The 57,671-nt window shown below is 38.0% G+C and carries 49 protein-coding genes, 4 tRNA genes and 1 pseudogene (1 of these 54 running past the window's edge); 14 read left to right on the top strand and 40 right to left on the bottom strand.

Features of this window, described 5'->3' with window-relative positions; genetic code table 11:
- Positions 1-749: the 5' portion of a glutamate 5-kinase gene (gene proB, locus LAV82_RS21195; protein ID WP_055991570.1), read on the bottom strand. Its footprint begins 85 nt before the window's first position; only the first 749 of its 834 coding nucleotides appear in the window; its start codon is at positions 747-749; the stop codon falls past the left edge of the window.
- 244 nt (positions 750-993) lie between these two features.
- Between proB and cstA the strand changes: the two genes are divergently transcribed.
- Both cstA and katA read left to right on the top strand, forming a co-directional pair.
- Positions 994-2,802 (top strand): carbon starvation CstA family protein, encoded by a 1,809-nt coding sequence (gene cstA, locus LAV82_RS21190; RefSeq protein WP_211078639.1) that lies wholly within the window; start codon positions 994-996, stop codon positions 2,800-2,802.
- A 275-nt stretch (positions 2,803-3,077) separates the two neighbouring features.
- Positions 3,078-4,538: a catalase KatA gene (katA, locus tag LAV82_RS21185; protein ID WP_029319474.1), complete on the top strand. Its 1,461-nt coding sequence runs from the start codon at positions 3,078-3,080 to the stop codon at positions 4,536-4,538.
- A 326-nt stretch (positions 4,539-4,864) separates the two neighbouring features.
- On the opposite strand, the pseudogene LAV82_RS21180 reads toward katA, so the two are convergent.
- A pseudogene (locus LAV82_RS21180) lies at positions 4,865-5,023 on the bottom strand (ATP-binding protein); the annotation flags it as partial.
- Positions 5,024-5,303: 280 nt separating this feature from the next.
- On the opposite strand from LAV82_RS21180, the gene LAV82_RS21175 reads away from it, so the two are divergent.
- Positions 5,304-6,755 carry an alpha-amylase gene (locus tag LAV82_RS21175; protein ID WP_013059891.1) on the top strand — a complete coding sequence of 484 codons (1,452 nt, stop codon included), beginning with the start codon at positions 5,304-5,306 and terminating at the stop codon, positions 6,753-6,755.
- 29 nt (positions 6,756-6,784) lie between these two features.
- Here LAV82_RS21175 and LAV82_RS21170 read toward each other — a convergent pair whose 3' ends face one another.
- From LAV82_RS21170 to LAV82_RS21160, 3 genes are all read right to left on the bottom strand, one after another.
- Positions 6,785-8,218 carry an anion permease gene (locus LAV82_RS21170; RefSeq protein ID WP_499716855.1) on the bottom strand — a complete coding sequence of 478 codons (1,434 nt, stop codon included), beginning with the start codon at positions 8,216-8,218 and terminating at the stop codon, positions 6,785-6,787.
- Between the two features lie 278 nt (positions 8,219-8,496).
- A complete protein-coding gene (locus tag LAV82_RS21165; RefSeq protein WP_025601888.1) occupies positions 8,497-9,696 on the bottom strand; it encodes a class I SAM-dependent rRNA methyltransferase in 1,200 nt (399 codons plus the stop codon).
- A 192-nt stretch (positions 9,697-9,888) separates the two neighbouring features.
- A complete protein-coding gene (locus LAV82_RS21160) occupies positions 9,889-10,926 on the bottom strand; it encodes a PepSY domain-containing protein (RefSeq protein ID WP_211078641.1) in 1,038 nt (345 codons plus the stop codon).
- Positions 10,927-11,159: 233 nt separating this feature from the next.
- On the opposite strand from LAV82_RS21160, the gene LAV82_RS21155 reads away from it, so the two are divergent.
- Together LAV82_RS21155 and LAV82_RS21150 are read left to right on the top strand one after the other, a co-directional pair.
- Positions 11,160-11,843: a response regulator transcription factor gene (locus LAV82_RS21155; protein ID WP_029319479.1), complete on the top strand. Its 684-nt coding sequence runs from the start codon at positions 11,160-11,162 to the stop codon at positions 11,841-11,843.
- Positions 11,840-13,285: a sensor histidine kinase gene (locus tag LAV82_RS21150; protein WP_499716854.1), complete on the top strand. Its 1,446-nt coding sequence runs from the start codon at positions 11,840-11,842 to the stop codon at positions 13,283-13,285. The genes LAV82_RS21155 and LAV82_RS21150 overlap by 4 nt, the downstream gene beginning before the upstream one ends.
- A gap of 41 nt (positions 13,286-13,326) precedes the next feature.
- On the opposite strand, the gene LAV82_RS21145 is transcribed toward LAV82_RS21150, so the two are convergent.
- Positions 13,327-14,169 carry a PepSY domain-containing protein gene (locus LAV82_RS21145; RefSeq protein ID WP_499716853.1) on the bottom strand — a complete coding sequence of 281 codons (843 nt, stop codon included), beginning with the start codon at positions 14,167-14,169 and terminating at the stop codon, positions 13,327-13,329.
- A gap of 381 nt (positions 14,170-14,550) precedes the next feature.
- Here LAV82_RS21145 and LAV82_RS21140 point away from each other — a divergent pair, with 381 nt between their 5' ends.
- On the top strand, positions 14,551-16,449 hold the full coding sequence (locus LAV82_RS21140; protein ID WP_499716852.1) for a PhoX family protein: 1,899 nt from the start codon (positions 14,551-14,553) through the stop codon (positions 16,447-16,449).
- Positions 16,450-16,864: 415 nt separating this feature from the next.
- Positions 16,865-17,863, top strand: coding sequence for a tRNA dihydrouridine synthase (locus tag LAV82_RS21135; protein WP_211078645.1), 999 nt, complete (start codon positions 16,865-16,867; stop codon positions 17,861-17,863).
- 169 nt (positions 17,864-18,032) lie between these two features.
- Here LAV82_RS21135 and rlmH read toward each other — a convergent pair whose 3' ends face one another.
- The 24 genes from rlmH to LAV82_RS21015 all read right to left on the bottom strand — a co-directional run bounded on the left by rlmH (position 18,033) and on the right by LAV82_RS21015 (position 37,738).
- Positions 18,033-18,512 carry a 23S rRNA (pseudouridine(1915)-N(3))-methyltransferase RlmH gene (gene rlmH, locus LAV82_RS21130; protein WP_013085547.1) on the bottom strand — a complete coding sequence of 160 codons (480 nt, stop codon included), beginning with the start codon at positions 18,510-18,512 and terminating at the stop codon, positions 18,033-18,035.
- Between the two features lie 83 nt (positions 18,513-18,595).
- Complete coding sequence (locus tag LAV82_RS21125; protein WP_013059901.1) at positions 18,596-18,754, bottom strand: CxxH/CxxC protein; 159 nt, start codon at positions 18,752-18,754, stop codon at positions 18,596-18,598.
- Positions 18,755-18,827: 73 nt separating this feature from the next.
- Positions 18,828-20,060 carry a S1C family serine protease gene (locus tag LAV82_RS21120; protein ID WP_213018250.1) on the bottom strand — a complete coding sequence of 411 codons (1,233 nt, stop codon included), beginning with the start codon at positions 20,058-20,060 and terminating at the stop codon, positions 18,828-18,830.
- A 57-nt stretch (positions 20,061-20,117) separates the two neighbouring features.
- Positions 20,118-20,912, bottom strand: a complete 795-nt coding sequence (gene yycJ, locus LAV82_RS21115) for an exodeoxyribonuclease YycJ (protein WP_014457688.1) — start codon at positions 20,910-20,912, stop codon at positions 20,118-20,120.
- Positions 20,913-20,930: 18 nt separating this feature from the next.
- On the bottom strand, positions 20,931-21,710 hold the full coding sequence (locus tag LAV82_RS21110; protein ID WP_029319486.1) for a two-component system regulatory protein YycI: 780 nt from the start codon (positions 21,708-21,710) through the stop codon (positions 20,931-20,933).
- Complete coding sequence (locus LAV82_RS21105) at positions 21,697-23,064, bottom strand: two-component system activity regulator YycH (RefSeq protein ID WP_211078646.1); 1,368 nt, start codon at positions 23,062-23,064, stop codon at positions 21,697-21,699. The genes LAV82_RS21110 and LAV82_RS21105 overlap by 14 nt, the downstream gene beginning before the upstream one ends.
- Complete coding sequence (walK, locus tag LAV82_RS21100; RefSeq protein WP_211078647.1) at positions 23,055-24,962, bottom strand: cell wall metabolism sensor histidine kinase WalK; 1,908 nt, start codon at positions 24,960-24,962, stop codon at positions 23,055-23,057. The genes LAV82_RS21105 and walK overlap by 10 nt, the downstream gene beginning before the upstream one ends.
- A gap of 6 nt (positions 24,963-24,968) precedes the next feature.
- The gene (gene yycF, locus LAV82_RS21095) at positions 24,969-25,676 is read right to left on the bottom strand and encodes a response regulator YycF (RefSeq protein WP_013085552.1); all 708 of its coding nucleotides are present in this window, start codon (positions 25,674-25,676) and stop codon (positions 24,969-24,971) included.
- A 262-nt stretch (positions 25,677-25,938) separates the two neighbouring features.
- Positions 25,939-26,011: transfer RNA gene (locus LAV82_RS21090), tRNA-Phe, on the bottom strand.
- Positions 26,012-26,015: 4 nt separating this feature from the next.
- Positions 26,016-26,091: transfer RNA gene (locus LAV82_RS21085), tRNA-Asp, on the bottom strand.
- 35 nt (positions 26,092-26,126) lie between these two features.
- Positions 26,127-26,198: transfer RNA gene (locus LAV82_RS21080), tRNA-Glu, on the bottom strand.
- A 15-nt stretch (positions 26,199-26,213) separates the two neighbouring features.
- A tRNA-Lys gene (locus LAV82_RS21075) sits at positions 26,214-26,286 on the bottom strand.
- Between the two features lie 168 nt (positions 26,287-26,454).
- Positions 26,455-27,741 carry an adenylosuccinate synthase gene (locus LAV82_RS21070; protein WP_013085553.1) on the bottom strand — a complete coding sequence of 429 codons (1,287 nt, stop codon included), beginning with the start codon at positions 27,739-27,741 and terminating at the stop codon, positions 26,455-26,457.
- Positions 27,742-27,928: 187 nt separating this feature from the next.
- Positions 27,929-29,293, bottom strand: coding sequence for a replicative DNA helicase (gene dnaB, locus LAV82_RS21065; RefSeq protein WP_013059909.1), 1,365 nt, complete (start codon positions 29,291-29,293; stop codon positions 27,929-27,931).
- Positions 29,294-29,409: 116 nt separating this feature from the next.
- Positions 29,410-29,859 carry a 50S ribosomal protein L9 gene (gene rplI, locus LAV82_RS21060; RefSeq protein WP_013059910.1) on the bottom strand — a complete coding sequence of 150 codons (450 nt, stop codon included), beginning with the start codon at positions 29,857-29,859 and terminating at the stop codon, positions 29,410-29,412.
- Complete coding sequence (locus LAV82_RS21055) at positions 29,856-31,829, bottom strand: DHH family phosphoesterase (RefSeq protein ID WP_211078648.1); 1,974 nt, start codon at positions 31,827-31,829, stop codon at positions 29,856-29,858. The genes rplI and LAV82_RS21055 overlap by 4 nt, the downstream gene beginning before the upstream one ends.
- 36 nt (positions 31,830-31,865) lie before the next feature.
- On the bottom strand, positions 31,866-32,810 hold the full coding sequence (locus LAV82_RS21050) for a YybS family protein (RefSeq protein ID WP_211078649.1): 945 nt from the start codon (positions 32,808-32,810) through the stop codon (positions 31,866-31,868).
- A 138-nt stretch (positions 32,811-32,948) separates the two neighbouring features.
- Positions 32,949-33,188, bottom strand: coding sequence for a 30S ribosomal protein S18 (rpsR, locus tag LAV82_RS21045; RefSeq protein ID WP_013059913.1), 240 nt, complete (start codon positions 33,186-33,188; stop codon positions 32,949-32,951).
- 66 nt (positions 33,189-33,254) lie between these two features.
- Positions 33,255-33,755: a single-stranded DNA-binding protein gene (ssb, locus tag LAV82_RS21040; RefSeq protein ID WP_013059914.1), complete on the bottom strand. Its 501-nt coding sequence runs from the start codon at positions 33,753-33,755 to the stop codon at positions 33,255-33,257.
- Between the two features lie 48 nt (positions 33,756-33,803).
- A complete protein-coding gene (gene rpsF, locus LAV82_RS21035; protein ID WP_013059915.1) occupies positions 33,804-34,091 on the bottom strand; it encodes a 30S ribosomal protein S6 in 288 nt (95 codons plus the stop codon).
- A 189-nt stretch (positions 34,092-34,280) separates the two neighbouring features.
- Positions 34,281-35,381: a redox-regulated ATPase YchF gene (gene ychF / locus LAV82_RS21030; RefSeq protein WP_028411917.1), complete on the bottom strand. Its 1,101-nt coding sequence runs from the start codon at positions 35,379-35,381 to the stop codon at positions 34,281-34,283.
- Between the two features lie 170 nt (positions 35,382-35,551).
- A complete protein-coding gene (locus LAV82_RS21025; RefSeq protein ID WP_013059917.1) occupies positions 35,552-35,749 on the bottom strand; it encodes a DUF951 domain-containing protein in 198 nt (65 codons plus the stop codon).
- 14 nt (positions 35,750-35,763) lie between these two features.
- Positions 35,764-36,657, bottom strand: coding sequence for a mechanosensitive ion channel family protein (locus tag LAV82_RS21020; RefSeq protein WP_029319512.1), 894 nt, complete (start codon positions 36,655-36,657; stop codon positions 35,764-35,766).
- A gap of 67 nt (positions 36,658-36,724) precedes the next feature.
- Positions 36,725-37,738 carry a YkvI family membrane protein gene (locus tag LAV82_RS21015; protein ID WP_013059919.1) on the bottom strand — a complete coding sequence of 338 codons (1,014 nt, stop codon included), beginning with the start codon at positions 37,736-37,738 and terminating at the stop codon, positions 36,725-36,727.
- An 86-nt stretch (positions 37,739-37,824) separates the two neighbouring features.
- Here LAV82_RS21015 and yyaC point away from each other — a divergent pair, with 86 nt between their 5' ends.
- A complete protein-coding gene (gene yyaC / locus LAV82_RS21010; protein WP_013059920.1) occupies positions 37,825-38,445 on the top strand; it encodes a spore protease YyaC in 621 nt (206 codons plus the stop codon).
- 32 nt (positions 38,446-38,477) lie between these two features.
- Here the strand turns inward: yyaC and LAV82_RS21005 are convergent, their stop codons facing one another.
- From LAV82_RS21005 to rpmH, 10 genes are all read right to left on the bottom strand, one after another.
- Positions 38,478-39,347, bottom strand: a complete 870-nt coding sequence (locus LAV82_RS21005) for a ParB/RepB/Spo0J family partition protein (RefSeq protein ID WP_013059921.1) — start codon at positions 39,345-39,347, stop codon at positions 38,478-38,480.
- Entirely contained in the window at positions 39,319-40,101 is a 783-nt protein-coding gene (locus LAV82_RS21000) for a ParA family protein (RefSeq protein ID WP_013059922.1), read from the bottom strand. Before LAV82_RS21000 ends, LAV82_RS21005 begins: the two co-directional genes overlap by 29 nt.
- Positions 40,102-40,218: 117 nt before the next feature.
- Positions 40,219-41,094 carry a nucleoid occlusion protein gene (gene noc / locus LAV82_RS20995; protein WP_211078653.1) on the bottom strand — a complete coding sequence of 292 codons (876 nt, stop codon included), beginning with the start codon at positions 41,092-41,094 and terminating at the stop codon, positions 40,219-40,221.
- A gap of 135 nt (positions 41,095-41,229) precedes the next feature.
- Complete coding sequence (gene rsmG / locus LAV82_RS20990) at positions 41,230-41,946, bottom strand: 16S rRNA (guanine(527)-N(7))-methyltransferase RsmG (RefSeq protein WP_499716851.1); 717 nt, start codon at positions 41,944-41,946, stop codon at positions 41,230-41,232.
- Positions 41,947-41,976: 30 nt separating this feature from the next.
- On the bottom strand, positions 41,977-43,866 hold the full coding sequence (gene mnmG, locus LAV82_RS20985; protein ID WP_013059925.1) for a tRNA uridine-5-carboxymethylaminomethyl(34) synthesis enzyme MnmG: 1,890 nt from the start codon (positions 43,864-43,866) through the stop codon (positions 41,977-41,979).
- A 22-nt stretch (positions 43,867-43,888) separates the two neighbouring features.
- On the bottom strand, positions 43,889-45,277 hold the full coding sequence (mnmE, locus tag LAV82_RS20980) for a tRNA uridine-5-carboxymethylaminomethyl(34) synthesis GTPase MnmE (protein ID WP_029319516.1): 1,389 nt from the start codon (positions 45,275-45,277) through the stop codon (positions 43,889-43,891).
- Between the two features lie 305 nt (positions 45,278-45,582).
- Positions 45,583-46,212 (bottom strand): RNA-binding cell elongation regulator Jag/EloR, encoded by a 630-nt coding sequence (gene jag, locus LAV82_RS20975; protein ID WP_211078656.1) that lies wholly within the window; start codon positions 46,210-46,212, stop codon positions 45,583-45,585.
- Entirely contained in the window at positions 46,209-46,973 is a 765-nt protein-coding gene (gene spoIIIJ, locus LAV82_RS20970; RefSeq protein ID WP_013059928.1) for a YidC family membrane integrase SpoIIIJ, read from the bottom strand. Before spoIIIJ ends, jag begins: the two co-directional genes overlap by 4 nt.
- Before the next feature lie 114 nt (positions 46,974-47,087).
- A complete protein-coding gene (gene rnpA, locus LAV82_RS20965) occupies positions 47,088-47,441 on the bottom strand; it encodes a ribonuclease P protein component (protein ID WP_013059929.1) in 354 nt (117 codons plus the stop codon).
- Between the two features lie 111 nt (positions 47,442-47,552).
- Positions 47,553-47,687: a 50S ribosomal protein L34 gene (rpmH, locus tag LAV82_RS20960; RefSeq protein WP_013059930.1), complete on the bottom strand. Its 135-nt coding sequence runs from the start codon at positions 47,685-47,687 to the stop codon at positions 47,553-47,555.
- Between the two features lie 754 nt (positions 47,688-48,441).
- Between rpmH and dnaA the strand changes: the two genes are divergently transcribed.
- From dnaA to gyrA, 6 genes are all read left to right on the top strand, one after another.
- A complete protein-coding gene (gene dnaA / locus LAV82_RS20955) occupies positions 48,442-49,785 on the top strand; it encodes a chromosomal replication initiator protein DnaA (RefSeq protein WP_013054820.1) in 1,344 nt (447 codons plus the stop codon).
- A gap of 186 nt (positions 49,786-49,971) precedes the next feature.
- A complete protein-coding gene (gene dnaN, locus LAV82_RS20950; RefSeq protein ID WP_013054821.1) occupies positions 49,972-51,108 on the top strand; it encodes a DNA polymerase III subunit beta in 1,137 nt (378 codons plus the stop codon).
- A gap of 100 nt (positions 51,109-51,208) precedes the next feature.
- Positions 51,209-51,424 carry a S4 domain-containing protein YaaA gene (yaaA, locus tag LAV82_RS20945; RefSeq protein WP_013054822.1) on the top strand — a complete coding sequence of 72 codons (216 nt, stop codon included), beginning with the start codon at positions 51,209-51,211 and terminating at the stop codon, positions 51,422-51,424.
- A gap of 14 nt (positions 51,425-51,438) precedes the next feature.
- Entirely contained in the window at positions 51,439-52,557 is a 1,119-nt protein-coding gene (recF, locus tag LAV82_RS20940; RefSeq protein WP_499716850.1) for a DNA replication/repair protein RecF, read from the top strand.
- Between the two features lie 240 nt (positions 52,558-52,797).
- Positions 52,798-54,714, top strand: coding sequence for a DNA topoisomerase (ATP-hydrolyzing) subunit B (gyrB, locus tag LAV82_RS20935; RefSeq protein WP_013054824.1), 1,917 nt, complete (start codon positions 52,798-52,800; stop codon positions 54,712-54,714).
- Between the two features lie 126 nt (positions 54,715-54,840).
- Entirely contained in the window at positions 54,841-57,351 is a 2,511-nt protein-coding gene (gene gyrA, locus LAV82_RS20930) for a DNA gyrase subunit A (RefSeq protein ID WP_499716849.1), read from the top strand.
- Positions 57,352-57,671: the final 320 nt, after the last annotated feature.

Raw genomic sequence — 57,671 nt, 5'->3', positions numbered from 1 at the left:
TTACCATTTGCTAGGATTAAGCTCACGCCTGCACTTGTAGCTGTTTTAGCAGCGGTAAGCTTTGTGACCATTCCGCCTGTTCCAACGTCAGTTCCACTATCTCCAGCAAAATTCTCAAGCTCCGGTGTGATGCCATCTATTACTTTCATTAATTTAGAATTAGGGTTTTTTGTGGGATCTGAATCAAAGAAACCGTCAATATCAGATAAAATAACAAGTAAATCTGCGTGAATCAAAACTGAAACAATGGCGGATAAATTATCGTTATCTCCAAAACGTACGATGTTTTCAATCTCATCGATTGCAACTGTATCGTTTTCATTCACAATAGGAATTACTTTGTCTTCAATTAATTTTTCAAACGTGTTCACAACGTTATTGCGCACATGTTCATCTTCGATTACATCTTTCGTTAACAGTACTTGACCAACAATGTGGCTGTACTCACCAAAGAATTTACTATAGATATGCATAAGCTCACATTGCCCGACAGAGGCCGCTGCTTGTTTGTCTCGAATAGAAGTCGGCTTTTCTTTTAACTTTAGTTTTTTTACTCCTACTTGAACAGCACCTGATGTAACAAGCACAACTTCTTTTCCTGCATTCATTAAATCAGATAAAACACGCGCTAGTTTTTCAATGCGTGCTAAGTTAATATCTCCATTATCATAGGTCAACGTAGATGTCCCTACTTTGACTACAATACGCTTGCTATTTTGTAACTCTTGACGATGGTTCACTCTTTTCATCTCCCTAACTAAAAACACCTAAATGCGTACTAATTTTTTTAAAAATTATAGCAGAGATTATGCGAAAAGTCTTATAGTTTTTCAAAGTGAATTTGAACTTTCTAATTTTTTAAATAATTAAGGGAAAAACTGGTGATAAAAGCGCTTTCTTCTTTTATAATGAAAGTTGTAAGGGGAACACACAATTACATAACGTTGTGTAGTAGTACAAACATCAGACAACTAAGGGATAGGGGGATTTGTAATGAATGCGGTTACCATTGTTATTGGATCTATCTGTATTTTAATGATTGCGTATCGGCTTTATGGAACATTCATGGCTGTTAAGGTCTTGAAACTAAACGATGCGCAAAGAACGCCAGCACATGAGCTTGAAGATGGAAAAGATTATGTGCCAACCAACCGATGGGTAACATTTGGTCATCACTTTGCAGCTATTGCAGCTGCTGGTCCGCTTGTTGGACCTATCTTAGCAGCTCAGTTTGGCTATTTGCCCGGACTGCTCTGGCTTTTAATCGGAGCTGTAATCGGAGGAGCCGTTCACGATGCAGTTGTGTTATTTGCATCTATGCGCCAAAAAGGCCAGTCGCTTTCAGAAGTGGCTAAAAAAGAGCTAGGACCCGTCGCTGGTTTTTGTACAGGTTTAGCTATGCTTTTTATCATTACCATCACAATGGCCGGTTTATCTATGGTCGTGTTACACGCACTTGAGAAAAATCCTTGGGGTACATTCGCTGTTGGAATTACGATTCCGATTGCAATGGGGGTAGGTATTTACCACAAAAAAACCGGTAATTTAAAAGCGGCTTCTACCGTCGGCTTCATTTTAATTTTAATCGCCGTATTTAGCGGTCCTTATATTCAAGGAACAGCTTTAGGAGATTTTTTAACGCTAGATATTAAAACACTTTCAATTATTCTTCCCGTTTATGCATTTTTCGCAGCGGCCTTGCCCGTTTGGCTGCTTTTAGCACCTCGAGATTATTTAAGCAGCTTTATGAAAATTGGTGTCTTTATCGCGCTGATTGTAGGCGTGTTTTTCGTAAATCCAGCAATTCCATTTCCTGCAGTTACTGAATTTATTCACGGAGGCGGCCCTATTTTAGCAGGACCTGTGTGGCCGTTCATTTCCATTACGATCGCCTGCGGTGCTATTTCCGGCTTCCATGCATTTGTTGGTTCAGGGACAACCCCTAAGATGCTTGACCGCTGGAGTGACATTAAAGTTGTAGGCTTCGGGGCGATGTTAGTCGAATGCTTGGTAGGAATTATGGCATTAATTGCCGCAACAGCTTTACATCCTGGAGACTATTTTGCAATCAACTCTACACCTGAAGTGTTTAAAACGCTCGGTATGAACGTGACAGCTCTTCCTCAGCTTAGCCAAGAGATTGGTCTAAACTTGGAAGGCCGTACAGGCGGCGCTGTTACACTGGCTGTAGGCATGACGTATATCTTCACGGAAATTCCTTGGTTCAGCCACCTGTCTTCTTATTTTTTCCAGTTCGTCATTATGTTTGAAGCAGTGTTTATTTTAACTGCTATCGACGCTGGCACACGCGTTTCCCGCTATTTAATTCAAGACTTTTTCGGTGAATTTTATAAGCCTTTGAAGCGAGTAGACTGGCTTCCCGGGTCCATTTTTGCAAGCGCCCTAGCCTGTTTTATGTGGGGGTACTTATTGTTCTCAGGAGATATTGGCTCCGTGTGGGCGCTGTTCGGCGTATCGAATCAGTTAATGGCCTCTATTGGTTTAATTATTGGAGCAACCGTCATTCTTAGAATTGCAGATAAACGTTCCTATATGCTTACTTGCCTTATTCCATTAGCCTACCTTTACGTGACGGTTAACTACGCGGGTTATTGGATGGTTAAGAATGTGTATTTAAATGAAGCTGCGGCAGGTTACAGCATATTAAATGCGACTCTTTCAATCATCATGCTTATACTCGGTCTCATTATTATGATAGCCGCGATTCAAAAATGGACACAGCTTTGGCGCACGCCTCAGGCTGAGCTGGCAGCGAAAGCAAACTTAACACAAAATATATAAAACGAACACGCTTGCTTATATAAGCAAGCGTGTTTTTGATATGGTAATAGCCGGTCAAAATAATTGCACACCAGGCATTTTTATTATTAAACTAAATATACTATACAGAAAATTTTTAAAATAGTTCGTACACTTCACATGCTATATACCCCATTGGCTACATTTCAAAATCAACACTTTAAATTATAATAATTATAATTTAGTATTGATTTTTTATTTAAAAATGTTATTATTATTTCTAACATAATAAAATTCAAATAAGAGGTGGTTCTAAGATGACAACAAACAAGAATAACCTAACGACTAGTTGGGGAGCTCCGGTTGGAGATAATCAAAATTCAATGACCGCTGGTTCACGCGGACCTACTTTAATTCAAGATGTTCACCTTTTAGAGAAATTAGCCCATTTTAACCGAGAGCGTGTTCCTGAACGCGTCGTACACGCAAAAGGCGCCGGTGCCCACGGCTATTTTGAAGTGACAAATGATGTTTCAGCCTATACAAAAGCAGCTTTCCTTTCTGAAGTAGGAAAACGAACGCCTCTATTTGTTCGCTTTTCAACAGTAGCTGGTGAAAATGGCTCAGCAGATACCGTTCGCGACCCTCGCGGGTTTGCTGTTAAATTTTATACAGAAGAAGGAAACTACGACTTAGTCGGAAATAATACACCTGTATTTTTCATCCGAGATGCGATTAAATTTCCTGACTTTATTCATACACAAAAACGCGATCCACGCACACATTTAAAAAACCCGACGGCCGTTTGGGATTTCTGGTCTTTATCTCCTGAATCTTTGCATCAAGTTTCTATTTTAATGTCTGACCGCGGTATCCCGGCAACTTTACGCCATATGCATGGATTTGGCAGCCACACATTTAAATGGGTTAATGCCGAAGGAGATGGCGTTTGGGTAAAATATCACTTTAAAACAGAGCAAGGCGTAAAAAATCTGTCTCCAGACGTAGCTGCAAAGCTAGCTGGTGAAAATCCAGATTATCATACTGAAGATTTATTTAATGCCATTGAAAAAGGCGATTTCCCTTCATGGAAGCTGTACGTTCAGATTATGCCATTAGAAGACGCTGATACGTATCGCTTTGATCCGTTTGACGTAACAAAGGTTTGGTCACAAAAAGACTACCCGTTAATTGAAGTAGGTCGCATGGTCTTGGACCGCAATCCAGAAAATTATTTTGCCGAAGTGGAGCAAGCTACATTCTCACCTGGAACGCTTGTACCAGGAATTGACGTATCACCTGATAAAATGCTACAAGGTCGACTATTCGCATACAGCGATGCACATCGCTACCGCGTGGGTGCTAACCATCAAGCGCTACCGATTAACCGTCCGCGCAATGAAGTAAATAACTATCAGCGTGATGGTCAAATGCGCTTTGACGATAACGGCGGCCGTTCTGTTTACTACGAGCCAAACAGCTTTGGCGGTCCGACAGAATCTCATGAAAACAAACAAGCGGCATACCCTGTTTCAGGCGTTGCCGATAGTGTTGCATATGATCATAACGACCATTACACGCAAGCAGGTGACTTATACCGCCTTCTAAGCGAAGACGAGCGTACACGACTAGTTGCAAACATCGTTGAAGCTATGAAGCCTGTAGAAAAAGAAGAGATTAAACTGCGTCAAATTCAGCACTTCTACAAAGCGGATCCAGAGTATGGAACACGCGTTGCAGACGGTTTAGGATTATCTGTTCCGCAGCAAGTAAAATAAAGAGATCAGTTTTACAAATGAGAAAATAAAGGTATTTTTCTCATTTTAGATTCTCGTTTATTCTCAATTAGTTTAACATTTTATCACTAAATAAGTATCCATATTTTATGGATACTTATTTAAATTCTTGTAAAAAGAGGAAGGGATGAAGAAATGATTGGACAAGAAATAAGATGTAATCAGTGTGATAGAGAAATAAAAGTACTAAAGCACAGTACACTTTGCGGTTGCGGAATAAAATTACGAACGCTAAAAAAAGAGAAGCAACCAGCATAATGAGGTTGCTTCTCTTTTTTTACTAGATATGCTGTTTATATTCACTCACATTAAAGAGTAATCGTTACTTTAAATAAATCTCCGTCAATTTCAATATTCAGTTCTCCTCCGTGCAAATCAATAATTGACTTAGCAATAGCTAAACCAATTCTAGAGTCTTTGGTTTACCTCGAGGTATCCCCACTTTTAAAACGTTCAAACCGCTCATCGTTTACAACTAGAATCGCATATTCGTCCATTGATTTCTCACTCTCCTTTCAAAAGTATGTCATGGGTCATTTCGTCTATGGGTTTTACTGTAAACTGCATTTTTTAAGAAAAAAGAAGAAAAAATTTTAAGATTTTCTTAAGCTTCATATGTTGAAAAAGGTTTAAAGAATAGGGATAACAGGAACGTTAAAAGAAAAAATATAATCAATTCCTCATTTGATTCTAAAGAACTATCCGTGAGCGATTATATCTTTTTATTTAAAAGGAGGATGATTTAACTTGGAACGGAATCATACAATTATGCAATTTTTCGAATGGCATGTGCCAGCTGATGGCGAGCATTGGCAACGCCTCAAAGAGCTCGCTCCTCAACTAAAAGAACAAGGAATTGATTCCGTGTGGATTCCCCCTGTTACAAAAGGTGTTTCATCAGAGGATAATGGCTACGGCGTTTACGACTTATACGATCTTGGCGAATTTGATCAAAAAGGAACCGTTCGTACAAAGTATGGAACCAAGCAAGAGCTGCATGATGCGATTGATGCCTGTCATAATCACGGAATTAATGTCTATGTGGATATTGTGATGAATCATAAAGCTGCAGCAGATGAAAAAGAAACGTTCCACGTCATTGAAGTGGATCCCATGAACCGAACAGAAGAAATTTCTGAACCTTTTGAAATTGAAGGGTGGACAAAGTTTACATTTGAAGGGCGCGGCGATCAATATTCTTCTTTCAAATGGAACTTTAATCATTTTAACGGCACTGATTACGATGATAAAAATGGAAAAGAAGGCGTTTTTCGTATTGCCGGGGAAAACAAAAGCTGGAACGAAAATGTCGATCAAGAGTTTGGCAACTACGATTATTTAATGTTTGCGAATATTGATTACGATCACCCTGAAGTTCGAGAAGAAATGATCAAATGGGGAAAATGGTTAGCAGACACCCTGCAGTGCGACGGTTATCGATTAGACGCCATTAAACATATTAACCACGATTTTATTAAAGAGTTTGCCCACGAATTGTCCTCTTCTCAAGAAAAGCCATTTTATTTTGTGGGAGAGTTTTGGAATCCAGAGTTAACAGCCTGTCAGGAATTCCTAGACGTGATTGATTATCAAATTGATTTGTTTGACGTATCGCTGCACTATAAACTGCATGAAGCCTCTCAGCAAGGAAGAGATTTTGATTTAACCACGATTTTTGATGATACATTAGTCAAGACTCACCCTTTGAATGTTGTCACATTTGTAGATAACCATGACTCTCAGCCAAATGAATCTTTAGAATCTTGGGTAGAAGATTGGTTCAAACAAAGTGCTTACGCTCTAATTTTACTTCGTGAAGACGGCTATCCTTGTGTGTTTTACGGAGACTATTTTGGGATAGGCGGAGAGCACCCTATTGAGGGAAAAGAAAAAGATATTTCCGCTCTCTTGCATGTACGCTATGACAAAGCATACGGTCAGCAAGACGATTATTTTGATCACCCAAATACCATTGGATGGGTAAGGCATGGTGTAGAGGAATTTGAGAAGTCTGGATGCGCTGTGGTGATGTCAAACGGCGAAGATGGCGAAAAGAGAATGTTCGTCGGCGAACACCGAAGTGGACAAACGTGGATCGACTTCACAAACAACCGAGAAGATCAAGTTGTGATTGAAGAAGATGGCTACGGACAGTTTCCTGTAAATGGCGGCTCTGTATCCGTTTGGGCTGAAGCATAAAAAAACAGTGGCCTGCGCCACTGTTTTTTTTACCATAGACCGAGCAGTTTCCACCACAAGCCGCCAATTCCAATCCAAATGGTAATATGAATAATTGAAATTAAAAAGCCGAGCGACCACCATTTTTGCTGCGTTACATATCCACTACCGAAGAACACCGGTGCCGGTCCACTGCCGTAGTGAGTTAAACAGCCAAATAAATTGCTAAAGAACGCTAAAATTAATGCTGACAGTAACGGAGGCGCACCAGCGGCCACGATGACAGATAAAAATGCTGCGTACATAGCGCTGACGTGAGCCGTATTACTCGCAAAAAAGTAGTGAGAATAAAAATACGCAACAGCTAGTACAATCAACGCCGTCATCCAAGACATATGACTAACAGTGCCTTTCATCAGATCACTGAACCAAGGAATCATGCCTAGATCGTTTAAGAAGGTTGCCATCATAACCAACACAGCAAACCAAACTAATGTATCCCATGCTCCCTGTTCTTTTTTGATGTCCGACCAGCTTAGTACTTGCGTTAAAAGCAGCGTACATAGACCAATAAAAGCAGTTGTTGTTGCATTAATATTTAAATTAGCGCCAAAAATCCACAGCACAAGAAGAAGTAAAAATACGCCAATCATGTACCATTCTTCTTTCTTTAGCGGACCCATCTCATTTAATTTTTTTACTGCAATTTCAGATGCTTCCGGTGTTTCTTTTAATTCTGGCGGATACAGCTTATAAATAACAAGCGGAATAACAATTAAACTAATAATTCCAGGTACAATTGCAGCCGCTGCCCATCCAACCCATGAAATAGTCTTTCCTGTAATTTGTTCCGTCATTTTAACAGCAAGAGGATTGGCCGCCATTGCTGTTACAAACATAGCGGATGTGATCATATCTCCTTGAAACGATACTTTTGTTAAGAAAGCACCGACTCTGCGCTCCGTACCGTCTCCAGTTCTCGATCCATATGTTTCGGATAAAGAACGAATGATTGGAAGAATAATTCCTCCAGCTCGTGCTGTATTAGACGGCATTGCAGGTGATAAAAGCAAGTCACTTACGATAAGAGAATACGATAATCCCAACGTCTTTTTACCGAACAAACGAACGAAGATATAGGCAACCCTTGTTCCTAGACCAGTCTTAATAAAACCTCTAGAAATAAAGAATGCAATAACGATTAACCAAATCGTCGTATTTTGAAAACCGCTGAGCGATTGTTCAAGTGTTAATGTATTAGTTAATACAATAATGGTTAAAGATAAAATAGCTACACTGCCTAATGGCAATGGTTTAATGATAAGCCCTACGATAGTAGCCACAAAAATAGCGAATAAGTGCCAAGCCTTCACATCAAGTCCGGAAGGAGGTGTAATAAACCATAAAACAAGTCCGATTGCCAGACAAATTAATAAAGGAATAAATTTCACTTCACCGACAGGCTTTTTTGTTGTTTCAGCCATATTCTTTCTCCTTTCATGTTTTTTAATAATAGTAGTAGTATACTCTTTCTACTTCGTACCCAATACTTATCCCATTTAAAATAAAATAATTATAAAAATACGTTTCGTAAGGATGATATTGTAAAATTGTGAAGTGTTGAGCATAATTCCTTTATTATTTTATCATATATATTGACAATATTTATCTCTTACCTTCATTTTGTCCCCTTCAAATAGCTTGTAATCGTTATTTTATCAAAAACAAATAAACTGCATGAGTTCATCATGCAGCCTTGCATTTAGCGATTTATTTTTTGAATAAACACGACTTTTAAATAATTACCTGACTTAAATTCTTTTATTGTTTTAAAATCAGATGGAAGAGCGAACTGCTCCATCATTTTGTACCGTTCCCCTTTTTCATTAAAAGCTTTTTCAATAAACGAATGGAATTTTTTCATATCAAAATTGCTTGCATTCGTAGATGCTACAATGACACCGTTTGGCTTTGTAAGCGCAATGGCTTCTTTTAATAAATCTTTGTAGTCTTTTGCCGCGCTAAACGTATGCTTTTTCGACTTAGCAAAGCTTGGCGGATCTAGCACCACAAGATCGAAGGTCATGTTCTTCTTGACCGCATATTTAAAATACTTGAAAACATCTTCTACGATAATGTCCTGTGCTTCGTGATCAATTCCATTTACACTAAATTGCTCAATTGTTTTTGCCAAGCTGCGGTTGGCTAAATCGACACTTGTTGTTTTCGCAGCTCCTCCAAGAGCGGCCGCCACTGAAAATGCGCCTGTATACGAAAACATATTTAGCACGGTCTTTCCTTTTGCATATTTATCTCGAATCGTTTTACGGACGTCTCGCTGATCTAAAAAGACTCCCACCATCGCTCCGTCATTTAAGTAAACGGCAAAACGAATACCATTTTCTTTTACAATTAAAGGGAATTCACCTTTATCCCCTGCTACAAAATCATCTTCTTCAATATACTGTCCCTTTACGTTAAAACGTTTTTTCTGGTACAGGCCTTTAAAGTTAGGCGCAGACTTTAAGGCTTCAATGACGTATTCTTTAAATTGATAAATTCCTTCACTATACCAACTCATGACGTAATATCCGTCATAATAATCAATAATCAAGCCGCCGATTCCGTCACCTTCACTATTAAATATGCGAAAAGCAGTTGTGTCTTCAGACGCATAAAAGTCATGACGAGATGAAATAGCTTGCTGAATTTTTCTAGCAAAAAACGCCGCGTCAATTTGCTCACTTTTCTTCTTCGTAAGAATCCATCCGTAGCCTTTGTTTTGTTTTCCATAATAGCCTTTGGCTAAAAATTGATTCTTGGGAGTAACTAAGTTAATAATAACCCCTTCTTCTTGCAGTTTATGACCATCAACAAGCGCATCTTTTTCAATGAGTGGATAACCCTTGTTCACTTTTTTAATAAAAGCTTCTTTGGCTATAACTTGTACTTCTTTTCTCATGTGTACACCCTATCTATTTAATTTATTTCATTCTAGTTCTATCCATTTTACAACAATAATCTACTTTTATCTTAACATAGATAAACAGCCCCGTTTCTAGTTATAAATAGAAAAGCAGAGGATGCCTTGAAGCACCCTCTGCTTGATATGAATGAAAGATGAAATGTATGTTTTATGTTTTAAGATAAAAAATTATGAGCACTCTTGTCCCGTATAAGCATCGAACTTAAGCGTCTGCTGCTTGCTTCTGCTCACTAAGGTTACTACGTATACAGTTATTGAGTTTTCTGTTATAAGCTCAATATGCTCTACTTTTCCTTCTTGATGTTTTAAAGCAAGATCTTTTACAGCGTTCTCCGTTAACGGCTGAAGCTTATCTTGTTTTACATGTGTGATTTCACCCGAAACCGCATCGATTGTAACCGTGTATTCCGTATTATCTTTGATTATTTTCACTGTGAAAATCGCTGCGTTTTGATCATATTCTACTATTTTCACCTTACCTGCATATGTAGCCAATGCAAGATCTTTTGCATCTTGTCTCGTTAATACCTTCACTTCTTGCTGAGAAGTATTAACTACTTTTCCTGTGAAAGCATCTAACGTTACTGTATATTGAGTGCTATTTTTAAGAATCACTGCGACATACTGACTAGCGGATTCTTTAAACTCTAGACTATATACGTAACCACTATATTGTTTAACAATTGCTTCTTTTATTTTTTGCTCTGACATTAGCTGCAGCTCTTTTTTATTCTCATGAATGACTTTTCCCGTTAGACCATCTACAGTTAACGTATATTCTACTTTGCCATCTACTACAGTTAACGTATATTCACGCGTTTCTTTGTTAAAGGTAATAGATTGAATAGCGCCTTTATACTGCTTAGAAACAGATTCTTTCACTTGATTTTGTGTCCATAACTTCACTTCTTGCTTCTTTACTACTTTTCCAGTGCTCGCACTTACTTCTACAATTCTTTGCTCCATGTTATTCGTTACAATTGTAATTACATACACACTTGATTCCTGCTTAAATTCCGTAGACGTAACTGTCCCTTTGCAATCTTGTAGAGCAATACCTTTTGCCTGAGCTTGCGAGATACTCACATGTTCAGTTGTTTCTGCTTTAGCTGTCTTCATTTCTGCAGCGTGACTCGTTGTAATAGAGCTAAATGCAATTGCAGTTCCTAAAGCAGATGTAGACAATACTTTTGCCCATTTAATCATCCTTAAATTTCCTCCTTTTTCACCATTAGACTTTCCGTCTAATTTATGGCGTTTTATCTAGTACGCCGTTCATTATGCAAAAGATTTCTGAGAATAAGACGAATAGAAGCTTAAAGTTAGCTGAAGATATAAGAATAGCTACTATTTTTCAGCTTGCTTTCAGCTATTATTCAGTGCTGTTTCAGATAAAAAAGCATAATAGAAAGTAGAGGAGCAAAGGAGTTTTCAACATGATGGAACAACTAAAAGGAATTAAAGTCTTGCTTATAGATGACGAACCAACTATTTTACAGTTTTTATCTTTGGGTTTAACGAATGAAGGATTTGATATTAAAGCTACCCAAGACGGAATTGAAGGAATTAATGTAGCCAAAGAATTCAAGCCCCATATCGCTATTGTAGATGTTATGCTTCCAGGAATGGATGGATTTGAAGTATGCCGTTTGTTGAAGAAAATGGGGAATATAGCTGTCATTATGCTAACAGCAAAAGATCAAGTAGACGATCGGGTAAAAGGGCTGACTATTGGAGCAGATGATTATATGGTCAAACCTTTCAGTTTTGAAGAACTTCTTGCGCGCATTCAAGCTAGAATCCGCAATCAATTTCCCAACTTATTAGACGAAGTATCAATCGGTCCATTTAAAATTGATGACCGCCGCAAAGAAATTAAATACCTTAATCACATACTTGATTTATCCCCTACTGAATATGCACTCTTAAAATTCTTGGTTATTAATCACGGTCTCGTACTAAGTAAATCCACCATTTTAGATCGAGTGTGGGGATATGATTTTGGAGGAGAAGAAAACATTGTAGAAGTATACATTCGATCACTGAGAGAAAAATTACAGGACCATAGCCGAACCGTCATTCGAACGCTTCGCGGTGTAGGATACCGGATTGATATTTCATGAAGCACAAACGGTTCTTTCATCTGAACTCTCTTCGCCTTCAGCTCTTATTCAGAAGTTTGCTTGTCATTTTGAGTTTACTGATACTGATAGGCTTGTTTCAATACGTGTTCATGAAGCAATTTATTTACACGAATAAAATTAAAAGCATCGAAGACCAAATTCACTTGATTCCCGATGATGTCTGGAAACATGATATTGAAACAAGCCAGAATGTAAAAAGATCAAGACCCATGGTTTATTTCCCGGGTGTTAATATTACCTTTATCAATCAAAAAAGCACATTTTTACGGCTGGCTAAGGATCCACATCATTCTTACTTTCCTAAGCTTTCTGCATCTACATATAAACAAGTAATGAAAAACATCAAACAGCCGGACAACACGATGAGCCTCATAAAGAAAATCGATGGTCATCAAGAGCAAGTCATTGTTTTAAAACCAATTGTCTTTGACGGAGAAATCCAGGGAGTTATTCAAATCAATACTCCAACAGAATCACTAAGAGACCTGTTAATCAGACAAATGATAATCTTTTTAATGCTTTCACTTACTGCAATGACCATTGCTTTTTTTGTTTTTTCTTCTGTTTTAAAACAGACGTTAATCCCTTTGTTTACTATTACTAAAAAAGTGGAGCATATTAATGCAGGAAGCTTACATGACCGCTTGCCTGTTAATCAAGGACAAATCGAAATGGATCGCCTTTCTCTTTCTATTAACGAAATGCTTGAGCGTCTTGAAGAAGCATTTAAAGCTGAAACAGATGCCAAAGAACAAATGCGGCGCTTTGTGGCGGATGCTTCTCATGAACTGCGAACGCCGCTTACATCCATTCATGGCTTTTTAGAAGTTTTACTAAGAGGGGCTAGCAGTAATCCAGACCAATTAAACGACGCATTAAAAAGCATGTATGGGGAGTCCAAAAGACTGCGCAAACTGATTCAGGGTCTTCTGCTTCTTGCTCAGCTTGATCAACTTCCGACGTTTCAAAAAGAGTGCTGTGTTGTAGATGAATTGATTTTAGATATGAAACCTCAATTAATGCTATTGGCCGGGAACAGAAAAATTTTATTCGACTTCCCAAGCCCTTTACCATCAGACATTAACAAAGATCAATTTAAACAAGTTGTTTTAAACTTATTTTCCAACGCAGTACAGCATACAAATCCAACTACAGGAGTTATTCAAGTGATAGGAAAAGCAAATGAGAAAGAACTTTCATTAACAATACAAGATAACGGTCACGGCATTCCTCAAGAACACCTTGCTCATTTATTTGAGCGATTTTACAAAGCTGATGCTTCACGCTCTCGAGCATACGGAGGAGCAGGTTTAGGTTTAGCCATCAGCGCATCTATTATAGAGCTGCACGGGGGAAAAATACGTGTAAAAAGCAAATTAAATGTAGGAACTGCTTTTGAAATTGTATTGCCCTTAACGTAAAAAAAGACGATTGCTGTAAAGCAATCGTCTTTTTTATCAAATCAGCACACTTTTCCTGTTTGAGGGCTTATTTTTACAGTATGTTTTACATTGTCTATTCCTTTGATCACAAACGTGTATGCTTGTTCACTGAACGAAACAGATTGAACCGTTCCTTTGTGCTGTTGAAGAGCAGCTTGTTTAGCTTGTTCTTGTGTAAACTTTACCGCTTCGACTTTAATTACTTTTCCAGTTTCAGCGTTTACTTTCACATGGTGATCTTTGTTGTCTTTTCCGTGGATCAAAAATGTGTATACATCATTTGCATATGAACTTGATTGAATCGTTCCGCTGCAATTTTTTAATGCAATCGTTTGAATCTGTGCTTTTGTAAATGCAGCGCTTTGAATTTGAATCACTTTTCCAATTTGTGCATTCACTTTTACGTGGTGATCACGGCTATCTTTTCCGTGAATTAAGAACGTATATACTCCATCGTTGAAGCCTACCGACTTAACCGTTCCTCCACAGTTTTTCAACGCTACTGCTTGTGCCTCACTTCGAGAAAAAGATAGTTTTTCAACCTTTACCACTTTTCCGCTGTGTGCATTTACTTTCACGTGATGGTCTTGATTATCTTGTCCGTGAATTAAAAACGTATAGGCGTTATTTTCAAAAGAAACTGATTGAACCGTTCCTCCGCAGTTCTTTAAGGCAATTGCTTTTGCTTGAGCTTGCGTATATGTTGCCGCTTCGGTATGAGCCGACGCTTTTGTTGAAGTAATGTGCTGGCCGTCTGAAGCAAATGCGCTTGTCATTGAACCAAGAGCGATAGCTGTTCCAATTGTGGCACCTCCCACCGCTTTTGCTACTACTGCTTTTCCTGCTAATACTTTTCCAATCATGATTATACCTCCGCCTAATTTCCAATGTATTTACAGCACAAGCTAAAGTTTTTAGCAGCGGTCATTTATCAAAATAGCGCTATTGGAGTAACGTTTTTTTCTGCTAAAATACCTTTCACTTTTGCTGTACGAGCCAAAGCGCTTCCTGTCGCCTTTAGCTATGTGTTTATTGTAAGAGCAGAACATGAATTCACTGTGAAGCCCAGCTGAATGCTATCTGAACAAATTCTGAAAGATAGCTGAATAACTTCTAGTTAAACTTGTCATGTAAATGTTCAACGTTCTTAACGACAGCTCAACAAATCCAGCGCTTCTCTTTATATTTCCTCAACAATCAAATGATTTAATAAGTGTATGAATACAATTTGGAGGTTATCAACCATGAAAAAACGAGTATCTCTTGGACTATCTCTCACTCTTTTAGCTTCTAGCGCCGCTTCTGCTTTTGCAGCAGAGCATCATCCAGTTCAACATCCAAAACAAATCAAAAGCGTCGAGTTTCAGCCAATGAAAGCACCTACTACGATTGAAAATATGATTAAAACGTATACAGAGGCATCTGTAAAAGTAACGTATAAAGATGGAAGCGTTGAAGAAACGCCGCTTAACTATAATCAACTCTTTCTTTCAAAAGATAAAATTGTCGATAATAAAGGGGAATTAATCGCCGCAGGTACACCGATCGATGCAAACGGGGATCCAATTATTGACCGAAGCGTTCCTGATAAGCCCTCACCGTACGTATCAGACGCACCGGATTCAAACAGCTTTATCACCATCAACGGTAAGTCTTATATTATTTCACATTATGAATATGAATCCGTTAATAATGCTGGAAAAGAGATTTCCGGTCTTCCTGCTTCAATGACGCTTACACAAGTTGACCGAGATGATAAAACAGGAAAACTAACCGTCAACCATGCTAAAAAAATTGATTTTTCTAATGTGAATGGTTTATGGACGCCGTGTAATGGCTCTACAACAGATTGGGGTACTCACCTTGGTTCAGAAGAATACGAGCCTGATGCACGTGCTTTTGAAGACCCTTCATCTAGCTCTTATAAAGACGTCACGAACTTCGCTAAGCTTTATTTCGGTGACACGTCAAAAGCAAATCCTTACTACTATGGCTGGATTCCAGAAATTTCAGTGGATGAAAGCGGCAATGCGTCCGTCGTAAAACATTACAGCACAGGTCGTTTTTCACACGAAATGATGCAGGTACTTCCAGATAATAAAACCGCTCTTTTTGGCGATGATGGATCTAATACCATGATGTTTATGTATGTAGCAGATAAGGAGAAAGACTTCTCAGCAGGAACGCTTTATGCAGCAAAATTCAAACAAACGAGTACGAACAATGTAGGTAAAGGCGACCTTCATTGGATTAAGCTTGGCCATGCAACAGACAGTGAAGTGAAAACAATAATCGACAAAGGCACAAAATTTAGTGATATTTTTGAAACAGCTGAACAGCCTACAAAAGGATTTAAAGCAGTCAAAACCGCCGCAAGTAAAAAAGTTGAATATTTAAAAGTAAAGCCTGGCATGGAAAAAGCAGCTGCCTTTTTAGAATCACGCCGATACGGTGCAATTTTAGGTGCAACATCTGAATTCAACAAGATGGAAGGACTAACGGTTAACAAAAAAGATAAAAAAGCGTATATGGCTATTTCTTACCAAAATAGTGCCATGCTAAAAGAATCTGGTGCTGTCCAAGATGATATCCAGCTTCCAAGATTAGAGTCTGGTGTGACCTACCAGCTGAACTTAGGATCGCATCAAAAAGACCAAGCAAAAGGCAAGATTAACAGTCGCTACGTTCCTGCAAGCATGGAAGGGCTACTGATTGGACAAGACCTAGAAAAAGCAGATGCATACGGTAATACAGCGGATCCAAATAAAATTGCCAACCCTGATAACCTTACGTATTCAAATGACTTAAATACACTCTTTATCGGAGAAGACAGCTCACTGCACACAAACAACTTCGTATGGGCTTACAATGTAAAAACCAAAAAACTATCGCGCATTCTTTCAGTTCCAGTGGGAGCAGAAGCAACAGGACTTCGTGCAGTAGAAAACATTAAAAACTCTCGCTACGTACTAAGCAACTATCAGCACCCGGGCGAGGACATCAGCGACAAAAATATTACCGCTGTTGATAAAGAAGAGCTAGCTAATGCAATGAAAGAAAGCATTGGCATTCAAGAAACAGGTGGTGTAGGATACATTTCTGGACTGCCTTCTAAGAACGGCGCTCCTTACAAAAAGCATTAATATATAAAAAACCACGTCTGTTGTACAGTGACAGACGTGGTTTTTTATATATTATATAGTAAAAGTTATTTATAAAATCGTTTATCGTAATCATAGTTATGGTGAATACTTTATAATATCCTTAGAGAAAGTGCCTAAACACAAACCAAATGCTTTAGGATATTTATTCGCAGGTATCCGGTACATGCCTTCAGGCTCGCTTTTAATTGCTTATACCCCACTAATACTAGATATAAAATTTGTTTCAATAAGTATTTCCAGCAAAACAAAACCACTCGTTCCCTTGCACTTTTCGTTCCATACCATTAAAGTATATATTGGTTGAAGTTTATACTGGCATTCAACCTGATAAAAGAAATTACACTTTTTAATTTTGGGAATATGTTTTCCCTAAAAGAAAGGGTTTAGATATAAGATGAAAGATAATTTTTGGCATGAGTTGCCGCGTCCGTTTTTTATTTTGGCACCGATGGAAGCTGTGACGGATGTCGTTTTTCGCCATGTTGTGACCGAAGCAGCACGACCTGACGTATTTTTTACAGAGTTTACGAATACGGAAAGCTACTGCCACCCGAAAGGAAAAGATAGCGTAAAAGGACGATTGACGTTTACAGAAGATGAACAGCCAATCGTTGCGCATATTTGGGGAGACAAGCCTGAATACTTCCGTCAAATGAGTATCGGCATGGCCGAAATGGGCTTTCGCGGAATTGATATTAATATGGGCTGTCCTGTACAGAATGTTGCAGGAAACGGAAAAGGTTCTGGTCTGATTCGCCGTCCAGATACTGCAGCTGAGATTATCCAGGCAGCCAAAGCTGGAGGGCTTCCAGTAAGCGTAAAGACTCGTCTTGGCTATACGCAAGTTGATGAGTGGTACGACTGGCTGAAGCACATTTTAGAACAGGATATCGTGAACCTTTCTATTCACCTTCGTACGAAAAAAGAAATGAGCGATGTTGACGCGCACTGGGAGTTAATTCCGGAGATTAAGAAGCTTCGTGACGAAATTGCGCCTCATACGCTACTAACAATTAACGGTGATATTCCTGACCGCCAGAAAGGTCTTGAACTTGCTGAAAAGTACGGCGTTGATGGAATCATGATTGGACGCGGAATTTTCCATAATCCGTTTGCATTTGAAAAAGAAAAGAAAGAGCACACAAGCGAAGAGCTATTAGAACTTCTTCGCCTGCAGCTAGATCTTCATGATAAGTATTCTGAAGAATTAGAGCCGCGCCCTTTCAAACCGCTTCGACGCTTTTTCAAAATTTACGTTCGCGGATTCCGCGGTGCAAGTGAATTAAGAAATCTACTCATGAGCACGGAAACAACTGACGAAGTGCGTGCGTTGCTTCATGAGTTTAAAGACAGAGCTGGAGTGAAAGAAGACGAAGGTTTTTCTGTTTCTTAAATAAGATCTCGTTTGCTTAAACTCAATTGTTCTAACATTTTATCGGAGAGAAGAACCTCTTGTTCTTTTTTATAGACGTGTGCTATTTATCCACATATGATAAAAGCTGAGGCAGAAGGTTTTACATTTCCTTCTGCCTCAGCTTTTAATAAAAAAATATCCACACGTTCTATTTATGATAAGGTTCATTTCGAATAATACGAAAAGCTCGGTAAATCTGTTCTACTAATACTAGGCGCATAAGCTGATGAGGAAACGTCATCTTTGAAAAAGAAAGGGCTGCGTTTGAGCGTTTCATTACTTCGCTGCTTAAACCAAGCGATCCGCCAATGACAAACGCTATTTTGCTTTTTCCGTAGGTAGCTAATGAATCAATTTCTTTTGCCAGTTCCTCGGAAGATTTTTGTTTTCCGTTAATAGCTAATGCGATTACGTGAGTATCGTCTGAGATTTTCGCTAAGATGCGCTCTCCTTCTTTTTGTTTCACCTGTTCCATTTCAGATTCACTTAAGTTTTCTGGCGCTTTTTCATCTGCAAGCTCAATAATTTCTACTTTTGCATAGCTTGATAAACGCTTTAAATATTCTTGAATGCCTTGTTTTAAGTATTTTTCTTTTAGCTTCCCAATGGTTATAATAGAGATATTCACAGGCTATTCTCCTCTCCTTTATCTCTTATCCACAGATATTATCCACATATCCACATGCTATATCCACATTTTGTATAAGAATATTAGTTCCCTACTACATATACAGCTTCATTGTCACAATATTCACAGCTTTTTTTGTCAGTAGAATTTTCTATTTTTTCAAAAACCGGCGCTAGCTCAATCTCATCTACCATTACATCCAGCGCTAGTTCTGTATGTTCCAAACAGCAATATATCTTCATGTATTTATCTTCCTCTCTCTATTCTTTTCATTAAAAAACCACAGGAGTTTATCCCCTGTGGATAACTTTTCTTTCACTTCATTTGACGCGTTAATTTTACTTCTGTGGATTTCTTTTTGCCATCGCGATAGAACGTTACGTTCATTTTATCGCCAATTTCTTTTTCAATGTAGAGGTGTTTGCGAAGTGTCGCAATGTCCCTTACTTTGCTGTGATCTAACTCAACAATCACATCATATTCCTTTAATCCGGCTTTAGCGGCTGGCGAACCTGGCTCGACTTTTAGAACAGCGACTCCGTTTACTACATCATGCGGTAACTTAAGGGTTTCTTTTAAATGATACCCTGATACCTCACTTAATGATAGTGTACTAACTCCAAGATACGGACGTCTGACTTCACCATATCGTTCTAAGTCATTAATAATGGGTCTAGCCATATTGATTGGAATCGCAAGACCAATGCCTTCTACTGCTTCTTGGGCAATTTTCATGGAATTAATACCGATTAATTCACCATCAATATTAACAAGAGCACCCCCGCTATTGCCAGGGTTAATGGCGGCATCTGTTTGAATAACTTCTGATTGCCAATCAGGATTTCCATCGCCATTCAAATCTTGAGGAATGACACGGTTAACCCCTGAGACAACTCCTTGTGTAACAGAGCCAGAAAATTGAAGGCCTAGCGGATTTCCGATAGCAATCACTGGTTCACCAGCTTTAAGCTTATCAGAATTTCCGAAGGTAGCCACTTTTGTCACGTGGCCTGCATCAATTTCAAGAACTGCTAAGTCCATTAAATCATCGCTGCCAAGAATTTTAGCCGATACCCTTGTACCGTTACTGAAGCTCACTTCAATTTCGTTAGCGCCTTTAATGACATGATAGTTTGTCACAATATAAGCTTTATTGTCTTGCTTTTTGTAAATAACACCTGAGCCCGTCCCGGCATCAGTTCGTTCATCATTCCAAAAGCTTTCAGAGTTCTGGATGTTTACAACTCCTACAACTGCTGCATTGGCTTCAGAAACAGCTTTTGTGACGGCCGTAGTGACGTCAAGAGATACTGACTTTTGAATGGTAGATCCTGTTTGTTCATCTCTATTTTCATCCGTCATCCATCCATCTGGCAAAATCCCGTTCCTCACCAAGGCTGGCATAAGAAGCAGTACAATAAGTGCACCTATAATTGCTCCAATCAGAGCAGAAGCGAAATATCCTCTGCGGCGTTTAGGCGGCCGACTATTTGGCTCTTGGCCTTCATCATAATGTTCCACACTATCACCGAACCCTTCATTTATCATCGTGAATGTCTGCATTCACGTACTAAATGAAGTTATTTTTCGCTTCCTTTCTAGAGACTATACATAAACAATATCAGTTGGTCTTTTTGGGTCTGTATCACATAGGAGAATATTGTCCTCTACATTGATGTCTTTTTGTTGTAACACTTGCGCAACAGACATGCGGGCAATTTCCTTCATGTTATTGTCTTGACTCAAATGCGCTAAGTAAATGCGTTTGGTTTGATCTCCAATCACATCTGCCATTGCAAGAGCCGCGTCTTCATTTGATACATGTCCCACGTCGCTTAGAATTCGTCTTTTAATGCTCCAAGGGTAGCGCCCCATTCTCAGCATTTCAACATCATGATTGCTTTCAAATACGTACATATCGCTATTTTTAATCGTACCTTTCATGCGGTCACTTACATAGCCGGTATCCGTAATAAGGGTTAATTTTTTAGATCCTTGATGAAAGACATAAAACATAGGCTCTGCAGCATCATGCGAAACGCCAAAAGACTCCACTTCCAATTGGCCAAACGATTTCGTTTGGCCAATTTCAAAGTGAAACTTCTGTTCCGTATCAATGTTGCCGATCAAGCCATCCATTGCGTTCCACGTTTTTTCATTTGCGAAAATAGGGAGCTTATATTTACGTGCCAGAACACCTAGTCCTTTAATATGGTCACTATGTTCATGAGTCACTAAAATTCCTGATAAATCCGGGATATTGCGATTTACTTGTTGAAATAGAGCTTCCATTTGTTTTCCGCTCAGCCCTGCATCAACTAGTAAGGAATGTTCTCCATCACTTACTAAAATCGCATTTCCTGTGCTCCCACTCGCTAGCACGCTGAAATGCAGGCTCATTTATCTCACTCCAAATACTTATTTATTTCCTTTTTTAATAATCTGCCCTTCAAAGGCATTGACAAAATAACTCGTGTCTCCATTTACAATAACATGCCAAGTTGGTGCTAAAACTTGAGAATTTAATAACGGCAGATCAAACGTATAGTACCCAAACTCTACTTTTGTTACAGAATCTTTCTTTTTCAATTCACCCTTCAAAAACAAATTTTCCAATGCTTTTAAAGGCGTTAAAACATCCTGCTCATCATCCAACGTTTTCACAGAACCCAGCATCGTTTGTTCATAAGAAATAATTTCATCTTTGTCATTTAAGTGAGCAACAATCATGCCATTTTCATTATCAAAGATTTTATGCTTCTTATATTTTTGAAAGAATGTAACTGTTTTTTTCTCTTTGTTAACATTCCATAGCTCATAATCCTTACCTGAGATCACATACCGTTTTAGAAATTGACTTAGCTTTGCTTCGGGACTTTTTTCAGGTACTGAAAAAGGTTTGTCTAATGCGCTTCGAATTGTTTTTTCCTCAAGCAGCGTTGCTTTTTGTTCTTTAAGCTTTTTTAAATCTTCATCTTTAAACAGTTTGCTTTTAGCATTTAACGACGAAGCTTCCTTCACATCTACAGGTAAATGTTTATATTCAATGCCTTCACTCGTTAATTGTTCTTCAACGCTCGACTCTACAAATAGAGAGTACTGATCTTCTTGATGAGTTTTAAAAATCTGATAGCCTAAGTAAATATTAAGAATCAAGAAAGTGAAAATAAAGATGGTTTTTGTTCTATTCCAATCCATCGTTATCGCCTCCTTCGGCCGGCGGTGCAATTCGATACCACTTGCTATTATAATAATAGAACCAAGAAGGAACGAGTTTGACAGAGTTAGAATTAAACTCAACCGTCTTTTCACCGGTTTTTGGCTGCTGTGAGACTTCTTCTAGCTGATAGCCTATTGAAATATCTTTTAACAGATTCGGGTCAAAGTTTTGGTGTTTTTCAATTAATTGAATCACTTTTTGAGATGACTGCAGCTTTTCTACACTGGAATCCTGTACTCTTACAAAACGATAAAGAGGACGACGGTAATTTAAAATCTCCGCATTTCCCCATCTCTGATATATTTCAGTCATTCCCTGATTGCTGTACACGGGATAGTTATCTTTATAATAACGATAGCTAATTTCTTTTGTAATACGATTCCAGCTGTTGAACCTGTAATTAGATTCCGTCCAGCCGCCGTGGTCATTAACGAAGCTAAAGCTGCGATTTATTAAATTATAATCTTCCATTACCTCGGTCGTAGAATTTACAAGATTCACATATTCCATCACATCTGTCTTCGTATTAACATTAATCACTTTTGTACCTTCGGTGTAGACATCTCGGTTTGTAGACGTTTCTTTCCGTGCATAGTCTGGGTTGTTAAAAAGCGCTTCTTTATATTTTTCAATATCTAAATGCCTCATGCTCGTATAGTAGACTTCACTATTCATCGTGATATTGTTTTCCGGAAGGAAGATATACCGATTTTTGTTTTCTTTATATACAAAGCTCGGGGCATACGTACGTTTCATTTTATCTTCTAATTCTTTGATATCATCTTTGGCCAAATTCTTGACTGTAACCGAATAAATCTTTTTTTGCTCATAATTCACAAGATACACGCTCACGAAAAAGGAAGGTGTACGCTTAATTTTAATGAGTACACGGTCAAATGTTTGATTAGGCAAAGACGTTTGAGAAAATGAAAAAAGCTGTTGAAATGTTTTTAACGGTAGCGCGTCTGGATACAGCACTTCAATAGAATTGCTTCCATGGACATAATTTAAAAATCCATCAGGAGAAATAGCATCCGAAACGTCCGTCACATTCGAAAATTTCCACTTTTTCATTTCATTTACCCATTTGTTTACATCATCTTCGTCGTGAGACATGTAGTGATTATCGTTTCGATGATAGAGAACTTCTGTTGGAAGAATATGATCTTCTATTTTACTTTTTGAACTCACTTCAACTTCCTGCAAATGTTGATTTTTTGAAATGACCTTATAAGAAGGCTGATACGTCCATATATGATACGTCATAATTAAACTGGAAGCGACGAGAACAACTAAGATGGCCGTTTTGATATGTTCATATCTCATTCCCATTCGTCATCATTCTCACTTTCAATCGGAAGAGTAAAGTAAATCGTTGTTCCTTTTCCTTCCTGACTATCTGCCCAAATACGTCCATCATGTGCTTCAATAATTTCCTTGGCAATAGCAAGCCCTAATCCTGTTCCGCCTAATTTACGCGTTCGTGCTTTATCTACACGATAGAAGCGTTCGAAAATTTTAGCTAAATTTGATTTTGGAATTCCCATACCTTGGTCTTTAATGCTCACAACGATTTCATGCGTATGCTGAGCAATTGAAAATGTAATGGTTCCGCCTTCAGGTGAATATTTTATTGCATTGGAAATAATGTTATCTAATACTTGTGTAATTTTATCTTGATCGATAGCGACATAGATTGCTTCATTTGGCAAGTCGCGCACGAACGCAATACCTTGTTCAATTGTCATTTCAAAGCGATCAATGATGTAATGATAGAACTTCACAAAATTGATTGGGTCACGACTAAATCGGTAGTCTTGGCTATCTAGCTTAGATAATTGAAGCAAGTCGTTAACGAGACGAATCATTCGTTCTGTTTCCGTTTGCGTTACATTTAAAAATGTTGGAGCTAAGTCCTTATCTTGCCATGCTCCTTCTGCAAGCGCATCTAAATAACTGCGCATCGTTGTTAACGGCGTACGCAATTCATGTGAAACATTGGCTACAAATTCTCGGCGATCTTGATCAATTTTCTCCTGCTCTGTAATATCATGCAAGACAATGATAATCCCGTTAATAAAACCGGTCTCTTTTTGAATAGCGGAAATGGTAGCTCTTAAAATAAAGGGATCTGATTTTGTACTAAAGTCCAAAATTAATGACTCTTGATTAGCGAGCAAACTTTCAAACGTATGCGTTTCTTCAAGATCTAATAGGGAAACAACTGGATCAGACAAAACCGTTTCACGTGAAACATTTAGCATAGCTGCAGCTGGATCATTAATTAAAATTACTCTTCCCTTTCGATCCGTAGCAATAACGCCGTCCGTCATATGAGCTAATACCGAACTAAGCTTGCGGCGCTCCCCTTCTGTAGTTGCCTGTGCTTCTTGAAGCTTTCTTGTTAAGTTGTTGAATGTGAGAGCTAGCTGACCAATTTCGTCATACCCGTATACCTTAGCTTTTCTCGTAAAATTCCCTTTGGCCATCTCAAGTGCTTGTTTTCTCATTTCAGACATTGGACGAGTAATCGTCTGAGCTAAAAACACGCCTAAAATAGCTGTAATAAAAAGAGCAATCACCGTACCTGCCTTAAAGATCTGATTGATATTACTCATTTGATCGTAAACAGGCTCCATGGAAGCTGTTAAGTAAATAGCACCTAAGATTTCTTCGCTAGACTGAACTTTTCCATTTTTATTAGTTGAATTTGATTGACTGGCACCTACTTTATCCTGTAAACGAATAGGCTGTATCATAACTCTGATTCGCTGTCCGCTTTGATCAACAAATACATTATCAGAGTTCGTTCCTGCTAACAACGCATTTGTAATCGCTAAATCATTAGTCTTTTTACCTATGATCTGTTGAGGATTTGAGTTCGATGTAGCAATGATTCTTCTATTTTGGTCAATGACTCTTACTTCAGAGATGTCATTCATATCATTTGAAGCTAAATTGGGTCTTGAAGCAAAATCTCGTAAAATAGTCTTTAAGTCTTCCTCAAGAGTGGGCGAATCATCATCACGATTTTTCACCATCTCTTGTCCAATGTTATACGTCAGCAAGTCTGTCCGCTCTTGAAGAGACGTTCGAAAGTTGTTAACTAATTCTTTTTCTAATTGTCGTGCAAAATAGACCCCAATAATTTGCATCGCAATTAAAATGAGCAGCACATAAATCAATACAAACTTTAAATGAATAGATTGCAGGAGCCTTACTTTCTTCATCTAAAATTACTCCTGCTCTGGGCTGCGTAAATAATAGCCTACTCCACGTCTTGTTACAATCCACATTGGATGGCTTGGATTATCTTCAATTTTTTCACGTAATCTTCGAACTGTTACATCTACCGTACGCACATCACCAAAATAGTCATAACCCCATACAGTTTGAAGCAAGTGTTCACGCGTCATGACTTGTCCAATGTGCTTCGCTAAATAATGCAGCAGCTCAAATTCACGGTGAGTCAGTTCAATCGTTTCTCCGCGCTTAGACACGATATAAGCATCTGGGTGAATAACAAGTGCTCCAATTGTAATTTCATTCGTTTCGCTTTCTTCCGTTGGAACAGCTACCTGCTGATGTCTACGCAAATTAGCTTTTACACGTGCTAATAATTCACGCGTACTAAACGGCTTAGTTACATAATCATCTGCACCTAATTCTAGACCTAAAACTTTGTCAATTTCAGAGTCTTTTGCTGTTAACATGATAATTGGCATATCATATTTTTTGCGTACTTCTCGGCAAACTTCCATTCCATCTTTCTGAGGAAGCATAATATCTAATAAAATCATTTCAGGCTGTACTTCTTCCACTTTTTCAAGTGCTTCTACGCCATCATAAGCACAAAATACTTCGTAACCTTCTTTTTGCAAATTAAACTTTAAAATATCTGCAATCGGCTTTTCGTCATCTACGACTAAAATACGTTTATCCATGATCATCGTTCTCCTTTATTAGTTGAAGCAAAATATAAAAGATAGTATTCATACTGTTTGAATACCGTAGTTTTATTATACTTGATAACCCTTGAAACGTCACAAGTTCATCCTCTACTATACATGAAGATATATGATTTTCAACCATCTCTAAATACAAAAGTAATATATTACCACAAAAGAGATACAAAGCAAATAACGTTTTCTTTTAAATGTAAATAAAAGAAAAAAGCATGACTTTAAATAAAGTCATGCTTTTTGATGGCTCGGGACGGAATCGAACCGCCGACACAAGGATTTTCAGTCCTTTGCTCTACCAACTGAGCTACCGAGCCAAAATGGCGGTCCCGACGGGAATCGAACCCGCGATCTCCTGCGTGACAGGCAGGCATGTTAACCGCTACACCACGGGACCTCAGTCTATATGCTATGTATTAAAAATATTAAAAATGACCCGTACGGGATTCGAACCCGTGTTACCGCCGTGAAAGGGCGGTGTCTTAACCGCTTGACCAACGGGCCACGTTGTAACAAAAGTGAGCCATGAAGGACTCGAACCTTCGACCCTCTGATTAAAAGTCAGATGCTCTACCAACTGAGCTAATGGCTCATGTTATATCTCTTAGCGACGTTTATTATAATAACATGATATTTCATATGAATGCAATAGTTTTTTTAAAACTTTCTTTTTATTATTGAGCTTTTTTTAAAAATCTTGTTAACAAAGCACCAATTATAAATAAAAAAGGTTAGCTCACGAGGAGCTAACCTTTTTTATTTAGCTATATACACCACGTAATACATTTGTTTGTGTGCGATCTGGACCTACAGAGAAAATAGATAAAGGAATACCTGTTAATTGAGACACTCGCTCTAAGTAGTGGCGAGCGTTATCAGGTAACTCATCTAATGTTTTCACACCCGTAATATCTTCTGTCCAACCTGGAAGCTCTTCATATACAGGTTCGCATTCTGCAAGTGTTTTTAAGCTGGCAGGGAATTCTTCCATAACTTCCCCTTTATAACGGTAAGCTACACAAATCTTTAATGTCTCAATTCCCGTTAATACATCAATTGAGTTTAAAGATAAATCTGTGATTCCGCTAACGCGACGAGCATGGCGTACAACTACACTGTCGAACCAACCTACACGGCGAGGACGACCAGTTGTTGTACCATATTCACGTCCTACTTCACGGATTTGATCACCGATTTCGTTTGTTAATTCAGTTGGGAAAGGACCGTCACCAACACGAGTTGTATACGCTTTTGATACACCTACAACGTGTTTGATTTTAGATGGACCTACACCAGAACCAATTGTTACTCCACCCGCTACTGGGTTTGAAGATGTAACAAATGGATATGTTCCTTGGTCGATATCTAACATAACACCTTGTGCGCCTTCAAATAGTACACGACGTCCTTCGTCTAACGCATCATTTAATACTACTGATGTGTCAACAACATATTTTGCAACTTGTTGACCATACTCATAGTACTCATCTAAAATTTCTTCTAATGTAAAGCCTTCTACTTCATACATTTTTTCAAGAAGGCGATTCTTTTCAGCTAAGTTTTGTGTTAATTTTGCTTCAAATACTTCACGGTCTAGTAAATCGGCAATTCGAATACCAACACGTGCTGCTTTATCCATATAAGCTGGTCCAATACCTTTTTTCGTTGTACCAATCTTATTTTCACCTTTACGTTCTTCTTCAACTTCATCTAATTTTAAATGATACGGAAGAATCACATGAGCTCGGTTACTAATACGTAAGTTTTCTGTTGTTACACCGCGATCATGTAAGTATTTTAATTCTTGAACAAGCGCTTTTGGATCAACAACCATACCGTTTCCAATTACACATGTTTTGTCATTATAAAAAATACCTGAAGGAATTAAATGTAACTTATAAGTTTCACCATTAAACTTAATTGTATGACCTGCATTGTTCCCACCTTGGTAACGTGCAATCACTTCTGCATTTTCTGATAGGAAGTCTGTAATCTTCCCTTTTCCTTCATCTCCCCATTGTGTTCCTACTACAACGACTGAAGACATATCTTAAGCACCTCCGCTTAGTAAGCAACAGCTCACTACGACATAATTTAACCATGGATAAGTGTATCAATTTATCACGCTAAAGTCAATTAAATCCGAACGATTTAACAAAAGTTATTACAAATATATCGTATTTTGCGGAACGAATGCGATAACAATAAAATAAAACCTCTCATATTGAGAGGTTTTATGCACCAGGCGGCACTCCTGCGTCATCAAAGCGCCGCTCGAGATTAACGAATTTATTGTACTCTTTTACAAAGGCAAGCTGTACGGTTCCAACTGGACCGTTACGCTGCTTGGCTATAATAATCTCGATAATATTTTGATTTTCTGTATCTTTTTCATAATAGTCTTCACGATATAAGAAAGCTACGATATCGGCATCCTGCTCAATACTTCCGGATTCACGGATATCAGACATCATTGGTCGCTTATCTTGTCTTTGCTCTACTCCACGGGAAAGCTGTGATAAGGCGATAACAGGAACTTCTAATTCACGAGCTAAAGCTTTTAACGCACGAGAAATTTCAGATACTTCCTGCTGTCGGTTTTCTCCGCTTCGTCCATTTCCTTGAATGAGCTGTAAGTAGTCAATTAAAATCATCCCAAGCCCGCCTTCTTGTTTCAAGCGACGACACTTAGAACGAATTTCACCTACACGAATACCCGGTGTATCATCAATATAAATCCCTGCATTGGACAAAGATCCCATTGCCATAGTGAGCTTTCCCCAGTCATCAGCTGTAAGCGAACCTGTACGCAGCCTTTGTGCATCAATATTTCCTTCCGCACACAGCATCCTCATAACAAGCTGCTGAGCACCCATCTCTAAACTGAAGATGGCTACGTTCTCATCCGTTTTCGTTGCAACGTTTTGCGCAATATTTAAGGCAAAAGCCGTTTTACCTACAGATGGTCGAGCCGCTACAATGATTAAATCATTTCGCTGGAACCCTGCTGTCATTCTATCTAAATCACTAAACCCGGTTGGGATACCTGTAATGTCACCTTTTCGATTGTGAAGAACTTCGATATCATCGTACGTTTGTACAAGTACATCTTTGATATTTTGAAACACACCGCTGTTTTTACGCTGTGCTACTTCTAAAATGTTTTTTTCCGCTTCATTTAATAAAACTTCCACTTCGTCTTCCCTTGCATATCCTTCTGAAGCAATATGCGTTGCAGTACGAATTAAACGGCGTAAAATCGACTTTTCTTCTACGATTTTACCGTAATACTCTACGTTTGCAGCCGTTGGAACAGAGTTAGCTAAATCACTTAAATACGATACGCCGCCAACTTCTTCTAGGATTTTTTGGTCAGCTAATTCAGACGTTACCGTTACCAAATCAACCGGTTCACCTTGGTCAGAAAGTTTCAGCATACATGTAAAGATTTTCTGGTGCGATGCCCGGTAAAAATCTTCAGGTATTAGCAGTTCAGATGCTAAGGTTAAAGAAGAAGGCTCTAAGAAAATGGCCCCTAATAGCGCTTGCTCTGCTTCAATATTCTGAGGCGGAAGACGATCAGCAAAAAGATCACTCATATTTCTATGCCCCTCTTATATTCTTTCAGTATTTTCTTTCATCATAAATGTTGGCGCGAACAAATACAAGTCCGCGCCAACCCTTTATATTATTTACTTATTTCTCAATCTTACGTTTATTTTTGTTCAGTCACGTGTACCTTTACCGTAGCCGTTACTTCCGGGTGTAATTTAACCGGTACATTTGTGTAGCCTAATGCGCGAATTGCATCATTTAATTCAATTTTACGCTTATCTACTTTAATTTTGTGCTTTTTCTTTAATTCTTCAGCAATTTGTTTGCTTGTGATAGAACCGAATAAACGGCCACCTTCACCAGATTTTGCTGTTAATTCAACTGTTAGTTCTTCAAGAGTTGCTTTTAACTCTTTGTTTGCTTGAAGTTCTGCAGCTGCATCTTTTTGCTCTCTATTTTTTTGTGCTTCTAATACTTTCACATTACCGCCTGTAGCTTCAACAGCATAACCATTTTTTAATAAGAAGTTATGTGCATAACCGTCTGAAACATTTTTCACTTCACCTTTTTTGCCTTTTCCTTTTACATCTTTTAAGAAAATTACTTTCATGATTTTTTACCCCCATCTAAGTACTCATCAATTGCTTGTTTAAGCCGTTCTTCAGCTTCATCCAAACTAATGTCTTGAAGCTGAGTAGCAGCATTCGTTAAGTGGCCTCCGCCTTGGAGACTTTCCATAATAACTTGTACATTGATATCTCCCAGCGATCTAGCACTAATGCCAATTAGATTATCCCGTCGCTTAGAAATAACAAACGAAGCAACCACTCCGCTGATTGAAAGCAGCGTATCTGCAGCTTGCGCAATTAACACTTGATCATACATTTTGTTTGGTTCAGCTCGTGAAATGGCAATACCTGCTATATAAATCTCTGCATGTTCAATAAAGCGTGCTCGCTGTACATATTGTGTGATATCTTCTTTTAAAAACTTTTGAACAAGAACCGTATCTGCGCCTTGAGAACGTAAAAAGGACGCTGCATCAAACGTACGAGATCCCGTGCGTAATGTAAAGCTTTTTGTATCGACAATAATACCGGCTAAAAGTGCTGTTGCTTCTAGCATATCAATTTTAAATCGTTTTGGCTGGTATTCAAGAAGCTCAGTAACGAGTTCTGCTGTCGAGGAAGCATATGGCTCCATATAGACAAGAAGAGGATCTTCGATAAAGTCTTCTCCTCGTCTATGATGATCAATGACCACGACATTTTCAATACGATTTAATAACCTTTCTTCAATAACCAGGGACGGCTTATGCGTATCTACTACTACTAAAAGAGTATCATCACTCACAAGATTTAAGGCTTCTTCAGGCGTAATAAATCGTTCCCACAGGCCTTCTTTCTTTTTAATCTCTTCCAGCATTCGCTGAACACCTGTGTCGATATGATCAGGATCTAATACAATAAAACCGTCTTTCTGATTTACTTGAGCTACTTTTAGTATCCCAATAGCAGCTCCTACAGCATCCATATCCGGATACTTATGACCCATGATAATCACTTTTCCACTCTCTGTAATGAGCTCTTTTAACGCGTGAGAAATAACCCTTGCACGTACGCGCGTCCGTTTTTCCATTGGGTTTGTCTTACCCCCAAAGAATTTCACTTTTCCATTCGGCTGTTTAATCGCTACTTGATCTCCACCACGACCTAAGGCCAAATCCAAGCTAGATTGAGCCAAAGCACCCAGTTCGGGTAAATCAGCCGCACCAGCCCCAATACCGATACTCAATGTAAGCGGTATATTTTGTTTAGACGTCTCTTCTCGAACTTGGTCTAAGATAGAAAATTTACTTCGCTCTAAATGAATTAAGATTTGTTCATTCATAATCGCAATAAACTTTTCAGAAGACGTACGTTTAATAAAAATACCGTATTCTTGAGCCCAATTATTTAACATTGAGGTTACTTGGCTATTCAAGTTACTTTTAACTTGATCATCCATTCCTTGCGTTAGTTCATCATAATTATCTAAGAAGATAATTCCTAAACTTGTTCGTTCTTCTTCATACAATTTTTCGATTTCTATTTGCTCTGTAATATCAAAGAAGTACAGTAAGCGCTCGTCTCGTTTAATCACCACTTTGAATTTCCGATCATGCAATGTGACAACTTCTGTTTCCACTTCTTGTTTGATCAGTGGAATAATGCTTTCGGCTACATCGTATAATGATCTTCCCACTAGTGTGTCTTCACCGAGACAAGATGCTAGAAAAGGATTGGTCCATTCAATTTGATATTCATCATTAAACAACATAATCCCAATCGGCATTTCCATTAATGCCTCTTCGCCTACTTTTTTCAGCCGATGAGACAGCATTGAAATATAGGTTTCAAACTCATCGGACAGCATTCGCTCCATTCTCATGTATAGAAAAAGACAGGCTAATAGTAATATAAAGCCTATCATTCCTATGATCCAATTATGATAGGTCACGATACCTACTAAAATCAGAGCTATACTATACAATGAGTAAAATGGATAGCGAATGACGTTCTTTTTTGTAAAGACAGGCATCCATTTCAGCTCCTACTTTTTTAAGTTCCACAATATCTACTTTTTTGTGTCTAATTGTTTTCTTAAATTAAATCCTAAATCAATTATACCTAAGATGCGCACAATTTGAAGGATAATTGGAATAATTAATGCTAAAATTGTTACAACAATTGGAATTGCTTTGGGATACCCTTTTTGATGTGAGAAATAGAAAATAAAAGAGATCCCTTGTAACACTACTAACATTTGCAGTCCCATCACGATGTTGATAATAGCTACGTACATAAATGTACCTTGTTCAATATTAAAAGATGGGAAGGATAAGATTAATGCAATCAAATAATACCATAGAATACTTTTAGGAAGTTTGAATTCACGAAAAGGCGGGAATGCTTGCACCTCATAACCTGTTCTTTTAAGAATAGGCGTAGCAATAAGCTGAGAGAAAAAGGCCAGAATAACTCCACCTATAACAATTAATAGAGGCAACAGATTTTTAAACATATCAAATGCATCTCTCATTTGGTCAATTTGAGATTCCTTAACGTCTTGTCCTAAACTTTTCATCATTTCAATACTTTGATTAATCGATTGATCTAAAGCATTATTTATTTGCTCCATTAAATTAACATTAAAAATGACATTTGCTCCTACGAACAATAAAAGTAAACCTAAACTAAATGCAACCGTGCCGCCTAGTAAAATGGTATACCTTTTTTGTTTTTGTCGGTAAAGCATTCCTATTGCTAATCCACCAATACCAAATACAAATGTAAAAGGAAGAGTCAACACATTTCCAAATAACAAAGTCAATAACAACCCTACTACTAAAAATAATATTGCCTTTTTCCACCCATGACGAACGGTATACACAATAAATGGAACAGCTAGCGCTAGTTGAAAAATGGTTCCCACAACAGGTATGTATAGTGAAAAAAGCAACAGCGCCACAAACAGCGCTAAAAGAGCTGCTCCTTCTGTAATATATCGAATTCCTTTCACAACTTCACCTCGTTGATATAGACTATTATTTATTTTATCGATTCAGTTAGTAAGAAGCAACTATTTGGCGAAAGAGTACCTATGTAATGTAAAAAGAGGCAGTAAGGGAATCCTTACTGCCTCTTTTTATACCGTTCATTATTCACCAGAAACATATGGTAATAATGCCATTTGACGAGCGCGTTTGATAGCGATCGTTAATTTACGTTGGTATTTAGCGCTTGTTCCAGTTACACGACGAGGTAAAATTTTACCACGCTCTGAAACGAATTTTTTAAGCATATCTACATCTTTGTAATCGATGTGAGTGATGCCGTTTGCTGTGAAGAAACAAACTTTACGACGTCTGTTGCGTCCACCTTTACGTCCACCTGCCATTTTGATACGCCTCCTTCCGCTTAAAAGTTTCTATAAAATTTTATACTCCGGATAATCTACTGCGAATTAAAACGGTAAATCGTCATCAGAAATGTCAATTGTCTCGCCATTATTTGCAAATGGATCATCATCAACGCGAGTATAACCTTGATTACCTGAGTTACGGTTCTGATTATCTCCAAATGGAGAGCCTTGTCCAGATCCTCCAGTGTTAGCAAAGTTACTGCGTTGCGTATCCCCACCGCCACTTTTCGGCTCTAAAAATTGCACACTTTCCGCTACAACTTCCGTTACGTATACACGACGACCGTCTTGTCCTTCGTAACTGCGAGATTGTAGTCGACCATCAACACCAGCTAAACTTCCTTTTTTAAGGAAATTGGCTGCATTTTCAGCCTGACGACGCCATACAACACAGTTGATGAAGTCAGCTTCACGTTCACCTTGCTGATTTGTAAATGTGCGGTTTACCGCTAAAGTGAATGTTGCAACCGCTGCTCCACTCGGGGTATAACGTAATTCAGGATCTTTGGTTAAGCGTCCTACGAGAATTACGCGATTCATCATCAGAACCACTCCTTAAGGAAATAAAACCCAATTTATTTAAACGTTTAATTATGCTTCTTGTTTAACAACGATATGACGGATAATGTCTTCGTTGATTTTCGCAAGACGATCAAATTCAGAAACTGCTTCTGAAGTAGCCGCCACGTCAAGAATCATGTAGTAACCGTCACGGAAATCATTGATTTCGTATGCTAAACGACGTTTACCCCATTCTTTAACATTTGCGATTTCAGCACCATTATCAGTTAATACGCCGTTGAAGCGCTCAACTAATGCTTTCTTTGCTTCGTCATCAATGCTTGGACGGATGATGTACATTACTTCATACTTTCTCATCACTGTCACCTCCTTTTGGTCTAACGGCCCGAAACGGGCAAGGAGCAATAAAATATTACTCACGAATTAAAATTATAGCACACTACCATAGGCAAAGCAATACGCATTGCCGCCTGTTTCGTAAATATACGCTAATATTTTCACATACGACAAAAGCCGAAAGAAAATATTTTCTTTCGGCTTTTAATCTTATACGTTAAAGCGGAAATGCATAACGTCTCCGTCTTTTACGATGTATTCTTTTCCTTCTAAACGTACTTTTCCGGCTTCACGAGCTGCTCCCATTGTTTTGGCAGCTAATAAGTCTTCATATGATACCGTTTCTGCACGAATAAATCCGCGTTCAAAATCTGTATGAATAATACCTGCACACTCAGGAGCTTTCATACCTTGTGTAAACGTCCACGCCCGTACTTCTTGCTCACCAGCTGTAAAGTACGTAGCTAATCCAAGTAAATCGTACGCTGCACGTACAAGCTGATCTAGACCTGACTGTTCAATGCCTAATTCTTCAAGGAACATTGCTTTTTCTTCTCCTTCAAGTTCAGCAATTTCAGATTCAATGCGTGCGCAAACAACGATTACTTCTGCACCTTCACTTGCCGCATACTCGCGCACTTTTGCTACATATTCGTTAGCAGATGCATCGGCTACTTCATCTTCAGCAACGTTTGCTACATAAAGAATAGGTTTGATCGTTAGCAAGTGAAATTGTTTTACTAACTTCATTTGTTCTTCTGTAAATGATACAGCACGAGCTGGCTGATCACTTTCAAATGCATTCTTTAGTTTCTCTAGAATTTCGTATTCATACATTGCTTCTTTATCTTTTTGTTTAGCCATTTTTTGAACACGGCCGATACGCTTCTCTACCGTTTCTAAATCCGCTAAAATTAATTCTAAATTAATTGTTTCAATATCTGAAATAGGGTCTACTTTTCCTGAAACGTGCGTGATGTTTTCATCTTCAAAACAACGTACAACGTGACAAATTGCATCTACTTCTCGAATATGAGATAAGAATTTGTTTCCAAGACCTTCACCTTTACTAGCACCTTTTACGATTCCAGCGATATCTGTGAATTCAAATGCTGTTGGAATTGTTTTTTTAGGTTTTACAAGCTCTGTAAGTTTTTGAAGACGATGATCAGGTACTTCTACAATACCCACGTTAGGATCAATCGTACAGAAAGGATAGTTCGCAGATTCTGCGCCCGCTTGTGTAATTGCATTAAATAATGTTGATTTTCCAACGTTCGGAAGACCAACAATTCCAGCTGTTAAAGCCATATATTTATTCACTCCTCTTTATATATCCGAAACAAGTTAACCTGTCACAATTATAGTGAGTCAACTTTTGAAATACAAGTTTAATAAAGAACCTTTAGTCGCATCATGTTAAGATACTTCATTTTGTCCCACCTTACAGTATAAGGCATAAACATAGAAAATGCATGAGGTTATTCCTCATGCTTTACAAGAATTTTTTTCATTTTACGTGCAAAATCACGTCGTGGAATCATTACGCTGTGGCCGCAGCCTTCACATTTAATGCGGATATCCATTCCCATTCGAATGATTTTCCATTCATTTGTACCGCAAGGATGAGGTTTTTTCATTTCCACAACGTCATTTAAACCAAATTCTTTTTCCGTCATCAGCTCTCTCCCCCTTATTTCCCTTTCAACGTCGACGAATGCTGTGCTTCTTCTGTACGATTATACATAACCATACGAGGAAATGGAACTTCAATGCCATGTTCATTTAGCCTTGTACGCACTTCTTTACGAATCATACGAGAAATATGGAAATGCCTCATTGGTTTTACTTCGCTTGTAATCCTCATTGTGACTTCAGTTGCATGGATATTTTGAACCCCCAGCAATTCAGGCGTTTTAACCATATCTTCATAGCGGCTTGGCAATTCTTCTAAGAGCTCTAAAATCACTTGTTCTGCTTTTTGTATGTTTTCTTCATAAGAAATGCTTACATCAACAAAAGCTACGCTGTTATGTAACGAAAAATTAGTGACCTCCACAATACTGCCATTGGGCAAAATATTAATTTCGCCTGTCCAACTCTTAATCTTTGTTGTTCGCAACCCAATTTCTTCTACAGTTCCCTCAAATGTTCCTACTCGAACATAATCGCCAACGGAGAACTGATCTTCAAAGATAATAAAAAATCCCGTGATGATGTCTTTCACTAAGTTTTGAGCACCAAACCCTACCGCGAGCCCTACGATTCCAGCCCCCGCTAGCAATCCTCGAACATCTACCGATAATGTTTCTAAAATCATAACTCCGGCAACGAAATAAATAACATAAGAAAAAACATTCTGAAGCAAACGGACCATGGTAGCTTCTCGTCGCTCAGAAATACGCAGAGGGCTATTTGTGCGAACCTCTACAAATTTATTTAACGCTTGCTTTCCAATTCGAATTAAAAACATGGAAATAAGCAGAATCAACAGAATTTTTATGAAGCCTTCTCCAATGTGTGCCCACGTTTCTTCTTGAAAAAACGGCTCAAATACGTTCTTAAAAACTGACGTCAACGAATTCATACTACATGTAGCTCCTATCGTAACATACTCTACATACGAGAAAGTTTTAATCTATTGTAGCAAGTTTCTACGAACTTTTGTAGCGATTTCGAAATGGATATAATAGAACGGCTGTTACTAAAAATAAATTGACGATTCCATACATTGGATACAAAACGGCAATCAAAGTAGAAAAACCTAACTTTGTAAAGGGAATCATTAAAAGTAGCCAGCAGGCTGCCAGTTTCCAAAGAGATTGCACCTTTTCAGTATGAAAACGCGCGGTCAGTCCTAAGATTCCCGATACGGCTGTTGTATAAATTGCAATGAGCAAAACAATGCTCATTAAAAACAGCATTGTATAAGGAAAGTCTTTAAGAATAGCGAATAATGGAATTTCATAGGAAGAAAGAAGGCCTGAAACTTGAATAAGCGATTCATTATAAATAAAGGAGAGCCCCCCTAATAAAAAGCCACTGCCAACACTTGCAATATAAATCTCTTTTTTGCTTTTAATTTCCTTTCCAATTGTAGATAATACCGCGACAAGAGGAAGAATATTTAAAGCCGTAAAGGTAAAGGCAGCAGGCCAATTATGCTGAAGATGCCAATCTGTTACTCCAGGATGACGTAAAACAAATGTAAGAAGGACGCCAGCTAGTCCAATCATTAAGATTGGCATAACGAAAGAATTGATAGAAAGAAGCCCATTTAATCCTCTTGAAAAAACAAAGACGATAAACGCACTAAGAGCGCCAATTCCCCACCAATAAGGAACATGCCACATTTCCAATGTCGCCCCGCCGCCCGCGATCATAATCACCGTCGTCGTAAACAAATAAAAAACGATTAAAACATCATAGGCTGCAGCCCATCTCTTTCCTATTAATTCAATTAGCACTGGGTAAAATTGATTGGTTCGGTAGCGATAGCTGATTTGCATAATCACATTGCAAGAAATCGCAAAAATAATAGAAAATAGAAAAATAGCAAGTCCGCTTTCTTCGCCAAAAAACTGCCATAGCTCTCTCCCTGAAGCATACCCAGCGCCTATCATGGTTCCCATAATTAAGAATATCCATTTACATCCTGCTCTCCACATCGATTTTCCCCCAATCCATGAAATATATGTATAGAATCTTCAAAATCTTCGTATACTGTTACTATTATGTATAAGGAGTGGACCCTATGAATTTAAAATCTCCCTTCTTTGAGAAGACACAACATTCAACCCGCGTATTTCATGATGAAGAATCTGCTACAAAGAAGCTGAGTACACAGTTACTATCTTTACTTCCAGCACAGAAAGACAGACCAATTGTTTTTGTATGTATTGGAACGGACCGTTCAACTGGGGACTCATTGGGTCCATTAGTCGGAACGAAACTGAATGAAAAAAAAGTTTCATCTTTTCACATTTTTGGAACGTTAGAAGAGCCTGTTCATGCTGTTAATTTGAAAGAAACGTTAAAACATATTCAAAAGCTTTTCCCGAATCCTTTTATTATTGGAATTGATGCTTGTTTAGGTCGTATGAAAAGCGTAGGCTCTGCATCACTTGGAATAGGACCCGTTAAACCAGGAGCAGGAGTTAATAAAGAATTGCCGCCAGTCGGGGATATTCATATAACAGGGGTTGTCAACGTGAGCGGATTTATGGAGTTTTTCGTCTTGCAAAATACGAGGCTTCACCTCGTTATGTGCATTGCCGATTTAATTGCGAAAAGTATTGAGACTGCGCACAACGAACGAGAGAAAGAGTTTAATAATTCTTCGGTTTACCAACCTGTAAGACATTATAAACAATAAAAAAGGTTGTCCTAAAACTAGGACAACCTTTTTTATACAGAAGATTTGTTAGTCTGAGAAAGATCGTTAAATAATTCAAGAAGACGGTTTAAATCTTCTTTAGAAAAAAATTCGATTTCAATTTTTCCTTTTTTCTTGCTTTGTGTAATGTGAACGGAGGTACCAAAACGCTCACGAAGCTGTGTTTCACTTTGTTTTATAAATAAATCTTTATCTTTTTTAGTTTTTGATGTTTCACGTGGAACGGCTTTATTTAAGTGGGCAATATAAGCCTCTAGCTGTCTAACATTCAATTGTTCCTTGCGTATTTTTTCAACGACTTTAGGTAGAAGAGCTTTATTTTTCAAACCGACTAGCGTACGCCCGTGGCCCATAGACAATTCATTAGTAGAAATGAGGGTTTGAATTTCCTCAGGCAGTTGCAAGAGGCGAACATAGTTAGCAATATGAGGTCGGCTTTTTCCCAGTCGTGTAGCAAGTTGCTCCTGTGTCATATCGAGCTTATCCATAAGCAATTGATAAGCGGTTGCTTCTTCAATTGGCGTCAAATCTTCACGCTGTAAATTCTCCAACAAAGCTAGTTCCATCATTTGCTTTTCTGAAAAGTCTTTTATAATAACAGGAACAGTAGCAAGGTCGGCTTCTTTAGCAGCTCTAAATCGTCTTTCACCCGCTAAGATTTCATAGCCTTTAATGCTTTTGCGAGCTACAATAGGCTGTAAGATGCCATGATGTAAAATGGATTGCTTTAACTCATTAATTGCTTCTTTATTAAACGTTTTACGTGGTTGATAGGGGTTGGGTCTGAGTTCGTGAATAGCAACTTCCTGAATTGAATCATCAGCCTGTGCATCTAAGCCTGAAAATAAGGCATTAATTCCTTTCCCTAATCCTTTCGCCATTATAAATCACTTCCTTTGCAAGTTCCGTATAAACTGCGGCCCCTCTAGATCTTGCATCATATAAGATAATTGGTTCACCATGACTAGGTGCTTCGCTCAAACGAACATTTCGAGGAATAATCGTTTGATAAACGCGATCCTGAAAGTACTTCTTCACTTCTGCTGTTACCTGCAGTCCTAAATTTGTGCGTGCGTCAAGCATAGTCAACAATACACCTTCGATACGCAGTTGATTATTCAAATGTTTTTGGACTAATCTAACGGTATTTAGCAGTTGACTTAATCCTTCAAGCGCATAATATTCACACTGTACAGGTATTAAAACAGAATCAGCTGCCGTTAAAGCATTTAATGTCAGTAAACCAAGAGAAGGGGGACAATCAATAATAACATAATCAAAGTGATCTTTCACCGTTTCTAAAGCTCTCTTAAGTCGAACTTCACGTGAAATAGTCGACACTAATTCAATTTCTGCACCAGCTAATTGAATGGTCGCGGGAATGATTGATAAATTTTCGACGGCTGTTGAACGCACAACGTTTTTGGCTTCCATATCTTCCACTACTACATTGTAAATACATTCATCTACATCTGCTTTATCTATGCCAACTCCACTCGTAGCGTTACCCTGTGGATCTCCATCTACAAGTAGAACCTTTTTTCCTTGTTCAGCTAAACAAGCTCCTAAATTAACAGCGGTTGTTGTTTTTCCAACTCCGCCTTTTTGATTCGCAACTGCCACAATTTTCCCCATGTTGTCACCTACTTTCATTTCCATCCCATTTGTCCAGACAGTTTAATTGTTCATTGAATTTTCTGACGAAAAACTTTGATAAAAAAGCCTCATCAAAAAAAGATGAGGGCTATTTCTTTATTTTTTCGGAATCTTAATAGTAAACTGAAAATATTCATCAAACTCTTCTTCTTCCGTGTTTAATGAAATACCGCTGTCACTAACCATTGTCAAGGATTGACGAATTGTATTCATTGCAATACGCGTATCTTTACTAAACGCTTTTCTTTTAGCTTGTGGCTTTTTAACCTGCGTTTCTAACAATTTAACTACTCGATCTTCCGTTTGTTTTACATTTAATTGTTTTTCAATAATCTCAGCTAATACTTGAAGTTGTTTTTCTTGATTTTTGAGGGGAATGAGCGCTCTTGCATGTCGCTCTGTAATCAATTTTTGTTTGATTGCTTCTTGTATTTCAACAGGAAGCTTTAACAAACGAAGCTTGTTTGCAATTGTGGATTGGCCTTTTCCTAAACGTTGAGCTAATGCCTCTTGGGTAAGATTATGTAACTCAATTAACTTTGCGTAGGCTAGTGCTTCTTCGACAGCCGTTAGCTCTTCACGTTGTAAGTTTTCTATTAAAGCCACAGAGGCCGTTTCTGTATCGTTAAAATGTTTCACAATTGCAGGAACCGTATCCCATCCTAAGCTTTGTACAGCTCTCCACCGGCGTTCTCCAGCAATTAATTCGTATTCTTCGCCCTCAGTCGGTCGAACCACAATAGGTTGAATAATACCGTGTGTATGAATAGTAAGAGCTAGCTCTTCAATTTTTGCTTCATTAAACACAGTACGCGGCTGATAACGATTCGGAATAATACTTGAAACCCTAATTTGTTTTACTTCATCTCTTAAAACTTTTTCGACATTTTCATCTTGGACAGTTTCAATCTCTACATGAATATCCTCATCTTTTTCTTTTAAATTAAAAAAACGTGAAAAAGCAGATTTCATAGTCCCACACCACCTTCAGGAAAATCCCGCCTTAAACTAATTCGATGTTTTTTAATCATATCCTGCTTTCTAAACAGAAAATATAGAGAAGAAAATGTTTCATATGAAACATTCTCTTCTCTATCTATTTAATACCTACTCTAGTGGAAGCTTAACTGGGGTACCAGGTTTTCTAGGATATTTTTTAGGCGTTTTCTTGATTTTGTCTATTAAAATAATGTAACGTTCACTTTGCTCCAAAGGCAATTGGAAATGTTCAATCGACTTCACTTTTCCACCTAATACTTGGAATGATTTTTCTCCATTTTTTAATTCCTCAGGGGCAGAAGCACCTTTCATTGCTAAAAAGCGTCCTCGTTCTTTAACAAGCGGTAAGCAAAATTCATTAAGAACCGAGATACGCGCCACGGCTCTTGCCGTTACAAGATCGAATGACTCGCGAATCGTTTCTCTTTTACCAAATGTTTCAGCTCGATCATGACATAGTGTGACATTGTCTAGTTCAAGCTCATTTACAAGATGCGTTAAAAACGTAATACGCTTTTGTAACGAATCAACGATTGTTACATGCAAATGCGGGAAGCAAATTTTGATCGGAATACTTGGAAATCCTGCTCCTGCACCTACATCACACATGGATTCAATTTCTGTAAAGTCTTGAAAAAAAGCAGCTGAAATAGAATCGTAAAAATGCTTTTCATACACTTCACCGTGATCAGTGATAGCAGTTAAATTCATTTTTTCGTTCCATTCCACTAAAACTTGATAATACTTTTCAAATTGATTCAGCTGTTTAGAAGAAAGAGAAATTCCCTTTTCCTCTAATAGCTGTTGAAACTGTTGAATATTCATTGAGTTTCCCTTTCTTCGCGCCTAAGAGTTTTAATCATTTGATACTTTAGCGATGCGCCCTTGTTCAATATAAACAAGCAAGATTGAAATATCAGCTGGGTTGACTCCAGAAATACGTGATGCTTGCGCTACCGTTAGTGGACGCACTTGGTTTAATTTTTGACGTGCTTCTGTAGCTAAACCGTTAATTGCATCATAATCAATATAATCAGGAATCTTTTTGTTTTCTAACTTCTTCAAGCGTTCAACTTGCTGAAGTGATTTCTGAATATATCCTTCGTATTTCACCTGAATTTCTACTTGTTCAGCTACTTCAGGATCTACCGTCTCATCAGCTGGTGCTAATTGATGAATATGAGTATATGTCATTTCAGGACGGCGAAGTAAATCTGTCGCACGAATGCCATCTTTTAATTCGCTGCCGCCAGCTTCTTTAATCAGTTGTTGAACAGCTTCATTCGGCTTAATAATAAAGGAGAAAAGACGTTTCTTCTCTTGCTCGATTTCCGCTTTCTTCTGTTCAAATTTAGCATAGCGCTCATCGCTGATTAATCCTAGTTCACGACCAATTTCAGTAAGGCGTAAATCAGCGTTATCATGACGAAGCAATAAACGATATTCTGCACGAGACGTTAGCAGACGGTACGGTTCATTTGTTCCTTTTGTTACTAAATCATCCACCAATACACCGATGTAAGCATCAGAACGTCCTAAGATGACTTCTTCTTGTTCCAGCGCTCTTCTTCCCGCGTTAATTCCAGCAAGAAGACCTTGGCCTGCAGCTTCTTCATAACCAGATGTTCCGTTAATTTGTCCAGCCGTATAAAGATTTTTAATTTTCTTCGTTTCAAGCGTTGGCCATAACTGAGTCGGAACAATTGCATCATATTCAATAGCATAGCCCGCACGCATCATTTGGACTTTTTCAAGACCAGGAATTGTCGCAAGCATTTGACGCTGTACGTGCTCAGGAAGGCTTGTTGATAGTCCTTGAACATATACTTCTTGCGTATTTCGTCCTTCTGGCTCTAAGAAAATTTGGTGGCGCGGTTTATCATTAAAGCGCACAACCTTATCTTCAATAGATGGACAGTAGCGTGGTCCAGTACCTTTGATCATCCCAGAATACATAGGAGATAAGTGAAGGTTGTCATCAATAATTTGATGAGTTTGTTCACTTGTATATGTTAACCAGCAAGGCAGTTGATCTGTAATGTACTGTGTTGTTTCGTATGAGAAAGCACGAGGCACATCATCCCCAGGCTGAATCTCCGTTTTGCTGTAATCAATAGTTGAGCTATTAACACGAGGTGGAGTTCCTGTTTTAAAACGGACCATGTCCAGCCCTAACTCCTCTAAGTGTTCAGAAAGCTTAATAGCCGGTTGTTGATTATTAGGACCGCTTGAATATTTTAGTTCACCTAAAATAATTTCCCCGCGTAAGAATGTCCCTGTCGTAATAACAACTGTTTTAGCTTTATACACAGCTCCCGTTTGAGTGACAACGCCCGTACATACACCGTCTTCTACGATTAATTGTTCTACCATACCTTGCATAAGCGTTAGATTTTCTTCATTTTCTAACGTTTTTTTCATTTCATGCTGATAAGCAAATTTATCCGCTTGAGCTCTAAGTGCTCGAACAGCTGGACCTTTTCCTGTGTTTAACATTCTCATTTGAATATGAGTTTTATCGATATTTCTACCCATTTCTCCGCCAAGAGCATCAATTTCACGTACGACAATACCTTTTGCAGGACCGCCTACAGAAGGGTTGCAGGGCATAAATGCCACCATGTCTAAGTTGATGGTCAACGTTAACGTTTTAGCACCCATACGCGCAGAAGCAAGTGCGGCTTCACAACCTGCATGACCTGCTCCAATGACAATAACATCATATTGTCCACCTTCATATTGCATAATAGTAGCCTCCTTTAATAATCTATTTTCCTAAACAGAATTGAGAGAACAACTGATCAATTAAGCTTTCGTGAACAGCATCACCAATAATTTCACCTAATAGTTCCCACGTTCTTGTTAAATCAATTTGGACGATATCGATTGGAACACCACTTTCAATGCCTGTGATGGCCTCATCGATAGCTCCTCTTGCTTGCGTTAAAAGCGCAATATGTCTCGTATTAGATAAATATGTTAAATCTTGAGATTCAATTGTTCCTCCAAAGAAAAGAGCTGCGATTGCTTCTTCAAGCTGATCTACTCCTTGTTCTTGAAGGAGCGAAGTCGTCACTACTGGATGATCACCAGCAAATTGCTGCACTTCCTCTAGATTAATTTTTTGCTCAAGATCTGTTTTATTCACAATCACGATAACGTCCATGCCTTTTACAGCTTCAAATAGCTTTTTATCTTCGTCCGTTAGTTCTTCATTAAAATTCAACACAAGCAAAATTAAATCTGCTTCTTTCAAATACTGACGGGAGCGTTCCACACCAATTCGTTCTACAATATCTTCTGTTTCACGAATTCCAGCTGTATCAACTAATCGCAGAGGAACTCCTCGCACATTGACGTACTCTTCGATTACATCTCGCGTCGTTCCAGGAATGTCTGTGACAATGGCCTTTGCATCTTGCACTAAACTATTTAGAAGAGAAGATTTCCCTACATTAGGACGTCCAATAATAACCGTAGCCAATCCTTCTCTTAAAATTTTTCCTTGATGAGAGGTTTGAAGAAGCTTATCAATTTCTTGGCGTACATTTGAAGCTTTTTCGATCAATACTTGGTGAGTCATTTCCTCTACATCGTCATATTCTGGGTAGTCAATGTTTACTTCTACATGGGCAAGTGTTTCGAGAATTTCCTGCCGTAAATGACGTACTAGCTTGGACAAACGCCCTTCCATTTGGCCAATCGCCATATTCATCGCTTTATCTGTTTTGGCACGAATTAAATCCATTACAGCTTCTGCTTGTGACAAGTCTACTCGACCATTTAAAAATGCTCGTTTTGTAAACTCACCCGGCTCAGCTAAACGGGCACCATTTGCAATAACTAACTGCAGCACACGATTAACGGATACAATTCCTCCGTGACAGTTAATTTCAATAATGTCTTCTCTAGTAAATGTCTTGGGACCTTTCATAATGGAAAGCATCACTTCTTCGACGACTTGCTCTGTCTTGGGATCTACGATATGACCGTAGTGAATAGTATGAGAAGCTACGTCTGTTAATCGTTTGTTCGAAACGCTTTTAAAGATACGATCTGCAATCGTAATGGCTTCTTCACCACTCAGGCGGACGATGGCAATAGCTCCTTCTCCCATTGGTGTAGAAATGGCCGCAATTGTATCAAAATCTAGCACCAACTTCACCTCATTTCATTTTATAAACCTTTTATTTTAAACGATGTTATATACTATCATCGTTAACAATTTTACACGAACAAAAACATCTATTTTAAGGCCCGTAATTTGTATGAACCAAATAAATAGAATACCACAATTCACCGATTTGGAACATCTCTAACGTTCTTCTGTTATGCACAGCAAGAAAAACAGGCAGTATGTACTATTTTAACTTATCCACATGTGAATAACAACGTATGTAACTTGATTTTTTGAACGCTAGCTTGATAAAAGTAAACATAAAAAAGCACTAGCGCATTTTGCTAGTGCTTTTTTCCGACGGGCTGAACCAAAATGCTTCTTTTCGGTTCTTTTCCGATAGAGTGTGTCTCAACTAAAGAATTTTTAGCTAACACTTGGTGAATCATTTTTCTTTCATGCGAAGGCATTGGTTCTAGTTGAACAGATCGATTCGTTTTAATCGCCTGATTCGCTATTTTTAATGCCAGTTTTTCGACCATTTCTTTTCGTTTTTCTCGGTAGCCTTCTGGGTTTAATACAACATTTAAAAATTGCTGACTGTATCGATTAGCTACCAGTTGTGTGAGAAGCTGGAGCGCATTGAGGGTTTGTCCATATTTTCCAATCAGCATTCCCGCTGAATCGCTACTAATCTCAATTATGCAGTTTCTCGAGGTTTTTTTGACGTTCGTATGAATCGAAATCCCCATTTCACGGCTAACATTTGTAATAAAATGAACCGCTTCCTCTACAGGGTCAACTATTTTTGTAACTTTTACAACTGCGGGTTTTCCCTTAAAGATTCCTAAAAATCCTTTTTTGCCTGGTTCAATTATTTCTACATTTGTTTGATTCCGCTCTACTTCTAAAGCATCTAATGCTTCTTGAACAGCAGCTTCAATCGTCTGGGCCGTAATTGTGATTTCGTTCATTTTTTAACCCCTTCAATATTCGCTTGTTTTAAGTCTGGCCCTTTAATGAAGTAGGTTTGAATAATCATAAATAGATTTCCCACTACCCAATAAAGAGATAAAGCGGCTGGAAAATTGATTGCAAAAACGACAATCATGATCGGCATAACCCAAAGCATCATAGCCATTTGAGGATTTTGATTTGCATTTCCGGCCATCATCATCTTTTGCTGAATAAACGTTGTGATTCCTGCGACAACTGGTAAGATAAATAGCGGATCACGCGCACCTAAATCAAACCATAAAAAGCTGTTGTTTGCGATTTCTGACGTTCGTGTAATCGCGTGGAAAATTCCGATAAGAATGGGCATTTGAATTAGAATTGGGAAGCACCCAGCTAAAGGATTTACTCCGTAAGTTTGGAATAATGCCATCGTTTCTTTCTGCAATTGCTGCTGCGTCTGGGCATCTTTTGAACTGTACTTCTCCTTTAACTTCTGCATTTCGGGCTGAAGCGTCTGCATTGCTTTCGTGTTTCTCATCTGTTTAATCATAAGCGGTAGAATAAGTAAGCGAATCAGGATTGTGACAACGATGATCGCAACTCCATAGCTTTTAAATACCTCCGCCAGATACGTAATGACTAATGACAGCGGATACACAACATACTCATTCCAAAAACCTTTACTATCATCTGTAATAGGTTGGTTAATTTCCGTACAACCCGCTAAAACAGTTAATAGAAAGATAAGCGTTATCCCTAAAAACAACTTCTTCTTCACCTGTTTTCCTCCTTCTACATGTTCACCTTTCAATTCTGAAAGTGCGTCAAAATCCATTATATAAGGATGCGGTAGAAAAACAACAGCTATTAAAGGCTTTTCTTCTATTGTTTATTAATCGTTTTGTCTATGTGTAAGTAATTTGCCACGCTTAAAGACATGCTGCAAGCTGCTTTTAATTTCTTCATAGCTCATTGTTGCAGCAGGCTGCCTTGCAATTACAATATAATCTTTGTCTTGCTTCAAATACGGTGTGAATTCAAACATAATTTGTTTAGCAAGGCGCTTAACTCGATTACGAGTCACGGCATTTCCAATCTTTTTGCCCACGGAGAATCCTACGCGGAAATGTTCTTGATCCGGTTTGTCTAGAACATACAAGACAAATTGGCGATTCGCTACGGACTTGCCCTTTTTAAAAACTGTTTGAAATTCATCATTCTTTTTTATACGATATCTTTTTTTCATTTTTAACAACTCCTGCCCTTTTTCAGGTCATGCTTTTATGGAGTCCCTACAGGAACAGAGGTGGATTTTAGCCTTATAAAGCGAAAAAAGACCACTGGCGTCAGTGGTCTATTATGCTGATAATACTTTTCTTCCTTTACGACGACGACGAGCTAAAACTTTACGTCCGTTCGCTGAGCTCATACGAGCGCGGAAACCGTGTACTTTACTGTGCTTACGTTTGTTTGGTTGGTAAGTTCTTTTCATCTATAAACACCTCCTCGAGGAATAACTGAAAAAGACAGTCCTTGCAATTATAATGAAAAGACTAAGAAGATGTCAATGTTATTTAAAAAATAAAATTTTCAATCTCTTGGTTTCATTATCTGTTTTACTCAATCTTCTTCATTCTAATATCTTTATAACCCAATTGTCTATACCTAATCAATAAAATTCATTGATTTATTAAAGAAAAAATTTTTCCTTTTCATCTCTTTTTCTTTCTCTACCAGCTGCGATCGCATCCTTACTGAACAAAACTACAACAATACAGGTTATAAAAAGCCTCTTTTTTATTCAAATTCTTCTCTTAAACCATTGTGGATAAGTTTTTTCGACATTTTTCTACTTATCCATTTCTTATCGACAACTCATGCACACTATCTTGTGTTGTGGAAAACTTTTCTCCACAAGGTGTAGTGATTGTGGATAAGTTTCGAAAATTCATTGCATCATGCCGAATTCTTTGATATTATATTTTTGTTTTCACTCTTAATTACTTTTCCACAGTTGATTTTTATCCACAAACTGTGGACAACTTGTGGACATCATTTCCACTATCACTGTATAAAGTTATCCACACCATGTGGAATCTGTCGAATAGTCGACTTTCTTCTATAATATATATTTACCCACATAATAGCAATTGTATAAATATAAATTTTTTATGCATAAGGTTTTGTACAGGTTGTACAAGGGTTGTACAAAGCGCATAAAAGCTAGAAAAAGGAGGGATTGCTCGTTGGAAAACATTCATGATTTATGGGATAGAGCTTTAGATCAAATTGAAAAAAAATTAAGCAAACCTAGTTTTGAAACCTGGCTCAAATCGACAAAAGCTCATGCTTTACAAGGAGACACGCTCATTATTACTGCACCTAATGATTTTGCACGGGACTGGTTAGAATCTAGGTATTCTAATTTAATTGCTGAAACACTTTATGATCTTACGGGGGAAGAGTTAGATGTAAAATTTATTATTCCTCCTAACCAGGCCGAGGAAGAATTCGATATTCAAACTCCTAAAAAGAAAGTCAATAAAGACGAAGGAGCAGAATTTCCTCAAAGCATGCTAAATTCGAAGTATACCTTTGATACATTTGTTATCGGATCTGGAAATCGGTTTGCGCATGCAGCTTCTTTAGCAGTAGCAGAAGCGCCGGCTAAAGCGTATAATCCGCTTTTTATTTACGGGGGAGTAGGATTAGGCAAAACACACTTAATGCACGCCATAGGCCACTATGTGTTAGATCATAATCCTGCCGCGAAAGTCGTGTACTTATCATCTGAAAAATTCACAAACGAGTTTATTAACTCTATTCGTGACAATAAAGCAGTAGAATTCCGCAACAAATACCGTAATGTAGATGTTTTACTGATTGATGATATTCAATTCTTAGCAGGTAAAGAGCAGACACAAGAAGAATTTTTCCATACGTTTAATACGCTTCACGAAGAAAGCAAGCAGATTGTCATCTCAAGTGATCGACCGCCGAAAGAAATTCCTACACTTGAAGATCGACTTCGCTCTCGCTTTGAATGGGGCCTTATTACAGACATCACACCACCAGATTTGGAAACACGAATTGCTATTTTGCGTAAAAAAGCCAAAGCGGACGGCTTAGTTATTCCAAATGAAGTTATGCTTTATATCGCCAATCAGATTGATTCAAATATTAGAGAATTAGAAGGCGCACTTATTCGTGTAGTAGCTTATTCTTCACTAATTAATAAAGATATAAACGCTGATTTAGCAGCAGAAGCATTAAAAGATATCATTCCTAGTTCAAAACCTAGGGTTATTACGATTCAAGACATCCAACAGATTGTTGGACAAGAATTTAATATAAAATTAGATGATTTCAAAGCAAAGAAACGTACAAAGTCAGTTGCGTTTCCTAGACAAATTGCCATGTACCTTTCTCGCGAACTAACGGATTTTTCGCTGCCTAAAATTGGAGAAGAGTTTGGCGGGCGAGACCATACTACTGTCATCCATGCTCATGAAAAAATCTCAAAACTTGTTCAAACAGATACTGACCTACAAAAACAAATTAAAGAAATAAGTGAATCACTAAAAATATAGGCTTTTTTTACTTGTATTTTGTGTATAAGTGAGTTAGGATTGTACACAGTCTGTCCACATGTGGATAGGCTGTGTTCTCACGTTTTTAGGGGTTATCCACATTTCCACAGCCCCTATTACTACTACTATCTTAAAATATAATAAATAATAAGCTTTTAAACCTACTTTTAAGGAGGATTAATTATTATGAAATTTATCATACAGAAAGACTATCTAGTTCAAAGCGTTCAAGACGTTATGAAAGCTGTATCTTCTAGAACAACAATTCCAATTTTAACTGGGATTAAAATTGTAGCGACTGAAGAAGGTGTTACCTTAACAGGAAGTGATTCCGATATCTCGATTGAATCGTTTATTCCAAACGAAGAAGAAGGAAAAGAGATTGTTGATATCCAAAAACCAGGAAGCGTTGTTCTCCCAGCTCGTTTCTTTAGTGAAATCGTAAAAAAGCTTCCTAAAGACATTGTAGAATTAGACGTCCAAAGTCACTTTTTAACAATCATTCGTTCAGGAAAAGCTGAATTTAACTTAAATGGTTTAGATGCAGAAGAGTATCCTCATTTACCACAGATCGAAGAAAACAACATGTTTAGATTACCGACAGACTTATTAAAAAACATGATTCGACAAACTGTCTTTGCGGTGTCCACCTCAGAAACACGACCTATCTTGACAGGTGTAAACTGGAAGGTCGATGGCAAAGAATTAACGTGCATTGCCACTGACAGTCACCGTCTAGCTTTGCGAAAAGCGACCATTGAAACTGGAAATGAAGCAACGTATAATGTGGTTATTCCAGGTAAAAGTTTAAGTGAATTCAGTAAGATCCTTGATGATTCTCATGAATTAGTAGACATTGTTATCACGGAAAATCAAGTATTATTCAAAACAAAACATTTACTATTTTTCTCAAGATTATTGGACGGAAATTATCCTGATACTTCAAGATTGATCCCAGCTGATAGTAAAACGGATGTTATATTGAACGTAAAAGAATTCTTGCAATCGATTGACCGCGCTTCTTTATTAGCTCGTGAAGGAAGAAACAACGTAGTAAAACTATCTACGCTGGATGAAGGAATTGTTGAAATCTCTTCTAACTCTCCTGAAATCGGAAAAGTAATTGAAGAGGTACAAAGTCAGTCTATCTCAGGAGAAGAATTAAAAATTTCTTTTAGCGCAAAATATATGTTAGATGCATTAAAAGCGCTCGAAGGAACAGATATCAAAATCAACTTCACTGGTGCGATGCGTCCATTTGTCATTCGAACATTAGAGGATGATTCAATGCTGCAGCTGATTTTACCAGTGCGAACATATTAAATCTCAGAAAGCTACTAGCATGCCGTACTAGTAGCTTTCTTTTCTTAAGGAGAATTATTTAGTAAAATAGAGATACATCATTAGAAAGTGAGAGAGTCGCATGAAAACAGAGGTTAAAATTTCAACTGAATACATTACGCTTGGCCAGTTTTTAAAATTAGCAGACGTCATTCAAACAGGTGGAATGGTAAAATGGTTTTTAAGTGAGCACGAAGTATATGTAAACGGGGAGCTAGAAGAGCGCCGCGGACGTAAATTATATGCAAATGACGAAGTGGATATACCGGCTGCAGGATCATTTGTTGTTATTACTTAAAGTTGGTGAAACGTTTGTATATTAAAGAAATTACTTTGACAAATTACCGAAACTATACGAAGACAACGATTCCTTTTGAAAATAAAGTAAACGTCATTTTGGGTGAAAACGCACAGGGTAAAACAAACGTGATGGAATCGATCTTCGTATTATCTATGGCTAAATCTCATCGTACATCCAACGATAAAGAATTAATTAAATGGGACTGTGAGTATGCAAAGCTATCCGGCATTGTAGAAAAGCATAGAGGACCTGTTACACTGGATTTAGTCATCTCAACAGAAGGGAAAAAAGCAAAATATAATCACATTGAGCAGAAAAAACTCAGTCAATATATAGGGTCAATTAACACTGTCATGTTTGCTCCGGAGGATTTGAACCTAGTTAAAGGGAGTCCGCAAGTAAGGCGCAAATTTATCGATATGGAAATTGGTCAAGTTTCGCCTGTTTACATGCATGATTTAAGCAGGTATCAAAAGATTTTGCAGCAAAGAAATCAATATTTGAAGCAGCTGCAGACAAAAAAACAAACGGATCTTTCACTTTTAGACGTACTTACGTTACAGTTAAGTGAAATGGCGGCGAAAATCTTAAAAAAACGTTTTGAGTTTTTACAGTTACTTCAACAGTGGGCAGAGCCTATTCATAAAGGGATCAGTCGAGACTTAGAAACATTAAAAATTGAGTATAAGAATTCAATTGATGTATCAGAAGATGCAGATTTGTCGAAAATGTTAGAAGCATATCATCAAAAGTTTGATAAAATAAAAAGTAGAGAAATTGATAGAGGTGTCACCTTAGCAGGACCACACCGTGATGATCTTCTTTTCTACGTTAATGAAAAAGACGTTCAAACATTTGGTTCACAAGGGCAACAGCGGACGACTGCTTTATCGTTAAAGCTTGCTGAAATCGAGTTAATTTATCAAGAAGTAGGTGAATATCCAATCTTGCTTTTAGACGACGTATTGTCTGAATTAGATGATTTTCGTCAATCACACTTGCTAAATACCATTCAAGGAAAAGTTCAGACATTTGTAACGACAACGAGCATTGAAGGAATTCATCACGAGACCTTAGAAAAAGCCGCTACATATCACGTAGAAGCTGGCCAAATTCAAAAGGTCAAATAGCAATTGATCTATCTAAAAACTTTTCGCAAGGCAATCTAACTGAAATATGATATCATTATAGTTTTAAGTCTATATATTTCAACTCGTACCCTCGATTATGAAAATTTTGTGCATAAGTAAACAAATTGCAAATACATTAAAGGCTCCGTATTATTTCCACATAATATTCGAAAAACATAATACAAAATGATAAATACAGCAGTTTGCTGTTAAAAAAAAGTGTAGGTGATACATTTGACGATGGAACAAAAAGAAGTACAAGCATATGAAGCTGATCAGATACAAGTATTAGAAGGATTAGAAGCTGTTCGTAAACGTCCGGGGATGTATATTGGATCGACGAGCGCAAAGGGTCTACATCATCTTGTATGGGAAATTGTAGATAATAGTATTGATGAAGCGCTGGCCGGCTATTGCGATGAAATTAATGTTATTATCGAAAAGGATAATAGTATTACAGTCAAAGATAACGGTCGTGGAATTCCGGTTGGTATTCAAGAAAAAATGGGCAGACCTGCCGTTGAAGTTATCTTAACGGTTCTTCATGCCGGAGGTAAATTTGGCGGCGGCGGCTATAAAGTATCTGGTGGATTACACGGTGTAGGTGCCTCAGTTGTTAATGCACTTTCTACCTCTTTGGAAGTGCACGTACATCGTGACGGTAAAGTTCATTATCAAAAATATGAACGAGGTGTACCGGCTGCTGACTTAAAAGTAGTTGGAGAAACAGATAAAACAGGTACTGTTATTCAATTCCGTCCAGATGGTGAAATTTTTACAGAAACGCTTGAATACGATTTTGATACGTTAGCTAATCGTCTGCGTGAGTTAGCTTTCTTAAATCGCGGCATTAAAATTACGATTGAAGACAAACGTGAAGAAGATAAAAGACGTGAGTATCACTATGAAGGCGGAATTAAGTCTTACGTTGAACACTTAAACCGTTCGAAAGAAGTGATTCACGAAGAGCCAATCTATATTGAAGGTAATCGAGACAACATTTCTGTAGAAATTGCTATTCAATATAACGATAGCTATACAAGTAATTTATATTCTTTTGCAAACAATATTCACACATATGAAGGTGGAACGCACGAAGCAGGATTTAAAACAGCGTTAACGCGTGTAATTAACGACTATGCACGTAAAAACAGCGTATTTAAAGACAGTGACGCCAATCTAACAGGTGAAGATGTTCGTGAAGGAATTACAGCTATCATCTCTATTAAGCACCCAGATCCGCAGTTCGAAGGACAAACAAAAACAAAGCTGGGAAATAGTGAAGCAAGAACAATTACTGACTCTGTGTTTGCAGAACACTTAGAAACTTACTTGCTAGAGAACCCTATTGTGGCGAAAAAGGTAATTGAAAAAGGTTTAATGGCTGCAAGAGCAAGAATGGCAGCTAAAAAAGCTCGTGAGCTTACACGCCGTAAAAGCGCGCTTGAAATTTCAAACTTACCGGGTAAATTAGCAGATTGTTCGTCAAAAGATCCTTCTATTAGCGAACTCTATGTAGTAGAGGGTGACTCTGCCGGAGGTTCAGCTAAGCAGGGAAGAAGCCGTCATTTCCAAGCTATTTTGCCTTTACGTGGTAAAATTATCAACGTAGAGAAAGCGCGTTTAGATAAAATTTTATCTAATAACGAAATTCGTACAATCATTACCGCTCTAGGAACAGGTATTGGTGACGATTTTGATATTTCGAAAGCCCGCTACCATAAAATTGTGATTATGACAGATGCAGACGTAGACGGTGCGCATATTCGTACGCTTCTTCTAACGTTCTTCTATCGCTATATGAGACAGATTATTGAGCACGGATATGTGTACATTGCTCAGCCGCCTCTTTACAAAGTTTCACAAGGTAAAAAAGTGGAGTACGCGTACAACGATCGTCAATTAGAAGAGGTATTAGCTTCTTTCCCTGAAGGCGCAAAACCAAACCTTCAGCGTTACAAAGGTTTAGGAGAGATGAATCCTGAACAATTATGGGAAACAACAATGGATCCAGAGTTCCGTACCCTTCTTCAGGTGAACTTGCAAGATGCAATTGAAGCTGATGAGACATTTGAAATTTTAATGGGCGACAAAGTAGAACCACGCCGTAATTTCATTGAAGAAAATGCTCAGTACGTAAAAAATCTTGATATTTAAATGAACGGTAATACCCTTTATATTTTTTATAAAGGGTATATAAACGTCAGGATGGAGATAGGTTCTATCCTGCGTTTACATATATATGAATTACTATACTGAACTTCGCGAAGGAGGTTCTTATCGATGTCAGATAAACCAAACTCTCAAATAAGAGAAGTAAATATTAGTCAAGAAATGCGCGCATCCTTTTTAGATTATGCAATGAGCGTAATTGTATCGCGTGCTTTACCAGATGTAAGAGACGGACTTAAGCCTGTGCACCGTCGTATTTTATATGCAATGAATGATTTAGGTATGGGATCGGATAAGCCATATAAAAAATCAGCTCGTATCGTAGGAGAAGTAATTGGTAAGTATCACCCACACGGTGACTCAGCTGTATATGAAACAATGGTTCGTATGGCACAAGATTTTAGCTATCGTTATATGCTAATCGACGGTCATGGAAACTTTGGATCTGTTGATGGAGATGCAGCAGCAGCTATGCGTTATACAGAAGCAAGAATGTCAAAAGTTTCGATGGAACTGTTGCGTGACATCAATAAAGATACAATTGATTACCAAGATAACTATGACGGTTCTGAACGTGAACCAATGGTATTACCTGCTAGATTTCCAAATTTACTTGTAAACGGTTCAGCCGGAATTGCGGTAGGTATGGCGACAAATATTCCTCCGCATCAGTTAGGGGAAGTCATTGACGGCGTTTTAGCTGTAAGTCAAGACCCTGGTATCACAATTGCAGAGTTAATGGAGATTATTCCAGGTCCGGATTTCCCAACTGCAGGACAAATTCTTGGCCGCAGCGGAATTCGTAAAGCTTATGAAACTGGAAAAGGTTCTATTATTGTTCGCGCAAAAGTAGAAATTGAAGAACAAAGCAATGGTAAACAAACTATTATTGTTCATGAACTTCCATACCAAGTAAATAAAGCAAAGCTAATTGAAAAAATTGCAGAGCTAGCTCGTGATAAGAAGATTGATGGAATTACGGATTTACGAGATGAGTCTGACCGTTCAGGTATGCGTATTGTTATTGAAGTAAGACGTGATGCAAATGCAAATGTTTTATTAAACAACTTATATAAGCAGACATCTCTTCAAACAAGTTTTGGTATTAATACCCTTGCATTAGTAGATGGACAGCCAAAAGTATTGAACTTGAAGCAATGTCTACAGTACTACTTAGACCATCAGGTAGTGGTTATTCGTCGTCGTACTGAATTTGAACTTCGAAAAGCAGAAGCACGTGCGCATATTTTAGAAGGTTTAAAGATTGCTCTTGATAATTTAGATGCTGTTATTGCTTTAATTAGAGGTTCTCAAACAACAGATATTGCACGTGAAGGATTAATGACGCAGTTTTCGTTATCTGAAAAACAAGCGCAAGCTATTTTGGATATGCGCCTACAGCGTTTAACAGGATTAGAGCGAGAGAAGATTGAAGCAGAATATCAATCTTTATTAGCGCTAATTGCTGAATTAAAAGCTATTTTAGCAGATGAAGAAAAAGTATTAGAAATTATTAGAGAAGAACTAATAGAAGTAAAAGAAAGATTCAATGACGGCCGTCGAACAGAAATCGTAAGCGGAGGAGCTGAAATTATCGAAGACGAGGATCTGATTCCTCGCCAAGATATTGTTATTAGCTTAACGCACAACGGCTATATTAAACGTTTGCCTGTTTCTACGTATAAGAGTCAGCGAAGAGGCGGAAGAGGTATTCAAGGAATGAATACAAACGAAGATGATTTTGTTGAACATCTTCTAACAACTTCTACTCATGATACGATTCTCTTCTTTACAAATAAGGGAAAAGTTTACCGTACAAAAGGATACGAAATTCCAGAGTACGGAAGAACGGCTAAAGGGATACCTATTATTAACTTGTTAGAAGTAGACAAGGGTGAGTGGGTAAATGCCATCATTCGCGTCGATGAATTTGTAGACGATTGGTATCTATTCTTTACTACAAAACAAGGAATTTCTAAGCGTACACCTTTATCTTCTTTTGAGAACATTCGAAATAGCGGACTTATCGCCTTGAATTTAAGAGAAGAAGATGAATTGATTTCTGTTAAATTGACAGATGGTAAGCGCGATATGGTTATTGGAACGAAGAAGGGTATGTTAATTCGTTTTAATGAAAATGATGTTCGTTCAATGGGACGTACAGCTACTGGAGTTAAAGGGATCACTCTCGATTCAGAAGATGAAGTAATCGGTATGGAGATTCTCGAAGAACAATCAGATGTCTTGATCATTACGAAAAATGGTTACGGAAAACGTACGCCGATTGAAGAATATCGTGTACAAACAAGAGGCGGTAAAGGTTTAAGAACATGTAATATCACTGATAAAAATGGTGATGTTGTCGCACTGAAATGCGTATCTCAAGAAGAAGATATTATGCTTATCACAGTAAGCGGCGTTCTTATCCGTGTTTCTGTTTCAGATATTTCACAAATGGGCCGTAACACACAAGGTGTCAAAGTCATCCGTTTAGGAGACGAAGAGTTTGTTTCAACGGTTGCAAAAGTACAAACTTCAGAAGATGAAGACGAAGTTTTAGATGAATTAGATGAACATGAAGAGACAGATATAATAATTGAAGCTGAAGAAACAGAAGAATAAAAAAAAGCCCCTGAAAAAGCAGGGGCTTTTTTATGTAAAAAAACCTTGCCATAGGCTTTCCATTTTGGTAATATATAAAAAGTCAGCAAAACATATATAACTTTCTTAATAGTTTTAAAAAAGTTATATAAAAGTGTTGACAATGATTCTTAAAAAGTGTTATTATATAGAAGTCGCTTTAAGACAAGAGTTCTTTGAAAACTGAACGAAATAGTAAACGTCAACGTTAATTTTTATTTTTTAAATTGAGCAAGTCAAACATTTCTTCGGAGAGTTTGATCCTGGCTCAGGATGAACGCTGGCGGCGTGCCTAATACATG

Source organism: Bacillus sp. ILBB4 (genome assembly GCF_035064545.1).
Taxonomy (GTDB): Bacteria; Bacillota; Bacilli; order Bacillales; family Bacillaceae_H; genus Priestia.
Note: the sequence above shows the minus strand (reverse complement) of the source record. Positions and strands in the feature narration are given on the sequence as shown.

Excerpts from the sequence above, each read along its gene's own strand:
- LAV82_RS21145 (WP_499716853.1), bottom strand. The coding sequence starts at position 14,169 with ATGATTGGAAAAGTATTAGCAGGAAAAGCAGTAGTAGCAAAAGCGGTG.
- yaaA (WP_013054822.1), top strand. The coding sequence starts at position 51,209 with ATGAAAACAGAGGTTAAAATTTCAACTGAATACATTACGCTTGGCCAG.
- rpmH (WP_013059930.1), bottom strand. The coding sequence starts at position 47,687 with ATGAAAAGAACTTACCAACCAAACAAACGTAAGCACAGTAAAGTACAC.
- LAV82_RS21015 (WP_013059919.1), bottom strand. The coding sequence starts at position 37,738 with ATGTGGAGAGCAGGATGTAAATGGATATTCTTAATTATGGGAACCATG.
- dnaN (WP_013054821.1), top strand. The coding sequence starts at position 49,972 with ATGAAATTTATCATACAGAAAGACTATCTAGTTCAAAGCGTTCAAGAC.
- yycJ (WP_014457688.1), bottom strand. The coding sequence starts at position 20,912 with ATGAGCCTGCATTTCAGCGTGCTAGCGAGTGGGAGCACAGGAAATGCG.
- LAV82_RS21150 (WP_499716854.1), top strand. The coding sequence starts at position 11,840 with ATGAAGCACAAACGGTTCTTTCATCTGAACTCTCTTCGCCTTCAGCTC.
- LAV82_RS21110 (WP_029319486.1), bottom strand. The coding sequence starts at position 21,710 with ATGGATTGGAATAGAACAAAAACCATCTTTATTTTCACTTTCTTGATT.
- walK (WP_211078647.1), bottom strand. The coding sequence starts at position 24,962 with ATGAAGAAAGTAAGGCTCCTGCAATCTATTCATTTAAAGTTTGTATTG.
- yyaC (WP_013059920.1), top strand. The coding sequence starts at position 37,825 with ATGAATTTAAAATCTCCCTTCTTTGAGAAGACACAACATTCAACCCGC.
- ychF (WP_028411917.1), bottom strand. The coding sequence starts at position 35,381 with ATGGCTTTAACAGCTGGAATTGTTGGTCTTCCGAACGTTGGAAAATCA.
- rpsR (WP_013059913.1), bottom strand. The coding sequence starts at position 33,188 with ATGGCAGGTGGACGTAAAGGTGGACGCAACAGACGTCGTAAAGTTTGT.
- LAV82_RS21160 (WP_211078641.1), bottom strand. The coding sequence starts at position 10,926 with ATGATTAAATGGGCAAAAGTATTGTCTACATCTGCTTTAGGAACTGCA.
- gyrA (WP_499716849.1), top strand. The coding sequence starts at position 54,841 with ATGTCAGATAAACCAAACTCTCAAATAAGAGAAGTAAATATTAGTCAA.
- LAV82_RS21105 (WP_211078646.1), bottom strand. The coding sequence starts at position 23,064 with ATGGGAATGAGATATGAACATATCAAAACGGCCATCTTAGTTGTTCTC.
- LAV82_RS21135 (WP_211078645.1), top strand. The coding sequence starts at position 16,865 with ATGAAAGATAATTTTTGGCATGAGTTGCCGCGTCCGTTTTTTATTTTG.
- LAV82_RS21000 (WP_013059922.1), bottom strand. The coding sequence starts at position 40,101 with ATGGGGAAAATTGTGGCAGTTGCGAATCAAAAAGGCGGAGTTGGAAAA.
- LAV82_RS21055 (WP_211078648.1), bottom strand. The coding sequence starts at position 31,829 with ATGCCTGTCTTTACAAAAAAGAACGTCATTCGCTATCCATTTTACTCA.
- katA (WP_029319474.1), top strand. The coding sequence starts at position 3,078 with ATGACAACAAACAAGAATAACCTAACGACTAGTTGGGGAGCTCCGGTT.
- rpsF (WP_013059915.1), bottom strand. The coding sequence starts at position 34,091 with ATGAGAAAGTATGAAGTAATGTACATCATCCGTCCAAGCATTGATGAC.
- LAV82_RS21125 (WP_013059901.1), bottom strand. The coding sequence starts at position 18,754 with ATGAAGATATATTGCTGTTTGGAACATACAGAACTAGCGCTGGATGTA.
- LAV82_RS21005 (WP_013059921.1), bottom strand. The coding sequence starts at position 39,347 with ATGGCGAAAGGATTAGGGAAAGGAATTAATGCCTTATTTTCAGGCTTA.
- LAV82_RS21165 (WP_025601888.1), bottom strand. The coding sequence starts at position 9,696 with ATGAGAAAAGAAGTACAAGTTATAGCCAAAGAAGCTTTTATTAAAAAA.
- LAV82_RS21020 (WP_029319512.1), bottom strand. The coding sequence starts at position 36,657 with ATGAATTCGTTGACGTCAGTTTTTAAGAACGTATTTGAGCCGTTTTTT.
- LAV82_RS21070 (WP_013085553.1), bottom strand. The coding sequence starts at position 27,741 with ATGTCTTCAGTCGTTGTAGTAGGAACACAATGGGGAGATGAAGGAAAA.
- noc (WP_211078653.1), bottom strand. The coding sequence starts at position 41,094 with ATGAAATCTGCTTTTTCACGTTTTTTTAATTTAAAAGAAAAAGATGAG.
- LAV82_RS21120 (WP_213018250.1), bottom strand. The coding sequence starts at position 20,060 with ATGATAAATGAAGGGTTCGGTGATAGTGTGGAACATTATGATGAAGGC.
- LAV82_RS21155 (WP_029319479.1), top strand. The coding sequence starts at position 11,160 with ATGGAACAACTAAAAGGAATTAAAGTCTTGCTTATAGATGACGAACCA.
- cstA (WP_211078639.1), top strand. The coding sequence starts at position 994 with ATGAATGCGGTTACCATTGTTATTGGATCTATCTGTATTTTAATGATT.
- mnmG (WP_013059925.1), bottom strand. The coding sequence starts at position 43,866 with ATGCAATATGAAGGTGGACAATATGATGTTATTGTCATTGGAGCAGGT.
- rplI (WP_013059910.1), bottom strand. The coding sequence starts at position 29,859 with ATGAAAGTAATTTTCTTAAAAGATGTAAAAGGAAAAGGCAAAAAAGGT.
- LAV82_RS21170 (WP_499716855.1), bottom strand. The coding sequence starts at position 8,218 with ATGGCTGAAACAACAAAAAAGCCTGTCGGTGAAGTGAAATTTATTCCT.
- gyrB (WP_013054824.1), top strand. The coding sequence starts at position 52,798 with ATGGAACAAAAAGAAGTACAAGCATATGAAGCTGATCAGATACAAGTA.
- ssb (WP_013059914.1), bottom strand. The coding sequence starts at position 33,755 with ATGATGAATCGCGTAATTCTCGTAGGACGCTTAACCAAAGATCCTGAA.
- rsmG (WP_499716851.1), bottom strand. The coding sequence starts at position 41,946 with ATGAATATTCAACAGTTTCAACAGCTATTAGAGGAAAAGGGAATTTCT.
- LAV82_RS21140 (WP_499716852.1), top strand. The coding sequence starts at position 14,551 with ATGAAAAAACGAGTATCTCTTGGACTATCTCTCACTCTTTTAGCTTCT.
- LAV82_RS21025 (WP_013059917.1), bottom strand. The coding sequence starts at position 35,749 with ATGACGGAAAAAGAATTTGGTTTAAATGACGTTGTGGAAATGAAAAAA.
- jag (WP_211078656.1), bottom strand. The coding sequence starts at position 46,212 with ATGAACGAAATCACAATTACGGCCCAGACGATTGAAGCTGCTGTTCAA.
- yycF (WP_013085552.1), bottom strand. The coding sequence starts at position 25,676 with ATGGATAAACGTATTTTAGTCGTAGATGACGAAAAGCCGATTGCAGAT.
- rnpA (WP_013059929.1), bottom strand. The coding sequence starts at position 47,441 with ATGAAAAAAAGATATCGTATAAAAAAGAATGATGAATTTCAAACAGTT.
- dnaB (WP_013059909.1), bottom strand. The coding sequence starts at position 29,293 with ATGAGTGATCTTTTTGCTGATCGTCTTCCGCCTCAGAATATTGAAGCA.